Raw genomic sequence first — 57,671 nt, 5'->3', positions numbered from 1 at the left:
CTAAAACTTGCTTTTTATTCCAAATAGAAAAGGTTTCATTAGGTTGCTTGCTGTAACCAAAGTCATTGGCACGCGTAAAAAATTGCATACCGCCATCGATTCGTCTTGCGGCTAAAAGTTCTTGTGTGCGAATAGCGCCCAGTTTTTCGCGTAATTCAGAACCAATAAGATTTTGACCGCCATCGCCACGAGTTAACGATAAATAGCCTGTGTTTGCATGATAATGATTCGAAAAATAAGAAATTAACTTGGTGTTTTCGTCGTCTGGGTGAGCTGCAATATAAAGTACGCTTCCTAAAAAATTTAATTTTTGAATTTTACCATATATTTCTACAGCACTAGGTTTTTTTGGTTGTTGCGCACAAATAGTAACAGTACTAAAGAAAATACTTAACAGTAATACAAATGTCTTTTTCATTTTAAAGTACTTTTAGTTAATCGGTAAATTCTTTTTCTTCGTGTTGTTTTTTTACCAATGAAATTCCTTTTTGGATAAGTAAATTATTAGGATAGGTAATTTCTTCGCCTTCGCTTGTTTTTAAGAAAATATAAAACGATTTAATGTCTAAAATTTCGGCTTCAATAGGAAAATCTTTATCGTGAATTTTAATTACATCGCCAATTTTAAAAGGGTACGAAAAAAACAAAATAACACCTGCGCTTATATTACTTAAAATAGACCATTGCGCAATAGTGGCAACACCCACAACTGTAAAAATAGACGATATAAATAAGAAAATTTGGTCTTTTTTTACGCCCCAAATAATAATAATTGAAATTAGTGCTAAAGAGCCAAGCAATATATTTATATATTTAATAACCAAATTAGTACGGTTTTCCAAAACTTCGTTTATACGCGCAAATTTTCGTACTACACTCGCATTTAACGATCTTAGAATGAAGAGAATTGCTAAAACGAGCAATGTTAGTAATTCTTGATGCAAATATGGATTATCAATAAGTTTAAACATATTCTAATAATTTATCGTAAACTTTATCAATAGGCATTCCTACAACATTAGCATAAGAGCCTTCAATTTTTTCAATTCCAACTAAACCTATCCATTCCTGAATGCCGTATGCTCCAGCTTTATCAAAAGGTTTATAGTTTTTTAAATAGTAATGCAAAGCGTCATCATTTAGTTTTTTAAAAAAGACTTTCGTTTTTTCAAAAAAAGTATCGTTTCCTTTTTGAGTTTTAAAACAAACCGATGTAATAACTTCGTGGCTATTTCCGCAAAGTGATTGTAGCATAGAAAAAGCATCGTTGTAATTTTTAGGTTTTCCCAATGCTTTTCCGCTATGCCAAACTATGGTGTCGCTGGTAATTACAATTTCATTTTCGGTTAAATTTGAAAAGGCATTCGCTTTTAACTCTGCTAAAAAGTTGGTTATTGCTTCGGCTTTTAAATGCTCGGGATAAATTTCGTTTACTTCTTTTAACCGAATTTCAAAATCAATATTTAATTCTTTAAAAAAATGTTGCCTACGAGGCGAGCCCGAAGCTAATACAATATGTTTGTGTTGGAGTTTTTCTTTAAGCATTGGTAACCGAATATGTAATAACCCAGATAGACAAAATTCCGAAAAATAAAATGAATTTAAGAAGTAAACTTAAATTTTTAACGTCTTTTTGGGTTTTAGCATTCCACGATTTTATGGTAAAAAAGATAAGTGGCATTATAATAAAAAGCAAAACATAATAGACCACGTAAGTGTATTGAAATAAGTTTTCTTTTAAATAATAAGCTAATAAAGCAATGGGTAGAAATGAAAGAAAAAATACAATTTTCATAGTTTTATCTTTTCCTATAAGTACAGGAAGTGTTCCAATTCCTGTTTTGGCGTCAGCATCGGCATCTTCAATATCTTTAACCATTTCACGTAGTAAATTAATGATGAAAACAAATATTGCGTAATCAATTAAAATACTAAAAACGTGCTGCATTAAAGCCTGATTATCTTCGTAGGTTGTAGGTAGTAAATCGAAAATTCCAAGAATAATAACACTAAACGAAAGTAAACAAGCTACTACAATGTTTCCAATTATTGCAATTTGTTTTAATGTAGTAGCATATACATATAGTAAAGCAGCTACAATTATGAAAAGAGCCGAAAAACTTGGTTTTCCTACAGCGTTAGCCACATAAAAACCAATGACAACACCTAGTACATTTAATCCGAAATATAAATTATAAGCCGTTTTTTCCGAAATTGATTTACCAATAATTCTCTTATTTGCGAGTTCATCGGTTTCTTGGTCCATAATGTCGTTAATTATATAGCCTGCAGCTGCAATTAAAACAGTAGCTAAAACCAACAGAAAAAACTGAACGTGTGTCATTGCTAGAAAATTTTGATCGGCAGTAAGTGGCGTATAAGTAGCGGTTTTTAAAAAAGTATAACGAAACAAAATTTGCATAAAAGCAAGTATGGCTAGGTTTTGTATGCGTATAAGTTTTAAATAGTTCATTTTTATTGAAATATAATTAAACACCAAATTGTTGCAAGTGATGATTTAAGTGTTTCCATTGCAATTTATCCCAATCTTCGGTACTCATTTTTCCAAAAAACGGATGTTTGTCAAGTTTTACAACTTGTGTTCCTTTTTGGAATTCTGCTACTTTTTCAAGTAATTCTTGTTTTGTTTGTTCAAAATTATATGTTTCAGTAAAAACAAAATCAGGAGCAGTTGGACTGTTTTTTTTGTATTCTGTTCCGTTAATAATTTTATTTTTCAGCATTTTACCCAATAATCCCATTATAAAATTTGGTTTGCTTGGTTGGGTATTTCCTAAAGTAATATCTAGAGGAGCAATGCAGTGCTTTAACATTTGGTCAACCGTCATTTTTCCCCAAAGTCCTTCGGAATTTGGTGTAAGTTGATTAATTCTATTTAATATTGCTTGATTATCAGATATATTATAAATTGATGGCATATTATTTTTTTATTGCTGTTATACTGTAAAGCATAGGTAACTTATTTTCAAAACCTTTTATACGAAATTTTCCTTTTTCAAATTCAAAGGTTTTATTGAAGCAATTATACGGCGAATAATCGTATTCTTCAAAACTTTTAATTTCTAATCCTTGCTTAAGTAAACTAGAAATTACTTCTGCTAGCGAATGATTCCACCCGACATAATCGGTTTGAATTTCAGCATCTTTTTGAGCATAAGTACCTGTAAAGGTTTCGATTATGGGTTTTTCATTATGATAATGATATTGAATTTTAGTAAAGTCATCATCAAACATCCAAATTACCGGATGAAATTCAACAAAAATGAATTTTCCGCCAGGTTTTAAACTATCAACAATAACTTTAGCCCATCGATCTAAATCGGGTAACCAGCCAATGGTGCCATAACTCGTATAAACGATATCGAATTGTTGTTTGATATAGTTTCGTGTATCATACACGTTACAACACACAAATTGCGCATTAAGTTGTAGTTCATCGTTGAGTTTTTTTGCTGTATCAATGGCTTTATCAGATAAATCGATTCCTGTAACTTGCGCGCCCATTCTAGCTAATGAAAGTGTATCTTGTCCAAAATGACATTGTAAGTGTAAGATGGATAAATTGGAAACATCGCCTAATAAGTTTAAATCGATATTTGGCAATGAATTTTTTCCAGAAATAAATGATTTTTGATCATAAAATTCAGAGGTTATATGAACAGGAACTTTGTTGTTCCAAGCTTGTTTGTTGCGATTAAAAAAGTCTTGTTCGGTCATTTGAATTACTTTAATTGATAATTAGCCCCGATGGAAGCAAGCTACCGTGTAGCGCATACAGCGGGATAAATTGTGTTGTGAAGCGTATTTGTGTGCTTCTTCACTTCAAAATTACTTAAATTATTAGTATTTTTGCACTTTAAAATTTAAAAAATAGAAAATGCAAAACGGTATTTACGCTAAATTTAATACTTCGAAAGGTAGTATTTTAGTTCAATTAACGCATGATAAAACGCCTGGAACTGTTGGAAACTTTGTAGGTTTGGCAGAAGGGCAAATGGATAATAAAGCAAAAGGTATGGGAAAACCGTACTATGATGGGTTGAAATTTCACCGTGTGATTCCTGATTTTATGATTCAGGGTGGATGTCCGCAAGGCACTGGTGTTGGCGGACCTGGTTATCAATTTGATGATGAATTTCATCCTGAATTGAAACATGATACTCCGGGTGTATTGTCGATGGCAAATGCTGGACCTGGAACGAATGGTTCGCAGTTTTTTATTACCCATGTTCCTACGCCTTGGTTAGATGGTAAACATACTGTTTTTGGTCATGTAGTAGAAGGACAAGATGTAGTTGATGCAGTGGCTCAAGGTGATACGATTGAATCGATTGAAATTGTACGTGTTGGTGATGAAGCTACAAATTGGAATGCTATTGAAGCGTTTCGTACGTTTGAAGGTTCACGTGAAAAACGTATGGCTGAAGAAAAACGTTTAGCTGAAGAAGCTTTGGAAAAATTAGCTGTTGGTTTTCAAAAAACGGAAAGTGGTTTGCGTTACCAAATTATTCAAAAAGGAAGTGGCAAACAGGCTGAAAAAGGTAAAAAAGTATCGGTTCATTATCAAGGTGCTTTAGATAACGGCATGGTATTCGATTCGTCATACAAAAGAAAACAACCAATTGATTTTACTTTAGGCGTTGGTCAGGTTATTGAAGGCTGGGACGAAGGTATTGCCTTATTGAAAGTGGGTGATAAAGCGCGTTTTGTAATTCCATCGTATTTGGGCTATGGTAGTCGTGGTGCTGGTGGTGTTATTCCGCCAAATGCTACATTGGTTTTTGATGTAGAATTGATGGACGTGAAGTAATTGACAAAAGTTGAAAGTCAAAAGTCGAAAGTTGAAAGTCGAAAGACGAAAATAATATAAAAATCCTGAGAGTTGCTCTTGGGATTTTTTGTTTGGTACTGTTTTTGTACATTTACCATCAATTGTAGTTTATATGAATAAATTTTTGTCTTTTTATTTACTTCTTTTTTCAATTGCCTTTTATGGTCAAATTCCGCATTGTGGGTACGATTTTACTTCGTATATAGTAGTTGATGTGCATGAAAATGGTAAAACTGAAAATTATAAAGAAGTAAAAATTACATTAGTAGATGCTGATGGAAATGCGGTTATCAATGTTAACAATTTATATAGTTGGAAAAATGCTAATGAACCGTTGGTTTTTATGCAAAATTATTTGATTTCAAAGAAGATGAAAAACCGTTACTTTTTTCCGTATGCTACCGATCAGTATTTTTTGTCGGTAACCAGTTCATTTCCTGCTGAAAACTTTAGTATTAAAATAGAAGATATTTCAGGAAAATACAAAACACAATTAATTCCTTTACAAAGTTTTAATATGTATATTTTGTGCTCAACAGAAACTCAAAAAGCTAAAATGTTTGGCAAACGAACAAATAGCCCGGTTGAGGTAGTTTTGGAGTAGTTTCAGTTAGCAGTTTACAGTTTACAGTTTACAGTTTACAGTTTCACAGTTTACAGTTTACAGTTTACAGTTTACAGTTTACAGTTTACAGTTTACAGTTTACAGTTAAAGGTGTTAACTTCTTATTAAAAGCATAAATTTTTCATATCCTTTTGTTGTATATAGCGTAATAAAGTGTTTGTTATCAATAAAGATTTCAAAAATGTTTTCGTTTACATGAAGTTCTGGTTCGTATTTTCGTTCTTTTTGGTAATAACTATTTGTTTTATATTTTTTTGTTGAAACAGTTTTATTATTAAAATAAGAAAATGAATGTATTCTTTTTACTTTAATTCCTAGAAAAGTATGAAATCCTGAAATTTTATCGTTTTCAATAAATATACTTTTTCGTAAAAAAAGTAAGAAAGTAAGAAAACATATAAAAAGAGATGAAATTATAATAAATGTAAGAATCGGTTTTTCAAAAATTATAAAACCAATAGTTATGCCGAGAGTTACAATGCTTGCTATTATTAAGATTTAGCTTTCTATAATAATCCCAAGAACTTTCAATAGTTTTTCTCATATAATTAAAAATAAAAATTCGCAAATTTTTTACTTTAAACTGTTAACTACTAACTGTTAACTGTAAACTAAAGACTAATCTATTTCCATTTAATATTACAACCAATACTTGGTTTTTGCGGTTCGTTTACTTTTCGGTTAAACATTAGCGCATCAATAGCATTTCGTAAATCGTAGCCATTAATAGGAATGCCGTTGGAAGGTCGTGAATCATCAAGTTGTCCACGGTAAACTAATTTATCTTGCCCATCATACAGATAAAAATCGGGTGTGCAAGCGGCATCATAAGCCTTGGCAGTTTCTTGTGTTTCATCATACAAGTATGGAAAATCAATATGATTTTTAAGGCAAAATCCGGCCATTTTATCAGGAGCATCTTGCGGGTATTTTTCAATATCATTACTCGAAATAGCAACAAAACCAATTCCTTGCACACGATAATCGTTAGCAATTCGAACAATTTCATCAATTACATGCAATACAAAAGGGCAGTGGTTACATATAAAAACTACGACTGTTCCTTTTTTACCTTTTACGGTATCAAATGTAAACGATTCATTGAAGTTGGTTGCAGGTAAATTAAATTTAGGTGCTTTAGTCCCAATAGGAAGCATGTTTGATGGAGTTTGCGCCATTTTATTTTTATAAATATTAAGTTGTATTAGTTATACGTTTCATTTATAAAAAAGTTACAAAAACTAAAATTTCATACATTTGAATAAAAAGAATGATGACAACTACAATTTCATGGCAAGATTTTGAAAAAATAGCTATTCATGTGGGAACGATAATTGAAGTGAATGATTTTCCTGAAGCTCGAAAGCCTGCATTTCAATTAAAAATTGATTTTGGAACGGAAATAGGAATTAAAAAATCATCAGCTCAAATTACTTTACGCTATTCTAAAGAATCATTACTTGGCAAGCAAATAATTGCCGTAGTAAATTTTGAACCAAAACAAATAGGAACTTTTATGAGTGAATGTTTGGTTCTTGGTTTGGTTGGAAATTCTAATGATGTGGTATTATTATCGCCCGATTTTCAAGTTGAAAATGGTTTAAAAACGGCATAAAAAAAGTCTGGATTTACCAGACTTAATTTTTCGTTATAAAAGTGATTAAATATCATCGAAACTTACATCTGTAAAACTTTCTGTTGATGTGTTTTCTGCTTCTACACTGTTGTATTCTCTTTTAAAATCTTTTTGATGTCTTTCTGAAATTACTTCTTCGCCTTTTTGTTCAATAACAAAATTAGTCATTTCATTTAAAATTTCTGTAAAAGCAACAAAATCTTCCTTGTATAAATAAATTTTGTGTTTTTTAAAGTGGTACGATCCATCTTCTTCAGTAAACTTTTTGCTTTCGGTAATCGTAATGTAGTAATCGTCTGCTTTTGTAGATCTTACATCAAAAAAATAGGTTCTTCTACCGGCTCTTTAATACTTTAGAAAAAATTTCTTCTTTTTCTAACATGTCATTTTCTCTCATATTCAGTCATTCAGTTTTTGTTAAACAGTAACCAAAAGTCATAAAAAAAAATTATATAACCAATTTTTTTTAGCTATTTTCTTTTTCCGATAATTGTTTTGAGTATAATTCTTTATAATATCCATCAATTTTAGTAATTGATTATGAGAACCTTGTTGTATTATTTTCCATTATCGAGAATAATAATTTTATCGGCATTTTTAACAGTCGATACTCTATGGCTCACGATAAGCATGGTTTTATTGTTACCAAATGCGGTTAAGTTATTTAATATTTTTTCTTCCGTTTCGGTATCTATAGCACTTAAACAATCGTCAAACAATAGAATAGGTGCGTTTTTTAATAGTGCTCTAGCAATAGAAACGCGCTGTTTTTGTCCGCCAGAAAGTGTAATTCCTCTTTCGCCTAATACGGTTTCGTAGCCATTTTTAAATTCTATAATGTTATGATGAACATTTGCCAGTTTGGCAACAGCTTCAATTTCGTTATCAGTTGCATGTTCATTGCCAAATTTTATGTTGTTTTTAATTGTATCAGAAAACAAAAACGAATCTTGCGGTACTACGCTAACAGCTTCTCGTAAACTAGTTAAATTACAATTTTTTATAGGCGTGTTATCAAGCATAATTTCGCCAGAAGAAACATCGTAAAGACGACTTATTAAATTTAATATGGTTGATTTGCCTGAGCCAGTATTGCCTAAAATTCCTAAAGTTTTACCTTTTTCAATTTCAAATGATATATTTTTTAAGGCTTCAATTCCAGTATCGTCATAAGTAAAAGAAACATTTTTAAAGCTTATATTTCCTTCAATTTTTGTACGATTAGGATTTGTATTATAAATATCGGGTTGTTCTTTTAAAAACTCATTTATACGTTTTTGAGAAGCTTTTGCTTCTTGAATTAATGATGAAACCCAACCTAATGAAGCAACAGGCCAAGTTAGCATATTAATATAGAGCATAAATTGTGCAATTTTTCCAATATTATCAATTTCAGTGCTGCCTTGCATATACAAAAGTCCGCCTGCATAAATTACGACTAAATTACTTAAACCAATTAGCAAAATCATAAGCGGTCCAAAAAGCGAATTCATTTTGGCTAAACTCATTGCTTTATTTTTGCTCTCATTTGTTAATTGGTTAAATTCTTCATTTTTTTCAGGTTCAATAGCATAAGCTTTTATTACTCGAATTCCAGAAAATATTTCTTGCGTAAACGATGATAATGTAGCTAAATTTTTTTGAAACAAACCACTTCGTTTATGAATTTCGCTACTAATTTTAAAAATTCCGTACGATAATAAAGGTAACGGTAAAAGTGAATAAAGCGTAAGTTTTGGCGAAATAATATACATTTGAATGGTAACCGTTGTAAACGTAATTATTGTATTAATCGAATACATAACAGCTGGGCCAACATACATTCGTACTTTGCTTACATCTTCGCTAATTCGACTCATTAAATCGCCTGTTCGTTGTCTTTTAAAAAAATTCTGACTTAAAACTTGATAATGATTATAAATTTCATTTTTTAAATCGAATTCTATGTAACGCGACATAACAATTAAAGTTTGTCGCATTAAAAAGGTAAAAAAACCAGCAACTATTGTAGCTCCTAAAATAAGCAAAATGTTTACCAACAATTCTTTACTAATAAAAGCAATAGATGTTTCTTTGTTTTTAGTAAATTCTTCTACAAAAGCAATAGAATCGCCCACTAATTTTGGGACATATAAACGAATAATTTGAGCAACTATAGTAATTAAAATTCCAAGTAAAAACCTATATTTATATTTTAAAAAATATTTATTTAAGTATTGTAATTCTTTCATTAAAAATTTGCTCTCGTATTAATTTTGTGTAAAATTATAAATTTAAAATTATACCGAGTTAGCTTTTTATGTATAATTAACACTAAAACGTCTATTGTTATATTCTTAAAATAAGAATAAAATATTGAAAAATTTTAAAATTATACGTAATATTGCATCATAATTTTGAGAAACATTCAATACAACTTAACAATATAATGACAGCAGATTTAGTAAAAGCAAACGAATTATATAAAGTTGACCCTGTTTTTGGTCAAATTTCGTTCGACGGTCATGAGCAAATAGTATTTTGCCACGATAAAGATACTGGTTTAAAAGCCATAATAGGAATTCATAATACCGTTTTAGGTCCAGCTCTTGGAGGAACCAGAATGTGGAATTATACTAACGAGTGGGAAGCTCTAAACGATGTGCTTCGCTTATCAAGAGGAATGTCATTTAAATCGTCTATTTCGGGTTTAAATTTAGGTGGTGGAAAAGCTGTAATTATTGGCGATGCTAAAACACAAAAAACACCCGAATTAATGCGTCGATTCGGACAATTTGTCGATTCATTATCAGGAAAATACATTACCGCAGAAGATGTAGGTATGGAAACTAAAGATATGGATACCGTGCGCGAAGTAACACAATTTGTTACGGGTATTTCCGAAGAAAAAGGCGGCTCTGGAAATCCATCGCCCATTACTGCTTATGGTGTATTTATGGGCTTAAAAGCTGCCGCAAAACATCAATTTGGCACCGATAATTTAGAAGGTAAAAAAGTTTTAGTTCAAGGAATAGGGCACGTTGGCGAAGTATTGGTTCAGCATTTAACTCAAAATGGAGCTGTTGTAACCATTTCCGATATAAATGAAGAACGCGTAAACCAAGTTGCGGCAAAATATAATACAAAAATATTTTCGGGTAACGATTTGTACTCGGCAGAAGTAGATATTTACGCACCGTGTGCTTTAGGCGCTACTATTAATGATGATACTATTGATAGATTAAAAGCAAAAGTTATTGCAGGAGCAGCAAATAACCAATTAGCAAACGAAGTAAAGCACGGTAAAATTTTAAAAGAAAAAGGTATTTTATTTGCACCCGATTTTTTAATTAATGCGGGTGGTGTTATTAATGTGTACTCTGAACTTGAAAATTTAACCAAAGCTCAAGTAATGGAAAAAACAGAAAATATTTATAATACAGCCTTAGAAATTTTTAATTTTTCCGATAAAAATAACATAACTACTCAAGCTGCTGCTATGTCTATTGCTCAAAAACGAATAGACGATAAAAAAAAGGAATTAGAAAACAACTAATTAATAAAAATATGTAATTTTGCAAAGCGAGAGAATTTTCTTTCGCTTTCTTAATTTTTTTAAGTTCTTATGCTAAATAGAAGACACATTCGTATAAAAGTAATGCAAAGTATTTATGCTATGCACAAGCACGAATCGGATAACCTTTTAAAAGAAGAAAAATTCTTGTTGCAAAGCATTAACAATATGCAAAGTTTATATTTGCTATTAGTTGCTGCTTTAGTAGAAATTCGCCAGAAAGAAGAAGAATATTTAGAGCTAGCTTCCAAAAAGCATTTAGCCTCATTTGAAGAGCAAAATCCAAATAAAAAATTTGTTGAAAATAAAGTTTTAAATGTATTAGCACAATCTAAAAGTCTTGAAACAGCTCTAGAGGAAAATAAAATTTTAAACTGGAAACAAAACGACGATTTAATTTTACAATTATTAGAAGCTGTTAAAACTAGTAAAGTTTATGCAAATTACATGAATACACCTTTTGACTCGTTTAAAAGTGAAAAGTATTTTATAGCCGATTTGTTTTCTGAAGTAATTGCGCCAAATGAAAAATTGTACGATTATTTAGAAGATTTTAAACTTACTTGGCTAGACGATTTACCATTAGTAAATACCTTGCTATTAAAACAAATTAAAGCTTTAAAACCCGAAGATGCTACTTTTATAGTGCCACAGCTTTATAAAGATGAAGACGATAAAGATTTTGTTTTACAATTGTTCAGAAAAACGGTTTTAAATGAAACAGCTTTATCGAAAGAATATATAAATAGAACGCCAAATTGGGATACCGAACGAATTGCCGAAATTGATACTATAATTTTAAAAATGGCAATTTGCGAACTGCTATACTTTCCATCAATACCTGTAAAAGTTACTATAAACGAGTATTTGGAAATTGCAAAAGAATATTCTACTCCAAAAAGTAGTATATTTATAAATGGAATTTTAGATAATTTAGTTACCGAATTTAAAAATAATAATCGATTACAAAAAACAGGAAGAGGTTTATTATAAAACGTAAAACGAAATAAAAAATGAAGAAAAGTATTTTATTTTTAGCAGGAGCTTTAGTGTTTTCAATAATTTCTTGTAAAGAAAATACAAAAGGAATTATTACAGATCAAGATATGCAAAAAGTTGCTGCAGAAAAAGAATTGCTAAACAAATTGCCAAAAATAGAATTTGATAAAACAGTTCACGATTTTGGTACTATAAATGAAGGCGATAAAGTAGAAACCGAATTTATAGTAAATAATACAGGCGAAAACGACTTGGTAATTGCCGATGCACACGCTTCTTGCGGTTGTACCGTACCAGAATGGCCAAAAGAACCTATAGCACCAGGCGCATCTGCAGCTATAAAAGTTTCTTTCGATTCTAGCGGTAAACCTGGAAAGCAAAGTAAAACAGTTACACTTACAACCAATACAGAAAACGGTAGCGAAACATTTGATATTAAAGCAAATGTACTACCAAAAGCAAAATAATTAAATTAAAAACATAACACAATTATTATTATGGATAATCCAATGTTTATAGGTCAAATACTATTAATGATAGCTATTTTTTATTTTTTATTAATTCGACCACAACAACAACGCGCAAAAAAAGAAAAAGCATTTGAAGCTGCACTAAAAATAGGCGATAGAATAATTACAAAAGCAGGAATTCATGGAAAAGTTAATGAACTTTCAGAAGAAACAGTAGTGGTAGAAACGATGGCTGGTAAAATTAAAATGGAACGTTCTGCAATTTCTATGGAAATGAGTGCAAAATTAAACGAGAAAAAATAGTTTTTTGTAATTCCGAATTTATTTAACTTCGTTAAATCTTCGATTTCGGAATCTAAAAATAAATGCTAAAACAAGTTCAGCATTACAAATTAACGATATTGATCATTAAGACCTTTACCTTTAGCAAGTAAAGGTTTTATTTTTTCTAATCGAGCTAATTTTGTTTTTTCTTGTTTAGCGGTATCAATAAACTCTAAATATTCTCTTTGTTTATAAGGTGTAAGATTTTCAAATTCATTTTTTAATGTTGGATTTTCATTTAAAAAACTTTTAAAAAAATCAGAAATTATAGTTTCTTTTTTTTCTTTTTTTATACTCAATCCTTTGTCTTCAATTGCAATAGCTTCTTTAATATATTCTAAAATTAGTTTTTCATCAATTTCCACTTTCGATTGAAATCGCATTTGACGCAACGATTTTGTGTTTTCTTCGTTAGCATTTATTAAAAGATTTTTTTTGTCTTTAAGAAAAACACCATTAAAAAACCAAATACCAAAATACGATTTAAAACCACCAATTCCTAAAACATTTTTTCCGTTATAGGTATAAACTGGACCACCCCATTTTGTAGTTTCAATCAAGTTTGTTGTTCTAATAATTGAATGCAGCAAATCTAGCTCTTCGTTCCATTGATTTGTTTTGTTCCACGGATTTTTCTTTTTTTCTTCCATATATAAAAGTACAAAAAAGGAAGCACTAGCTTCCTTTTTAATTAAAATATTACCTTAAGCTTTATTTCTTTTCCGTTTCGTATTACGGTAACTTCTCGTTCATCGCCAGCACTTAATTTCGATAAACACTCCATATAGCCGTAAACTTCTTTTATTGTACAATCGCCAATTTGTGTTAAAATATCTCCTGAAAGTATTCCTGCTTTATCGGCGGGTCTTCCTTCTGTAACACCATCTATATGTAAACCGTCGCCATAATCAGTATAATCTGGCATTACCCCTAAAGTAACTTTAAATTTAGGTGTTTTTTTACCCGCTTCTGCTTTCGTTTTTGTAAAGGGAATAGTATCTAAATTGGTTAATTCATTGGTTACTCTAAAAATATAATCTACAATGGCTCTTACGCCATAATAATTAATTTTTTCTTCATCATCACTTGGTTTGTGATAATCCATATGTGTTCCTGTAAAGAAAAATAATACTGGAATATCTTTTAAATAAAATGAAGTATGATCAGACGGGCCAATTCCTGTATTCTCGAGAGTTACATTAAAACCAGCAGGTTTGTTTTTTTCAATTATTTTTTCAAAAACGGTACTTGTACCCACACCGCCTACAACTAATGATTTGTTTTCGTTTAATCGGCCAATCATATCCATATTAATCATAGCAACTACATTTGAGAAATGATTTTTTAATGATTCGGCTAAAAATTTGGAACCAATTAAACCATCTTCTTCTCCCGAAAACAAAGCAAAAACATAGTTTACATTTTCTTTTGTCTTGTTTTGAGAGAACATTCTAGCTAATTCTAAAACACCCGCAACGCCAGAAGCATTATCATCGGCACCATTATGAATTTCGCCATACGAATTAGGTTTTGTAGAATTATGATGCTCATTTCTGCCAATATGATCGTAGTGTGCGCCAATTACAATGGTTTTATCGGCATTATTATCGATATAGCCAATTACATTTGTGCCATTATTTTTTGTAACACTTAAACTATCGTGCGGATTTAATCGGATTTTATAATCGAATTCTTGTAAAAACGAATTTTTGTTATAAGGTTTTAAGCCTAATTTTTTAAATTCTTTTGCTAAATACTTCGATGCTTTTTTTTCGCCTTTTGAACCTGTTAATCGGCCTTCTAATTCGTCTGAAGAAAGATAGGAAATATGGTTTTTTAAGTAGTTATTATTAACAATTTCTTCTTCATCGGTTTCTACCCAATCGGCAATAAAAACATTGGTTTCTCTTGGTTTACTTTGCTGCCTGTTGCTAGAAAATACTAATTTTTTACCATCGGGTGAAAACATTGGAAAGGCATTAAATTCGCTTTCCCAAGTAATTTGACGTAAATTTTCGCCATTTTCATCAATCATAAACAATTGAAAATCGTAACCTCGTGTAGAATGATGATTGCTTGAAAAAATAATTTTTTTATCGGAAGGATGGAAGTAAGGTGCCCAATTGGCTTTTCCTAAATGGGTTACTTGTTTTAAGTTTGTGCCATCTATGTTTATGGTGTAAATTTCCATTTCTGTTGGCGCAACTAAGTTTTTGCTCAACAAATCTTTGTATTCTGCAATTGCTTCAGTTGTTTTTGGGCGCGATGAACGGAATACTAATTTTTTACTATCGTGCGAAAAGAAAGCACCACCGTCGTAACCTAAACCATTTGTTAATTGTTTTAAATTAGAACCATCGATATCCATTATCCATAATTCTAAATCGCCGCTACGTGTGCTGGTAAAAACAATTTTCTTTCCATCAGGCGATACTACAGCTTCAGCATCGTAACCGGGTTCATTTGTTAATTGTTTTACCACTTTTCCGTTTAAATCGGCAATGTAAATATCGTATTCAGGATAAATTGCCCAAAGATATTTTCCATCTGTCGATTTTGGTGGAGCAGGACAAGCATGTCCGCCTTCGTGCGTAGAAGCGTATAAAATATGCTTTCCATCAGGCATAAAGAATGAACAAGTAGTTCTTCCTAATCCAGTTGAAATTAATTGTAAATCTTCTGGCGAATGGTTTTCCTTTTGCAAATCGAGCATGTAAATTTGGTCGCATTGAATACCAAATTGCGGATTGGTAATTTGTAGTGTTAAACTTTTACCATTCGGACTAAAATAGGCTTCGGCATTATCGCCACCAAAAGTTAACTGTTTTATATTTTTTAAATTTTTTTCTTGAGCAAAGCTTCCTAAAATAGTAAGTGTAAGAAGAAAAGTAAAAATCTGTTTTTTCATTTTTTGAAATTATTTTTGGGCTGTAAGTTCAGCAATTTTAACGATAACTTCTGTTGCTTTAATCATACTTTCCACAGGAACATATTCGTATTTTCCGTGGAAATTATGTCCGCCAGCAAAAATGTTAGGACAAGGTAATCCCATATACGATAATTGCGAACCGTCAGTTCCGCCACGAATTGGTTTAATGATTGGTTCAATTCCTAATTCTTTCATGGCTTTTTCAGCAATTTCAACAATATGGAAAACAGGTTCTACTTTTTCGCGCATGTTGAAGTATTGATCTTTTACTTCTGCAGTACAAATATTTTCTCCAAATTGTTTTGCATATTCTGCGTTAAATTGCTTTGCAATTGTGTGGATTAATTCTTTTCGTGCTTCAAATTTATCTTTATCGTGGTCGCGAATAATCAATTCAACAGTACTTTCTTCAATGCTTCCATTTAAATGATGTACATGAAAAAAACCTTCGTAACCAGTTGTTCTTTCTGGAACTTCATTTTCGGGTAATAAAGAAATAAATCGGTTTGCTAATAGCATAGAATTTATCATCTTACCTTTTGCATAACCAGGATGAACACTTTTTCCTTTAAAAGTGATTTTTGCACCTGCTGCGTTGAAGTTTTCATATTCTAATTCGCCAATTTGACTTCCATCCATAGTGTAAGCCCAATCGCAACCAAATTTAGCTACATCAAATTTATGTGCGCCACGACCAATTTCCTCATCGGGTGTAAAACCAACACGAATTTTACCATGTTTAATTTCAGGATGTTGAATTAAGTATTCCATAGCCGTCATAATTTCGGTAATTCCAGCTTTGTCATCTGCTCCTAATAGCGTAGTACCATCTGTTGTAATTAAAGTTTGACCTTTGTACAATAATAAATCTTCAAAATAATTTGGCGATAAAACAATGTTTTGCGCTGCATTTAAAACAATGTCTTGTCCGTCGTAATTTTCAATAATTTGTGGTTTTACATTGGCGCCAGTAAAATCGGGAGTTGTATCAAAATGGGCTACAAAACCAATAGTTGGTACATCGTAATCAACATTACTGGGTAGCGTTGCCATAATATAAGCATTTTCATCAATAGAAACTTCTTGCATTCCCATTGCTTTAAGCTCTTCTACCAGTTTATTGGCTAAATTCCATTGCTTTTCAGTACTTGGAGTAGTTGTTGAATTCGGATCCGATTCGGTGTCGATTGTAACGTAGCTTACAAATCTATCAATGATGTGTTGCATAACTGTATTTAATTTTGTTCAAAGATACTATATCTATACGTACAAAAGCAAAGATAAAATCTTAAAACTATGTTTAAATTTAGTGTTTGAATGCTTACTTTTGCACAAACAACAACACAATTTATGTATAAACTACTTATTCGTCCGTTACTTTTTTGTTTTGATCCCGAAAAAGTACATCATTTTACCTTTTCAGTTATTCGTTTTTTAAATAAATTAGGTTTTGGCAATCTATTTAAAATGCTATATGAAGTAAAAGACAACCGATTAGAACGTGAAGTTTTTGGATTAAAATTTAAAAATCCTGTAGGGTTAGCCGCTGGTTTTGATAAAGACGCAAAACTTTTTAAAGAATTGTCAAATTTTGGTTTTGGATTTATTGAAATAGGGACTTTAACCCCAAAATCTCAAGAAGGAAACCCCAAAAAAAGATTATTTCGTTTAAAAAAGGATAGCGCTATAATTAATAGAATGGGTTTTAATAATGGCGGGGTTTTTGCTGCAGTTGAACGATTGAAGAAAAATAAAAATGTACTTATTGGTGGAAATATTGGTAAAAATAAAGTAACACCTAATGAAAGTGCTGTTGAAGACTATATAATGTGTTTTGAGGCTTTGTATCCTTATGTTGATTATTTTGTTGTAAATGTAAGTTCGCCAAACACACCAAATTTACGCGAATTACAAGAAAAAGAACCTTTAACAAGAGTTTTGCAACAATTGCAAAATGACAATATCAAAAAACAAAAAGCAAAACCAATACTTCTTAAAAATTGCTCCCGATTTAACTAATGAACAATTAGTAGATATTATCGACATAGTAAATGAAACTAAAATTGCAGGTGTTATTGCAACCAATACAACAATTTCGAGAGATGGATTACAGTCTGAAAGTAAAAACGAAATAGGTGGACTTTCTGGCAAGCCTTTAACAAATCGTTCTACAGAAGTGATTCGTTTTTTATCAGAAAAAAGTAATAAAGCTTTTCCTATAATTGGTGTTGGAGGCATTCATTCGGCTCAAGATGCTATAGAAAAACTAGAAGCAGGAGCAAGTTTAGTGCAATTATATACGGGTTTTATTTATGAAGGACCACAATTAGTAAAAAAAATAAATAAGACTATTTTATTAAAAACGAATTTAAAAAATCAGTTATAATTCCTGTAGTAAACGCAAATGCAAAACTTAATAGCGTTCCAATTAAAACGTATTCAGTAAGTTTTCTGTCTTTTGCAGCAGTTAAATCGCCAAAGCGAAAAATTGATTTTGCAGCCAAAATGAAGCCGATAGCACTAAAATTGCCAATTATAACGAAAAATAAAACAAATAATCGTTCCAATATTCCTATGTAATTCCCTGCATTTTGTAAAGAATTTTTGTCTTTTTTCTTTTCATTTTCTGGTGCCCAAATTGAGATGATGTTTTTTATAATAATAGAACTAGGTTTTGTTACAAAAAGTATAGCTGTTCCGTATAATAATAGTTGATTGAGCACTATGTTGTTTTTTAAATTTAAAGTTGTATAATTGCTGTATTCGGTAAAAAAATAACTTGCAAAAATAATAACGAATAAATGTAAAATTTGGTCGTAAATAAATAATTTTCTTTTTGTTTTTTTAGTTTGGAAACGAAGTTTTAAATAATCGATTACACCATGAAGAAAAGCTATAGGTAATGCAATTTTCCAAGCTGAAAGTTCAAATAAAATGAGCCAAATTAACGCAAAATGGAGTAGCGTATGCCAATATAAAAACTTACTTTTAGCAATGTGCTTTTCTTTATGTTTAACCCATTTAGAGGGTTGCCAAAAAAAATCGCCCAAAATATGGGCTAAAAATAACTTTACAAAAAGTATCATTTGGCTATTGCTTTTAGTTTTTCGTTTATTTTATTATTTAGTTCTAAAATTAAATCATAATGAGCTCGTTTACCTCTTCTACTAACGGCAGCTTGATTTATACCTAGTTTTTGCCCTATTTCTTCTTGCGACAACATAGGATTTTCTAAAGCAAAATACACATATTCGGCAGATTGAGCCGTCCATTTATCCATAAAAGTAAGCCCTAATTTTAAAAACAAATTAACATCAGAATTAAAACTTTTGTTATTAGTAGTAATAGATAAATTTAGTTTTTGCTTTTTTAAATTATTAAAACCTTCACCAGAAAAAATAAAGGCAGTTCCATTACTTTCTGAAACTTTATTAGATGCAAAATCTTTATTACCAATACCAATACTCATACGAGCATCTAGCCCAATACTTTTTAGGTAGGCTTTAGTTTTTATTGATGTTAAAAAAGCCGTTTCTATATTTTGAATTTCAATCTGGAATTCGTCGCCTCTATAAATTTCCCAAGTATTTGGTGTTTCTCCAAAATTAGAAAACAACAACTTTAAACCAGTAATCCATTTTGTAGATTTGGCCTTTCTCGAGTCTATAATATCACCAGTTATTACACTTAACATATATCAAATATAGTAAAACAAGTTTTAATTTTCAAATATATTACTTTAAAATGTAATTTTTTTAATTATTACCTAAAAATGTAATATTTGTAATTATTCTTCTTTGAAGTAATTTTTTAACTATAAATTTAGCAGAAAACAATTTTATAAAACTTTTTACTTTAGTATCTTTGAAAGCCTATGAGTCAAGTAAAAATTATCGAATGCCCGCGCGATGCCATGCAAGGCATTAAAGCTTTTATTCCAACCGAAAAAAAGGTGCAATACATTCAATCGTTATTACGTGTAGGCTTTGATACTATTGATTTTGGTAGCTTTGTGTCGCCAAAAGCAATACCTCAAATGCAAGATACTGCCGAAGTTTTGGCGCAACTAGACTTATCAAAAACACAAAGCAAATTATTAGCCATAATAGCCAATACACGAGGAGCAGCATTAGCTTCGGTTCACAATGAAATACACTATTTAGGTTTTCCTTTTTCTATTTCTGAAAATTTTCAAATGCGCAATACACACAAAACAATTGCAGAGTCGATTGTTACCTTGAAAGAAATTTTAGAAATTGCCTATAAAACGAATAAAGAGGTTGTAGCCTATTTATCAATGGGATTTGGAAATCCTTATGGCGATCCTTGGAATGTAGAAATAGTAGGCGAGTGGACCGAAAAATTAGCTACTATGGGCGTGAAAATTTTATCCTTATCCGATACTATTGGAAGTTCAACACCAGAAGTAATCAATTATTTGTTTTCAAATTTAATTCCGAAGTATCCTGAAATTGAATTTGGAGCTCATTTACACACAACACCTAATTCTTGGCACGAAAAAGTAGATGCCGCCTATAAAGCTGGTTGCAAACGATTTGATGGCGCTATTAAAGGTTTTGGTGGTTGCCCAATGGCAAAAGACGATTTAACAGGTAATATGCCAACCGAAAAAATGCTTTCGTATTTTACATCCAATAAAATAAACACAAATTGCAATGCAATGAGTTTTGAAAGTGCTTATAATGAAGCCTTAAAGGTTTTTAATGTATATCATTAATTATACTAAAAATTCTTTTTTATAATAATACCTTTTTATTTTTTTATGTATATTTGTATGCAATTTAACAACTACAACTAAATTGCAATGAAAGCACACAACGCTAAAATTATAGGTGAAGGTTTAACCTATGATGATGTTCTATTAATTCCAAATTATTCTGAAATTCTTCCACGAGAAGTAAGTATTCAATCAAAATTTTCACGCAATATTACATTAAATGTTCCTATTATTTCGGCGGCAATGGATACCGTTACCGAAAGTGATATGGCTATTGCTATTGCTCGCGAAGGCGGTATAGGTGTTTTACATAAAAATATGACAATTGAACAGCAAGCGGCAGAAGTGCGTAAAGTAAAGCGTTCGGAAAGCGGAATGATAATTGATCCTGTAACCTTACCTTTAACTGCTAAAGTGGGCGATGCAAAACGTGCGATGAAAGAATACAGTATTGGGGGAATTCCAGTGGTTGATGAAAACAATGTGTTAAAAGGAATTGTAACCAATCGTGATTTGCGTTTTGAAAAAGACAACGAAAGAGCAATTACCGAGGTAATGACAGCTGAAAACCTTGTAACCGCAAAGCAAGGAACCGATTTAACGCAAGCCGAAGAAATTCTGCAAGAAAATAAAATTGAAAAATTGCCAGTAGTTAGCGAAGATTTTAAATTAATCGGGTTAATTACGTTTCGAGATATTACCAAATTAACTTTAAAACCAACCGCAAATAAAGACCAATACGGTCGTTTACGTGTTGCGGCTGCACTTGGTGTAACGGCAGATGCTGTTGAACGCGCTGGCGCGTTAGTTGCTGCTGGCGTTGATGCTGTTATTATTGATACGGCTCACGGACATACAAAAGGTGTGGTTGATGTTTTAAAACAAGTAAAAACTCAATTTCCTCAATTAGATGTGGTAGTAGGAAATATTGCAACACCAGAAGCGGCTCAATATTTAGTTGAAAATGGTGCCGATGGTGTTAAAGTAGGTATTGGCCCAGGTTCTATTTGTACTACACGTGTGGTGGCAGGTGTAGGTTTTCCACAATTTTCTGCGGTTTTAGAAGTGGCTGCTGCTATTAAAGGTAGTGGTGTTCCAGTAATTGCAGATGGTGGTGTGCGTTATACGGGCGATATTCCTAAAGCTTTAGCTGCTGGAGCGGATTGTGTGATGTTAGGTTCTATGTTAGCCGGAACAAAAGAATCGCCGGGTGAAACTATCATTTTTGAAGGAAGAAAATTCAAATCGTATAGAGGAATGGGTTCTGTAGAAGCTATGAAACAAGGTTCTAAAGATCGTTATTTTCAAGATGTTGAAGACGATGTGAAAAAGTTAGTTCCAGAAGGAATTGTAGGTCGTGTGCCTTATAAAGGAGAATTAGCCGAAAGTATGTTGCAATTTGTTGGCGGACTTAGAGCTGGTATGGGATATTGCGGTGCAAAAGATATTCCATCGTTACAAGAATCGTCTCGTTTTGTTCGTTTAACAGCAAGTGGAATAGGGGAAAGCCATCCGCATAATGTTACGATTACCAAAGAAGCGCCTAATTATTCTAGATAGTTTTTAGTAAAATATAAACTGAGATAAAAAAGCAAGCAGCAAACGCTTGCTTTTTTATTTGTAGGAAGCATGACCCTACAAAGCTGTGCTTTGAAAATAAAACAAATAAAAAAATGCTAAAGTAAAACTTAGCATTTTTTATTATTGTTCTATTTATTCGTGGGGAGAGCAGGATTCGAACCTGCGAAGACATAGTCAGCAGATTTACAGTCTGCCCTCGTTGGCCGCTTGAGTATCTCCCCAGCCTTTGCTTTACTTGATAAAGCGGTTGCAAATATAGCATTGTTTTTATTACTTACAAACGATTTTTTTTACAAATTTTTATAAATTTTGTAAGTGTTTGGTTATGAAAAAAATAAAACTCCCGAAAAGGGAGTTTTTAGTAAACTTGTAGCTAAAAATTGCTATTATTTATTTTAAAAGCTCAATAACTTTTGCTTTTAACTCTTCGCCGCGTAAATCGCGAGCTACAATAACGCCTTTTTCGTCTAGAATAAAAGTAGCAGGAATACCGGTTACGTTATACATTTGTGCAATAGGTTCTTGCCAATGTTTTAGGTTTGAAATATGATTCCATGTTAAACCATCTTTTGTTATTGCTTCTTTCCATTTATTTGCATCTTTATCTAACGAAACACCAATAATGTTTAAACCTTTCTCGTGAAATTCGTTATATAAAGCTACTACATTAGGGTTTTCCATTCGACAAGGGCCACACCAAGATGCCCAAAAATCGATAATAGTAACTTTACCCAAACTTTCTTTTAACGAAATAGTTTTACCTTCTGGCGATGGTGCTGAAAAATTAGGCGCTTCTTTTCCTATTTCGGTTTTTAAAACTTTATCGAAAACAGCTTTCATATTTTTTCCTTTTGCACTGTTTTGTAACGATTCGTCTAACGAATTAAAAAGCGTAAAGCAATCGCCTACCGATTCGGCTTGGCTGCCTAATAAATTTTCCAAAAATAATAGTGATACAAAACTGTTGTTATGTTCTTGTATGAATTTTTTAGATAAATTATTTATTTGGGTTTTAAACTCAAAGTTTTCTTTAATTAAACGGTTTAAAGTTGCCGTATCGTTTTCTTTTTGTGCATTTTCCCAAACTTTTATATTATCTTTTTTAAATTTGGTCATTTTTTTACCAATTACATTTGATTGGGTATTGAAATCATTCAATAAAATATTATTTTTTGTTCCACCTATTTTAGAATTAAAAATACTATCGTTATTAAGGTTCAATTCTATAGTTCCTTCTTCTAGTATAAATGGAAAAGTTTTACCCATATCTACTGCTAGGTAGGCTAATTCTATTTCAGATACATTGCCCTTAAAAGCAAATTGTCCTTTTTCAATAATGGTAGAATCTATAGAAATAGGTTGTCTTAAACTATCGATGGTTTTTATAAATAATTTTGTTCCATCGTGAACGTTATTTATAGTTCCTTTTACGATGTATTCATTTTTGGCTTCTTCTTTACAAGAAAGCGTTATAATTGCAAGCGCAAGTAGTAACGATATTTTTTTCATTTTAAATAATTTTAGGCAAATATATTATTATTTAATAGTTTCTAAATAATAAATAGGTTTAATTTTTTCATAAAAAAATCAGACTTTTATGTCTGATTTTAAATAATCAATTAATACATTATTTTAATGTTGATGGGCAAACATAATTAGTTAACGGAACATTAGTATTTCTAATTCCTGCCATTCCTTTTTCTATATTTATCATGTTATGATAACCACGAGATTTCATAATGGAAGCCCAAATTACTGAACGATAACCACCAGCGCAATGCACATAAAAAGTATCTTCTTTTGGTATTTTAGCTAAATGGTCGTTAATATAATCAAGAGGAACAAAAATAGCATTTTCGATGTGTTCTGCATCAAATTCGCCTTGTTTTCTAGCATCAATAACAATAGCATTTTCGTAGTTTTTAGCGAATTCTTCTGGCGTAACCGATTGTAGGGAATCGGTTTCAAAACCAGCTTCTTTCCAAGCATTAATTCCACCATTTAGATAGCCTAAGGTATTATCGAAACCAACTCGCGACAAACGAGTAATAGTTTCTTGTTCTTTTCCTTGCGGCGTAACTAACAAAATAGGTTGCTGTACATCTTTTATTAAAGCACCAACCCATGGTGCAAATTGCCCGTGTAGTCCAATAAAAATTGAACCTGGTATATGTTCTTTTATAAAATCGTTTTCGTGGCGAACATCTAAAATTACAGCTTCTTGTTGGTTTGCAATAGTTTCAAACTCTTTAGCAGACAATGCTTTGCTTCCTTTTTGAATTATGGTATCTAAACTTTCGTAACCTTGAATATTCATTAACACGTTTTGAGGAAAATAGGCTGGAGGAGGAGTAAGTCCGTCTAAAAGTTCTTTTTTAAATTCTTCAACAGTCATATCTGCACGCAGTGCATAATTTGTTTTCTTTTGGTTGCCTAATGTATCTGTAGTTTCTTTGCTCATGTTTTTTCCACAAGCACTGCCCGCACCATGATTTGGAAAAACAATTAAATCGTCTGATAACGGCATAATTTTATTGCGTAATGAATAGTATAATTTTTCGGCTAATATATCTTGCGTTAAATCTTCTACTAATTTTTGGGCTAAATCTGGTCGGCCAACATCGCCAATAAACAAAGTATCGCCTGTAATTATACCATATTCTTTTCCGTTTTCATCAATAAGTAAATAGGTTGTGCTTTCTAGCGTATGACCAGGTGTGTGAAGTGCTTTTATGGTATAATTTCCTACTTTAAACTCTTGGTTATCTTCGGCAATTATAGCATCAAAATTAGGTTTAGCTGTTGGCCCATAAACAATTTTCGCACCTGTTTTTTTTGCTAAATCGAGATGTCCCGAAACAAAATCGGCATGAAAATGCGTTTCGAAAATGTACTTAATTTTAGCATTATCTTTAGTTGCTCTATCTAGGTAAGGTTGTACTTCGCGAAGTGGATCAAAAATTGCGGCTTCGCCATTGTTTTCGATGTAATATGCTGCATGAGCAATGCAACCAGTATATATTTGTTCTACTTTCATACAAAAAATTTAAGATTGTAAAGGTACTTATTTTTGATGTAAAATGTGTTACAAATGTTACGTTAAATAATTTTTAAAAATCTAAAATTTCAATTTTATTTCGATTTAATTTAATTTTATTTTGTAGCTCTAAGCTTTTTAAAATTCTAGAAATTACTACTCTCGATGTGTTCATATCGTAAGCAATTTGTTGATGTGTGTTAAGAATTTCGGTAGTTCCGAGAACTTTAGCTTTATCGGTTAAATATTTGAATAAACGTTCGTCTAAATTCATAAATGCTAATGTATCAATAGCTTCTAGCATTTCATTTAAACGAACATTATAACTATCAAACACAAAGTTACGCCACGATTTGTATTTGGTAAGCCATTCTTCCATTTTTTCAATAGGAATCATAACGAGTGTACCATTGGTTTCGGCAATAGCTCTAATTTTACTTTTCGATTTTCCTAAGCAGCAAGTTAATGTCATGGCACAAGTATCGCCTCGTTCTAAAAAGTATAAAAGAATTTCATCGCCTTTTTCATCTTCACGAAGAATTTTAATAGCGCCTTCTATTAATAATGGCATTGATTTTATATTGTCGCCAATTTCAATTAAATAATCATCAGCTTTAAATTTTTTGAACGAAGCAATTGAAGCAATTTCATTAATAAGCTCGTTTTCGAATATAAAACCATAGGCTTGTAATAGTTCTTCTTTCATTTTTTAAATTTTTGTAAATATAAGATTTTTGAAAATGGTTTGAATATAATGTTGTTGAAAATTAAATGGTTTATTAATTTAAAATAATTAATTTTGTGCAAGAATAAATATTTCGAAATAACTAATGGAAACCTTAAAAACACCCGTTTTTAAAAGAGCTTCTAAAGATGATTTTTTCAAAAAAATGATTAAAGAAGTTCAAGAAAAAGTACTTACGAATAAAAATATTCAACGAAAAAATATTTATAAAGCGCTATTCTTGTTGTTTTTGTTTTGCGTTTTTTATGCTTGTATTTTACTATTTGGTAATACCACAAAGTTACTGTTTTTGTTTTATATTTTAATGGGTTTTAGCATGATAGTGTTATTCGTAAATTCTTTTCACGATGCGGCGCATAATGCTGTTTTCTTTTCTAAGAAACAAAATAGATGGTTTTGTTATGTGCTAGAACTTTTTGGTAGTAATAGTGAAATATGGATTCAGCGTCATATTTTATTGCATCATCCGTTTCCTAATGTTCAAAATTGGGATTGCGATATTAAACAAAGTGATTTGGTTCGATTATTTCCTAATTCTAAATGGTACCATTTTCATAAATATCAGCATATTTACATGTGGTTTTTGTATCCGTTTTATACATTAATATGGTTGTTTAGTAGAGACTTTAAAGATTTTTTTGGAACCAAAGATAATTATTTGAAAAGAGTTTACACTATTCCAAAAATTGAGTATGTAAAGCTTTTTGTTTCAAAGTTGTTTATGTTATTTTATATGTTAGGCATTCCATATTTGGTTTTAGACCAAAAGTTTTCTACTATATTTTTAGCTTGGTTTGCCATGCACTTGTGTTCGAGTGTTGTAGGTGTAGTGGCTTTAATTTCTACTCATGTAGATGAAGAGGCTGTTTTTCCTATGCCACCCGAAGATGGTAAAATGAGTATGACGTGGGTAGAGCATCAATTAACCGTAACAAAAGATTTTAGCGCAGGAAATCCAATTGCCGATTTTTTATATGGTGGTTTCACGCATCATGTAGCGCATCATTTGTTTCCAACTGTTGGGCATACCTATTATCCAAAAATTACACCTATAATTCGAAAATATGCTGCAACTTATAATATGCCATATACATGTTATCCTGTTTTCCATGCCATTCGTTCGCATTTTAGGTTGTTGAAAAACAGTGGCGCTTCTGCCACAATTTTTAGTCACGGTGAATTATAATTATTCAACTTTTTATAAGCATACTTTTTGCATTTTTACTGAAATTAATGAAGTAGAAATTAATAATTTTAAACCATCGTTTGTCAGTAAAAAAGGAAGTATTTATTATTTTACAGAAAAAGGTGTGTATAGAAAAGCCAACCATTGGGGTAAAGTAGGTAATTGCTACTGGCGGTTACTGTCATTAACTAATAATAAAGTAAATCAAACGATGCGAACTGCTTTTGCCAAATGGAACGATTTTTATGTTTATAACAATTATGAAAAATTATTTTATTTAGAGTACGATAAAACCCGTAATGTAGTACTATTTAATCATAAAAATAATCCTAATTACAATGGTATTGCACAACTTCGAAACACCGCAGCGACGAAGAAAGCAATTATAGATTGTAATTTAATATTAAATTCTGAACAAAGTTTACGCTATCTTATTACTGATTCTATTGAAGAATTAAAAAATGAATTCTTATACAAAATAATAAATTCAGATATTACTTTAAGTCAATTAAAACGAAACTATTTGAAAAAATAATAGTTTATTCTTTTTAAAAACAATTAGTTAAAAAAAATAACTACATTTAACTACAAAAACGAACCAATTATGAATGTATTTCATCAACCAAAGCAACACGATATTTTTATTAGAGTATTATTACTATTACTATTGCTATTATTTATTTATTTAATTCAAGATTATATTATTTCATTAGTACTAGCTGTTGTTTTTGCCGCATTGTTATATCCTACCTATAATTGGTTACTAAAAAAAACAAAAGGACGCAAATCGCTTTCGTCAATAGGAACAGTTCTTTTCTTTTTAAGTATGATAGTAGTGCCTACCTTCTTTTTAATTCAACAAATTATTAGCCAAGCCATAATGGTGTCTGATATTATTATTCCATTTGTTCAAGAAAATTTAATAGATGTCGATGGTAATTCGTTAAAGCATTTGCCTAGTTGGTTTCCGTTTAAAGATAATTTAGAACCTTATTCTTCAGAAATTTTACAAAAATCGTCTGAATTAGTTGCAAAAATGAGCAATTTTATAGTAAGTTCTTTAACGGGTTTAACCCAAGGTACGTTTATATTCTTCATCAATTTTTTTGTTATGCTTTATGCAATGTATTATTTTTTAATTGAAGGCGAAGCAATGCTAGAATCGTTACCAAATTACATTCCGTTTACAAAAAAGGAATTTAAATTAATAAAAGATCAAGTAAAGTCGATAACAAAAGCTACTTTAAAAGGTGCTTTTTTAATAGGTATTATACAAGGCATTTTAGTAGGAATAGGATTAGCAGTAGCAGGAATTCCGGGGGCTATTTTTTGGGGTTCTGTAGCAGCATTACTGTCGTTAATACCTAGTGTGGGAAGTTCGTTAATTTATGTTCCAGCGGCAATTTATTTGTTTGTTACTGGTAATACCCTTGGTGGAACGTTAATGCTAATTTGGGGTTTTGGAGTGGTAAGTTCTGTTGATAATTTTTTGCGACCTTTTTTAATTGGGAAAGACATTCAAATGCCCGATATTTTAATTTTAATTAGTACCCTTGGTGGTATTACTTTTTTTGGAATATCAGGTATTATTTTAGGGCCATTAATTGCGGGTTTATTTTTAACAATGCTAAAAATTTACAAAAATTCAAACTTGGCTAATTAATTTAGTCGAAATTTAAACGTAAGGTTATTTCCCCACGCAATATCTTTTTTCTCTTTATTCATGAGGGTTTGAAAGGGTAAAGGTGTACAAAAGGTGTTAATTTAAAATACTATTTTTTATTCCTTTTTCTAATTATTTCTTTCAAATATAATGTATTTGAAAATAAAGTTCCTATCTTTGTTAACCATTTGGTTAATCTAAAAAGTTAATACATGTCAACTGAAGAAAAAATATTCGAAGCCGCATTTAAAGTTTTTCAAAGAAAAGGTTTTAGTGGTGCAAGAATGCAAGAAATAGCTGATGAAGCAGAAATCAATAAGGCGATGCTTCATTATTTTTTTAGAAGTAAAGAAAAATTATTTGAAGCCGTATTCTTAAAAGCTTTTGGAAAATTAGCTCCTCAAATCAATCAAATATTTAATTCCGAAGATTCTGTTTTTATTAAAATTGAAAAATTCACGGAAAGCTACATCAATTTTGTGCTAGAATATCCATTTTTACCGCAATTCATTGTTCAAGAGATGAATAATAATAGTGAATTTGTCTCTAAGTTTTTAAATGTCGAAAACCGACCAAATCCCATAAAACTGATCGCGCAAATTCAAAAAGAAATTGAATTAGGAATTATAAAACCAATTCATCCTAAACAATTATTATTAGATATTTTCTCCATGACAATTTTCTCATTTGCAGCGCAAGGTTTAGTAAAAGGCATGTTACAGTTAACGGATGACGATTTTAAGTTTTTAATGATTGAACGTAAGCAACATATCAGCAATCAAATTATAATGGCAATTAAAAAATGATGAAAAAGTATATAATAATTATAAGTTTTTTTCTATTTCAAGTAGTTATTGCGCAAGAGCAACTCACATTAGAAAAATGCTATCAATTGATTGAAACTAATTATCCATTAGCAAAGCAAAACGATATTTTAAAAAATCAACTTGAAGTTCAAACGGAAGCTTTTAATAAAGATAAATTACCAAAAGTTTCATTTAATGCTCAAGCAACATATCAATCGGAAGTTACCCGAGTGCCATTTTCAATGCCAAATACTACTATTGAACCACTTAACAAAGACCAATATCGAGCTACTTTAGATGTAAACCAACTCATCTATAATGGAAATATTATTGAAGCGCAAACCAATTTAAAAACAGCTCAAACCAAAACACAACAGCAACAGGTAAAAGTTTCTTTACACCAATTAAAAAATCTTGTAAATCAGTATTATTTTGGAATTTTATTGTTGCAAAAAAAGCAAGAATTAATAACGGCAAAGAAAACATTACTTCAACAAAAAATAAAAGAAATTCAGGCTGCAGTTAAATTTGGTGCTGTTTTGCCTTCATCGGAACAAGTTATTGAAGCTGAAATTATTAAAATCAATCAGCAATCGAACGATATTCGTTACGAAAAATTAAAACTCTTCAATCATCTAAATAAATTAACTGATGCAAACTTTAATGAAGATACAGAATTAGTAGAAAACATAACTACATTAAGTGTTGAAGGAAATCGTCCTGAATACGAATTATTTGAATTGCAAAACCAACAAATAGACGCAAATAAAAACCTTATTTCTAAAAGTAATGCTCCAAAAGTAAATGCTTTTGCACAAGGTGGTTATGGAAATCCTGCTTTAAATATGTTAAACAACTCATTTGAAACTTTTTATATGGCTGGAATTCGATTAAACTGGACATTATTCGATTGGAATAAAACCAAAAAAGAAAAAGAAGCTTTAGAAATTTCGAAACAGCTTATTGAAATCGAAAAAGAAACCTTTGAGATTAACCTAAATAGTCAATTACAAGAAATGAATTTTGAAATAGAACGTATTAAAGAACAATTAGTTAGCGATAATGAGATTGTCCAATTGCGAGAAAAAATTGTTCGTTCTGCTGAAGCACAAATGAAAAATGGGGTTATCACTTCATCAGATTATTTGAATGAAGTTACTCAACTTTTTGAAGCTAAAATCAACGAACAAACACATAAAGTTCAATTAGAATTGGCAAAAGCGAATTATCAAATTATTAAAGGAAATTAAATCGACATAAAATGAAAACATTCATAAAAATAATTCTTGTTTCAATAGTATTGTCAAGTTGTAATAAAAACAACGAAAATGCTGATGCATACGGAAATTTTGAAACTACCGAAGTTACCGTTTCCTCTGAAGCAAACGGTAAAATTGAGTTTTTAAATATTGAAGAAGGAAATGAAATCAAAAAAGGTCAAGTTGTAGCTTTAATCGATACGCTTCAATTGCATTTTAATAAAGAACAACTTAAAGCTTCTATAGCAACGGTTCAATCCAAATCAGCTTCGGTTTTATCACAAATATCTGTTTTAAACGAACAATTAAAAACCGCTAAAATTGAACAGAATAGAATTTTAAACATGTTCAACGAAAATGCAGCAACAAAAAGACAAGTAGATGAAATTGAAGGAAAAGTTAATGTAATCAACAAACAAATTAATAGTGTTCAAACGCAAAATGCACCTATTTTAAATGAAGTCAAATCTATTGAAGTTCAAATTGCAAAATTAGAAGACCAGATAAAAAAATCGCAAGTTATTAATCCAATTGACGGAACAGTTTTAACAAAATATGCCGAAGCATCAGAAATTACGGCCTTTGGAAAACCACTTTATAAAATTGCCAATCTTAATGAAATGGAGCTTCGTGTGTATTTTTCAGAGACACAGTTACCACAAATAAAAATTGGTCAGCATGTAAAAATTGTTATCGATTCTAATGATAGCACAAAATCCTACAACGGAACAATCTCTTGGATAAGTTCGCAAGCCGAGTTTACACCAAAAGTAATTCAAACCAAAGAAGAAAGAACCAATTTAGTTTACGCTGTAAAAGTAAAAGTAAAAAACGACGGAAGTTTAAAAATAGGAATGCCAGCTGAAGTATGGCTTAATTAATAATTAGATTCAGAATGAAAAAAGTATTATTTATCGCAATGTTATCTATTGCAATTGGATGCAAATCAACCAAAACAAATTCAAAATCAACAACTATGAACTTAAACAACTTACATACCGAAGATAAAGCTGTTCAAACAAACCTATTGTTTCAACCAAGTGAAGCTAAAGTGATTTCATTGCAAATTGCTAAAAACGAACAATTAAAAGAACACATAACAAAAGTTCCAGCTTTGTTAGTATGTGTAAATGGAAATGCTACTTATAATGACGAAAATGGAACATCTGTTCAATTACAATCGGGAGATTATTTCAATATTCCTGTAAATGTAAAACATTGGGTAGATGCACATGAAAAAAGTAATTTTTTATTGATAAAATAATTTATGAGTATTTCGGTTCAAAATATATCCAAAAGTTACAAAGAGGTTCAGGCGCTACAAAACATTAGTTTTGAAGTAAATGAAGGTGAGCTCTTTGGATTAATTGGTCCAGATGGAGCGGGCAAAACTACTCTTTTTCGTTTACTCACTACTTTACTTATTCCTAATGAAGGAAATGCAACAGTAGCCGAATATGACATTATAAAAAATGTAAAAGAAATTAGAAATGCTGTAGGTTATATGCCAGGTAAATTCTCTTTATATCAAGATTTAACCATAGCAGAAAATTTAGAGTTTTTTGCAACCATTTTTGGTACAACTGTAGAAGAAAATTACGATTTAATCGAAGATATTTATGTGCAGATTGAACCTTTTAAAAATAGAAGAGCTGGAGCCTTATCAGGTGGAATGAAACAAAAATTGGCATTATGCTGCGCCTTGATTCATAAACCTAAAGTTTTGTTTTTAGACGAACCTACAACTGGAGTTGATCCTGTTTCGAGAAAGGAATTTTGGGAAATGCTCAAGCGATTAAAACAAAAAGGAATTACAATTTTAGTATCTACTCCTTATATGGATGAAGCCTCTTTGTGTGATAGAATTGCTTTAATTCAAGAAGGAAAAATATTAAAAATAGATTCGCCTGAAAACATTGTGAATTCGTATGAAAAAGCAATTTACGAAGTAAAATCAGATACGATGTATCAATTAATTGAAGATTTAAAAGCATTTCCATCAAGTTATAGCGTGTATGCTTTTGGTGAATTTGTTCATTATACTGATAAAGGCGATTTATTTAAAATTGAAAACTTAATGAGTTATTTAGCCGAAAAAGGGCATCAAAATATTACCATTCAAAAAGCAAAAACAAGTATTGAAGATGTTTTTATGGATTTATAAATGGAACAGACAATGAACCAACAAAAAATCATAGAAGTAGAAAACCTAACCAAAAAGTTTGGAGATTTTACAGCTGTAAAAAGTATTTCTTTTCACGTAAACAAAGGCGAAATATTTGGATTTTTAGGTGCAAATGGTGCTGGAAAAACTACGGCTATGAAAATGCTAATTGGTATTTCAAATCCTACAAGTGGTAACGCAATTGTTGCAGGTTATAATGTGCAATCACAAAGTGAATTGGTGAAAAAAAGTATTGGTTATATGAGCCAGAAATTTTCACTTTATGACGATTTATCGGTACAAGAAAACATTACATTTTTTGGCGGCATTTATGGTTTATCAAAAAATCAAATTAAATTAAAAACAGAAACTTTAATTGAAAATCTCCAATTGGGAAATATCACAAAAACTAAAGTTGGCGATTTGCCATTAGGTTGGAAACAAAAATTAGCGTTTTCGGTTGCATTATTACACGAACCTAAAATTGTTTTTTTAGACGAACCAACAGGAGGCGTTGATCCAATTACGAGAAGACAATTTTGGGAATTAATTTATGCCGAAGCTTATAAAGGAACTACCATTTTTGTTACCACACACTATATGGATGAAGCCGAATATTGTAATCGTGTTTCGATAATGGTTGAAGGTGTTATTGAAGCTTTAGATTCGCCAAAGAATTTGAAAAAACATTTTGGAGTTGAATCTATGAATGAAGTGTTTTTAAAGTTGGCTCGTAACATTGAATAATTAATTAGTAATGAAGCGATTTAGAGGTTTTGTAAAAAAAGAATTCTTTCACATTTTTAGAGATAAACGCTCACTTTTTATTCTCTTTGGAATGCCTATTGCTCAAATTTTATTATTTGGATTTGCCATTACTAATGAAATTAATAATGTAGAAGTAGCCATTTTAGATTATGCGAAAGATTCAGAATCTGAAAAAATTATTCAAAAGTTAAAAGCTTCAGATTATTTCAATATTGAAAATGAAATAACAAATGAAAAAGCAATTGCTTCTGAATTTAAAAAAGGAAAAATAAAAGCCGTTTTATTATTTGAAAAAGATTTTTCAAAAAAACTGCAAACCAAAAAAAAGGCAACTATTCAAGTAATTACTGATGCTACAGAGCCTAACATTGCCAATACAATAGCAAATTATACGCAATCAATTCTATTAAATTATCAAAATAAAAATTCTAGTGCTAACAATATTGGGATAGATATTCAAACCCGAATGTTATATAATCCAGAATTAAAAAGCGTTTTCAATTTTGTTCCTGGAGTAATGACGGTAATTTTAATGTTAGTATCTGCAATGATGACTTCAATCTCTATTACAAGAGAGAAAGAATTAGGTACAATGGAAGTTTTATTGGTTTCACCTTTAAAACCTTTTCAAGTAATTATAGGCAAGGTTTTTCCCTATGTATTTTTATCGATTATCAATGCTATTGTAATTGTTAGTATGGGTTATTTTATTTTCGGAATGCCAATAAACGGAAGTCTCTTTTTATTAGCTTTTGAAAGTATATTATTTATTATTACGGCTCTTTCATTAGGCATTTTTATTTCCACTATTTCTAAAACACAACAAACTGCCATGATGATTTCGTTAATGGGTTTAATGCTTCCTGTTATTATACTTTCAGGATTTATATTTCCCATTGCCTCAATGCCTTTACCCATGCAAGTAATGAGTAACATTATTCCTGCAAAATGGTTCATCATTATAGTGAAATCGATTATGCTTAAAGGAGTTGGCTTACAATATATTGCCAAAGAAACCATGATTTTAGTAGTTATGACATCAGTTTTCATTGGTTTAAGTATAAAAAAATACAAAACAAGATTAGAGTAAAATGAGAATCATTCGTTATATCATACAAAAAGAATTCAAGCAAATTTTTAGAGATAAAGGTATGCTTCGATTAATTTTCATTTTGCCAATTCTCCAACTTTTGATATTGTCAAATGCAGCTACATTTGATGTGAAAAACATTAAAATTGCTATTGTAGATAATAGTCATTCCATGCAATCAAGAGCCTTAATCGAAAAATTTCAAACGAATTCATATTTTACTGAAACGAAACTTTTAAACTCTTCAAATGAAGGAATTGAATACATAAATAAAGGAAAAACAGATGCAGTTATTGAAATTCCGAATCAATTTGAAAAGCAACTAATAAACAATAACAAAACGTCAATTCAAGTTCTTATTAATGCAATTGATGGAGCAACAGCTGGAGTTCAAAATGTGTATATAGCTCAAATTGTACAACAATACAATCAGAATATAACTCTTGAAAACAAAAACGTATCTAGTCAACAAAACTTGAGTAGAATAGAACTAATTCCATCATTTTGGTATAATAATACGTTAAATTATAAGACGTTTATGGTTCCAGGTATTTTAGTATTATTAGTTACCATGCTTACTTTATTCCTTTCTTCAATGAATATTGTAAGGGAAAAAGAATTAGGAACTTTAGAACAAATAAACGTTACACCTATTAAAAAGCACCAATTTATCATAGGTAAATTATTTCCATTTTGGATACTTGGATTGGTTATTTTAACGATTGGATTATCAATTGCAAAATTGGTATTTAACGTACCTATGTTAGGAAATATATTTTTAGTGTATTTATTTACTTCAATTTATTTATTACTCATTTTAGGTATTGGTTTGTTTATCTCTAACCATACCGAAACCCAACAACAAGCCATGTTTATTGCTTGGTTTTTTATGGTAGTTTTTATTTTAATGAGTGGTTTGTTTACACCGATTGAAAGTATGCCTAAATGGGCGCAAAACATAACACTCTTTAATCCAATTCGTTATTTTGTTGAATTTATACGAATGGTTTTACTCAAAGGCGCAGGATTACAAGAAGTACTATTAAATTTACTAGTAATTCTATTATTTGCAATTACCATAAATGGATTAGCGGTTTGGAGTTATAGAAAGACAAACTGATATAACATTACTATTATAAACTTTATTTTTTTGTAAGAAAAATCTTTCTATTTCCCCCCCCCAATACAATATTTTACTTTTCTTTATCTATAAGGGTTAAAGAGGGTGGAGGTGTACAAAAGGTGTTACAAATTTGGATAAAAAAGCCTAAGAATTATTATTCATTAGTTCTTCAAAATCCTCTTTTATGAATTCCCAGTATTTACCTTTGAAACAAATTGGATCAAAATCATCATCAGCTTGGTCAAAAAGAGTAAAGTTTTTAATAATTAATTCCTCATTATGGTCATAAGGATATCTTTTTTCATGTAGTTCTATCATTTGACTAATAGAATAAGAATCAAGCAAATCATGTAAATCCCAAAAATCTTTTTTTCTTCCACCTCTTTGAATAACATCTAGTTTCATAGCGATAATCTCTTCTATGGTAGCCATTCGTATTCCATCTTCCTCAATGTAAGGTTGAATAAAAGTATCTGTATAGAAAATATCTAATTTGATAGTGTTGTTTTCATCATCACCTATGAAATAAGATTTCCCTAATGCAGGTGGAACATTTAACGAATTAACATGATTGAAAGTAGTTCTCAAAAAAGCTTCAATTTCTTCAAAATTAATTGTACCATAATCAGCATCACTAAATAAATCAATGTCAATGGATTCTCTATGTCCAATTTGTAAACTTAAAGCAGTGCCACCTACTAATCTGAAATTTTCAAAAATAGGCGCATTCATTAAAGTAATGAGACTATTTTTTAGTAAATCATTTACAGTATTATAATAGAGCATTATGCTTTTTGTTTGTTTTTATAGATAGTGTAAGGTTTTCTTCTAGTGTTTCGAAGTGCTGTTTTAATTTTATCTTCCCCATAAAAAGCTTCTAATTCTTTTTTCTCAGCTTCATTACCTCTTTCATAAACACGTTGAATAATAGCTTTATATTGTTTGTCCCAATTAATTTTAGAAATATCAGTATCCCAAAAAAGTGATTTTCGTAAATTGGATAGGTTAGGAGTGCGAAGTGCTTTCTTTTTTTCTTGAGCAATTTCGTAATAGGTTTGAAGAAAAGCCAATGAACCTTCTTCTAAACCTAGAGCAGCTTCAATTTTTAAAGCCAATGCAGTATTAATACTTCTTCTGCCTTTTGTGATAGCATTAATGGTTTGAGGATGTTCTCCTATAGAAAGGGCAAAAGGACGTTGTAAAATCTCTTTTTTTGCTAATAAACGTTCTAAAACGATTCCTGGATGAATACCTTTATATTTTTCTAATTGAAAACTCATAGTACAAATGTAAACAAATTTGTTTATATAATACAGAAATTTTGCAATGTTTAGATGAAAAGTTGTAATTTATACATTATAAAAAAGTAAGAATTTTCTCTCTATTTGCCCACGCAAAAACTAGCAAAAATATTACCCAATAGCTCGTCGTTTGTTACTTCGCCCGTAATTTCTCCAAAATAGTGCAGTGCAGATCGAATATCAATAGCTAGCAAATCACTCGAAATATTTTCGTTTAATCCCCATTTTACTTTTTCAATTTCTTCTAATGCTTTCAATAACGAATCGTAATGGCGTGTATTGGTAACAATCGTTTCATTATTACGCAGAGCTCCAGTGTTTACAAACGAAAGTAAGGTGTTTTTTAATTCGTCAATACCAATGTTAAATTTCGCTGAAATGGTTTCAAGTTTAACGTTGTTTTTTTCGGCTTTGCTTTGAGTCAAGTTCAAATTGTTTAATTCTTTTTTTATAGCGTTAATTTCCTCATTACTAAGTAAATCAACTTTATTAATTACAACAATAAAGGGTTTAAGAGGGAACTGATTTTTTATTTTTTCTATTTCAACTTTGAACTTTAAACCCGAAACTTTTAATTCTTTTGCATCAAGCAAAAGAATTAAAACCTGCGCTTGCTCTATCTTTTCAAATGTTTTTTTAATCCCTATGCTTTCTACATGGTCTTCTGTTTCTCTAATTCCAGCTGTATCAATAAATCTAAAACCAATTCCATTAATTACTAATTCGTCTTCAATGGTGTCGCGTGTTGTTCCAGCAATATCAGAAACAATGGCGCGTTCTTCGTTTAGTAAAGCGTTCAATAATGTTGATTTTCCCACATTGGGCTCGCCTATAATAGCCACGGGAATTCCGTTTTTTATAACATTACCTACTGCAAACGAATCAATTAAGCGTTTCAATACAAACTCAATACGATTTACTAATTCATGAAAGGCCGTTCTATCGGCAAACTCTACATCTTCCTCGCTAAAATCGAGTTCTAGCTCAATAAGCGAAGCGAAATTCAATAATTCTTCACGTAATTTGGTAATTTCATTACTAAAACCGCCACGCATTTGTTGCATAGCTAGTCGATGACTCGCTTCATTGTCAGATGCAATTAAATCGGCAACGGCTTCTGCTTGGCTTAAATCGAGTTTTCCATTTAAAAAAGCGCGTAAAGTAAACTCGCCCGCTTGTGCCATTTTTGCTCCTTTGCGAAGTAAAAGTTGAATAATTTGCTGTTGAATAAATGTAGAACCATGACACGAAATTTCTACTACATTTTCGCCCGTATAAGAATTTGGTCCTTTAAAAATAGAAACCAAAACTTGGTCAAAAACTTTAGCATCTTCTACAATATGTCCTAAATGAAGGGTATGCGTTTTTTGTTTATTTAAATCTTTTCCAGAAACCGATTGAAATACTTGCGAAGCAATACTTACAGCATTTTTACCCGAAAGGCGAATAACCGCAATGGCACCTGCACCCGAAGGTGTAGCTAAGGCAACAATTGTGTCTTGTGGAATCATTATTATAACTTTTAGACAAAGATACTAATATTAATTATTTGGGCGTGTCCGTTCTCGTTATTAAAACGAGATCGGTCAGGCTGTTCACTATATCTGTTATTGCGAGTAACGAAGCAATCTTAAAAAAGTCGCAATAACAGGATGTCGTTTCCATCCTTCACGCTATCAAAATTTAGAATTTAGAATTCAGAAAATGAGTTGCTTCAAATACATCTTCAATAAAAAAACCGCACAACATTATTGTTAATACGGTTCTTAGGTTAAGGATTGGTTATAAATTGTAAAGAAAATAGAAAAAAGATTAAAGAAAAAAGAAAAATCTATACTCTAAAATCTAAATTCTAAAATCTAAATTTTAATTACTAAGCATTACTGGCATAACTAGCATTGTAACGGTTTCGCCTTCATCTAACCCATCTACAGGAGTTAAAATTCCAGCACGATTTGGCATACTCATTTCAAGCTGAATTTCGTCGCTAGTTAAGTTGTTTAACATTTCCGATAAAAAACGAGAGTTAAAGCCAATTTGCATATCATCGCCTTGGTAATCGCAAGTTAAACGTTCGTCTGCTTTATTAGAAAAATCGATATCTTCTGCCGAAATGTTTAATTCGGTTCCTGCTACTTTTAATCGTATTTGATGTGTGGTTTTATTTGCAAAAATAGCCACACGACGTACCGAACTTAAAAATTGATTCCTATTAATCAATAATCTATTTGGGTTTTCTTTTGGAATTACAGCCTCATAGTTTGGATATTTTCCATCAATTAATCGGCAAGTTAAAATATAATTTTCAAATGAAAAAGTAGCATTTGAATCGTTATATTCTATAGTTACCTCAGCATCAGAAGCACCTAAAATTCCTTTTAAAATATTTAATGGTTTTTTAGGCATAATAAACTCGGCTACTTGCGAAGCTTTTACATCGGTACGAGCATATTTTACTAGTTTGTGCGCATCGGTTGCAACAAAAATTAAACCTTCTGGCGAAAACTGAAAGAAAACACCACTCATTACCGGTCGTAAATCGTCGTTTCCTGCGGCAAATATGGTTTTGTTAATAGCAGTTGCTAAAACTTCTGCAGGAACTAGGGTAGAAGATGGTTCTTCAAGTACAATAGACTTTGGAAATTCTTCTCCGCCTGCGTAGGCTAGCGCATATTTTCCAGATTCAGAGCTAATTTCTATAGTACTATTTTCTTCAACGGTAAAGGTTAAAGGTTGCTCTGGAAAAGTTTTTAAAATGTCTAATAATAATTTTGCTGGCACTGCCACGCTACCTTGGCTTGTAGAATCTATTTCTAAACTTGCCGACATAGTAGTTTCTAAATCAGATGCCGAAACCGTTAATTTTTGCTTATCTAATTCGAATAAAAAATTATCTAAAATAGGTAAGGTGTTGCTACTATTAATAACACTACCTAAAACTTGTAATTGTTTTAACAAGTAAGAACTTGATACAATAAACTTCATCATTTTTTTATTAAAAATCGTTAATTGACTTTAGCTTACAAATATATTTTAATTATTAGCAAATGCAAAATCTATTTATTAACAACTATTTTGTATAAATGTATTTTCGTATGTAAGAAAATAAAAATCCAAATAAAACAAGTAACGTTAATGGTAATCCGATAGTTAGTATTTGAGCCCAAGTATAATTTTGATACACTTTTTCTCTATCTAACAGCGGCAGCGATACATCTTTTGAACGAATGTTAATAAGTCCGTTATCGTCTAATAAATAATTTACACAATTTATTAAAAATTCTTTGTTTCCGTATAGCGTATTGGTCCATTTATCAAATCCTAATTCTAGTGGAACACCTTTTTCTAGTTGATTTTTTATAATATCGCCATCAGAAATTACTATCATTTGAGTAGGAATACTTGTGTCTTTATACTTTTCATCTTTAAATGGAAGCACTCTGTTTTTGTACATAGAGTTAAACTTTCCTTCTAAAAGAATAGCTACTGGTAAATTTCCTTTAGACGAATTATCTTCATTACTATAATCTTCTGGTTTGGTTTCTTCGGTTACTAAATCTAGCGAAATAGGAGTAGGCAAACCAATGGATTTAGAGTATTGCGAACTGCTTAACAGAACAGTCTTTTTTACATCGTTTTTTAATAGTTCGATAGGCGAAGCAAATTCAAATTTAATACCATCAGTATTTTTAACAATAGGATTGTTGTTGCCTTCAGAATAAATATAAGGCGAAAAACGCCACATATACTGCTGGTATTGTGTTTCGCTGCCTAATTGCCCCGATGCTAGCTTAATTGGCGTTCCGTATTCGTCTTTTATTAGTTGGTGCGGTAAGCGAAAACCGTAAGCAAAAAACATATCGGTTAGGTTAAGTTCGTTGTAAGCGGCAACCGCCATTCCTTGTTCGTTATTTAAATCGGTAAAGTTTAATGGCGCATTATCTACAAGCCATAAGGTTTTGCCGCCATTCATAATAAATTGGTCGAGTACTTCTTTTTCTTCTTCAGAAAAGGCTTCGGTAGGCTTTGCAATTAACGCTAAATCGTATTTTTTGAGAGCGGCTAAAGTTTGGGTTGGTTGTTGTTTGGCTATCGAATCTAATGTAAACGGACCAATAAAATAATTTTCTCTAACCGTTCGTAAAAAATCGGCAATATAATAATCTTCTAACTCGCCATTTCCTTTTAAAATGGCAATTTTCTTTTGCTTTTCGGTAGTTATTTTACGAAGCGCATCGGTAAAGGCAAACTCTAAGTGTTGTACCGAACTAATAACTTTCTCTTCGGTTGAAGCACCTAATAAATTTTTTAATAAAGCTACTTTAGCACCTTTGTTGCCATAGCTAGCAACAGCCCAAGGAAAAACTACTTCTTGCGTTTGTTTTCCCTTATCGGTTACCGAAATATTTAAGGGTTGCAATCCTCTTTCGGTAAATTGTTTCATTATAGGTACTAATTCTTCTTCATTTTCAACAGGGTTTACAAATTGAAAAATGATATTTGAATTATAAGCCGAAAATTCTTCTAAAAGTTGGCGTGTTTCGTCTTGTAAACGTCTAAAATCGGCTGGAAAATTCCCTTCTAAAAACACATCAATATACAGTGGCTGTTTTACCGTTTTTATGATGTTTAAAGTAGTGGGCGATAAGGTATAACGTTTATCGTGTGTTAAATCGAATCGTTTAAAATAAAAAGTACTAATGTAGTTTATTCCAATTAAGACAATTAGGATAATGATGATTTGTTTAAATGCTAGCTTTTTCATTATCCTTTATTCGTTTTAAGTTGATAAACTGTTAAGGCTAAAAAGAAAATGGTTATACTTATAAAATAAACAACATCGCGCGTATCGATAACGCCACGGCTCATACTTTTAAAGTGATAATCCATTCCTAATTGAGATAAGAAACCATTGTTTTGTTCTAATAAATTACCAATTCCTTCAAATCCAAAATAAAAAACAAAGCATAAAAAAACAGCTACAACAAAGGCTACAATTTGGTTTTCGGAAAGTGTAGAGGTAAAAACACCAATTGCACAATAGGCCGCAACTAAAAAAAGTAATCCAAAATAAGAACCTGTTGTGCTTCCTATATCAATATTTCCTGGTGGATTTCCAAAAATAGAAATAACCCAAACGTAAATTAATGTAGGAATAAGCGCTATAACAATTAAAGTAAAAGCGCCTAAAAATTTACCGTTTACAATTTGCCATTTCGATAGTGGTTTTGTTAGTAATAATTCGAGAGTTCCTTGTTTTTTTTCGTCGGAAAAACTTCGCATAGTTACCGCAGGAATTAAAAAGAGTAAAATAAATGGCGATAGTTTAAAAAACGGACTCATATCGGCAAAACCAGAGTTTAAAATATTAAAATCGCCATCGAAAACCCATAAAAATAATCCGTTTAATAACAGAAATAAGGCAATAACTAAATAGCCAATGGGCGAACCAAAAAATGATTTTATTTCTCGAAGCAAAAGTGCTTTCATATATGCTGTTTAAATAATGCGATAAAATTAAAGTAATTTATTTGGCTTGCAAAAATTTTAAGTTTATTAATCTAAAGTAATTAATCTATTAACACTCCATGCTTCGGGTTTGTCGCTAAAAAGTGTTTTGGTAAAACTCCAAACCTCTTTAAATAATGTCGATTTTCGATAGTTTTCTAATGCGTTTTCACTTTCCCAATAACTATAAGTAAAAAATATTTGTTCATCGTTTTTATCTTGATAAAGCTCTAAAAATTGATTGCCTTCAAAACCCCTTATTTTTTCTTTTACTTGTTGAAAATTATCTAAAAACGCTTCAATTTTATCTTCTTGAAAGCGCATCTTTACAATTCTTATAAACATTTTTATTTAAAATTTATTGTAATTAAATCTCTGTTTTTTAGTCCAAGTAGTGTTGCTGCAGAACCTACTGTTTTTGGGTTGCTTTTATAAATAGCTATTTCAAGCAAATTATTTTCGTTAAACAACGCTAAGCGTTCACCTTCAAAATCTTTAAGTAAATATTTATCGCTTGTAACAAAATCGGAATACTTGCTTTTAATGCTTGTAATAGTTTTATTGCGAAACGTAATTTCAAAAGCCCTGTTTTTGCCTACGTTTTTAAACATTTCTTTAGAAATATTAGTTATACAATTACCAAAATCGTCTATGTAAATAATATGGCCTTTTATTGTAGTTTGCTCGGTGTTAATTTGAGGTGCAAATTCGTTTAGTTTTGTAATTTCAAAAATTTCATTTCCTAAATCGGTTAATTTACCACCATTTGCTATATAACAAGCAGCAGAAACAAAAACATCGATATCGAAAACAGTTTTAGAAAACGAAGTTAAGGCAACAATTTTTTCGGCGTTACTTTTTGCTAACATATTTGAAAAAACACCATTATTAGCCCCAATAAAATACTGATTATTCCATTGTATAGCTACATGATAATTTGTATTAATTCTATCGCTATCTACATCTATAATATGTATAGTGTTATCTGGAAAGCTTTTATAAGCACTTTCAATACAATACGAGGCTTCACTAATATTAAATTTTTCTATTTCGTGCGAAATATCAACAATAGTTACACTAGGGCATTGCTTCAAAATTTTTCCTTTCGTTGCGCCTACAAAATAGTCTTTATAACCAAAATCGGTTGTTAGTGTAATTATTGACATTAATTTGTTTATAACTTATTTTAAAACCTACAATACTTTTTACTAATTTTGAATACAAACCTACGCAAAAATTGATGATACTCAAAGAAGATTTTGTTCACAATATGCGTTTTAACAAAAACCAAATAATTTAAAATTAAAACTGTTGATAGAAAGAATTATAGAATTAAAAGACATAGCAGCAAAAGACTTTTGGGGAGCAAGAGATGCTAATTTAGAGGCAATAAAAAAATATTACCCAAAATTAAAAATAATTGCTAGAGGTTCACTAATAAAAGCTTTTGGAGAAGAAGAAGAATTAGATGAATTTGAAAAAAAATTTAATCGTTTAGTGCTTCATTACTCTCGATATAATAATATTGATGAGAATGTGATTATGCGTATTTTAGAAAGCGATAATCAAGAAGCTCAACAAATAAGCGACCGCGATAAAATTTTGGTTCATGGTGTAGGAGGAAAGCTTATAAAGGCATTAACACCCAACCAACAAAAATTAGTCGATTTAATAATTAAAAACGATATGGTTTTTGCTGTTGGTCCAGCAGGAACGGGCAAAACCTACACTGGTGTTGCTATGGCAGTTAAAGCTTTAAAAGAAAAGCAAGTAAAGCGAATTATTTTAACACGACCAGCAGTTGAAGCAGGCGAAAATCTAGGTTTTTTACCAGGCGATATGAAAGAAAAACTCGATCCCTATATGCAACCACTTTACGATGGTTTACGCGATATGATTCCGCATGAAAAACTTGAAGATTATTTACTAAAAGGAATAATTCAAATTGCACCATTAGCCTTTATGCGAGGTCGAACATTAGATAATGCTTTTGTAATTCTCGATGAAGCACAAAATACAACACATAATCAAATGAAAATGTTCTTAACCCGTATGGGAAAAAACGCAAAATTTATGATTACGGGCGACCCAGGACAAGTTGATTTGCCAAGACGAACAACATCGGGACTTAAAGAAGCTTTGCTTGTTCTTAAAGATGTAGAAGGTGTTGGAATTATTTATTTAGACGATAAAGATGTGGTACGCCACAAATTAGTTAAAAAAATTATTGCGGCTTATAAACGAATTGAAAATAACGATTGAGTTGTATTATTAATAACTATTATTAACACTTTTAAGCTTTTATTATGAAAAAAATTTTATCAATTATCGCTTTTGTATTTTGTGGCACATTTTTTTCGCAAAATAATGAAATTGAAATTACGCCAGATAATTCTTGGCTAAAATTAGGAATTGTTGCAGGAATACCCGTAGGAGATGCAAGTGATGTTGCTTCTTTTAATTTAGGTATAGATGCACGCGGGCAATATTTAGTAAACCCAAATGTAGGTATAGGTATTGCGTCTGGATATGTACACTATTTCGAAAAAGATGATTTTGAATCTTTCGGAGTAGTACCATTAGCCGCTTTTGCTAGATATTATTTTCAACCACAAGGATTGTTTTTTGGGTTAGATTTAGGCTATGGATTCTTATCGGGTATTGAAGATAATTCAGGTGGATTATTTTTAAATCCGCATATTGGATACCATAATAGAGATTGGAATGTTTATGGATATTTTCAAAACACCTCTGCAGATAATGATGTTACTATCCAAAGTGTAGGTGTAGGTGTAACCTATAACATTAGATTTAAATAAGTAAAAAAAAGAATTCTTTACTAATTGTATTCATTAATATAATTATTTTTGCGGTTAATAAACAACTCAACTATTAATGAATACAATTATTTCTACCAATTTTAATTTTCCTGGACAAAAATCGGTTTACAAAGGTAAAGTACGCGAAGTGTACAACATTAACGATGAACTATTAGTAATGATTGCTACCGATCGTCTTTCCGCTTTTGATGTGGTTATGCCTAAAGGTATACCTTACAAAGGACAAATTCTCAATCAAATTGCAACCAAATTTATGCAATTAACCCAAGATATCGTGCCTAATTGGTTATTAGCAACACCCGATGCTAATGTTGCCATTGGTCATTTGTGCGAACCTTTTAAAGTCGAAATGGTTATTCGCGGCTACTTATCGGGTCACGCTGCTCGTGAGTATACAGCTGGCAAACGAACTCTTTGTGGTGTTTCGTTACCTGATGGAATGAAGGAAAATGATAAATTTCCATATCCAATTATTACACCTTCAACTAAGGCTGATAATGGTGAACATGACGAAGATATTTCTCGTGAAGAAATTTTAACTCGTGGTATCGTTTCTAAAGAAGATTATGAAGTTTTAGAAAACTATACGCAGGCGCTTTTTCAAAGAGGAACTGAAATTGCTGCTTCTCGTGGATTGATACTAGTCGATACAAAATACGAATTTGGAAAAACAAAAGAAGGTAAAATCGTATTAATTGACGAAATTCATACACCCGATTCGTCACGCTATTTTTATGCTGAAGGTTATGAAGAAAGACAACAAAAAGGCGAAGCACAAAAACAATTATCAAAAGAATTTGTTCGTCAATGGTTAATTGCCAACGGTTTTCAAGGTAAAGAAGGCCAACAAATACCTGAAATGACAGATGAGTACGTTACGACTGTTTCGGAACGTTATATTGAATTGTATGAGAACATTTTAGGCGAATCATTTCAAAAAGCCGATGTTTCTAATATTCAAGCACGAATCGAAAAAAATGTATTGGAATTTTTAAATGCTAATAAGTAGCACACGCAAAGTTTTTCATAAAATACTTTGTCCCGCTTTCGCCTGCACGCGGTGCTTGGCTCTATCGGGGCTAGTTAAGACGTTTTTATTTAAAATTAAACAAAAAACACCTCAAAGGTTTTTAAAACCTTTGAGGTGTATAAAAAAAATACTTATTTCATTAGTTAGGATTAACAAGCACTTCTTTTAATTTAGTGATAGAAATTGGTTTTAAATTAATATCAATATTTGTTTTTGAGTTTTTATCAATATATAGTTTGTCATAATAAATGGTAGTTTCATCGTTTGAATATATGACTAACTTAATTTTACCACGCAATTTAATTGGAATTTTATTTGAATTATTACTAATATATTCATTAATATAAGAATCTGAATCTAAATAAATTATATTTAAAGAATACCTATCAAAAGAATTATTGAGATGAAATGTAAAGTTTTTTTCTATTTCATAGTTTAAAACTTTGTCAATGTTAATCCATCCTAATTTTGAGTATGTAAAATTGTATAATTCGTCTTCAGTTGCATAAAATTTTATTGTTTTTTTGTCTTCATTGTATTTAATTTCTCCATTTACAAGTTTTGCTCCTATTTCAGTATAAAATTGTTGATTATCATTAAATAATTTTGTATTATGCTCAATTATTTGTTGTTTTAGTTTTATTGAATCTTGTTTTCTTACAATTTGAACACTATCTGTTGTTGTTTCCTTAAAAAATCCTCCTAAACCGTCTTGATTAGTTGTTAAACCGTAAAAGTAATTTTTTAAAATATCAGGAATATAAGTTTTTATTTTAGATGATGTTAAATTCCATTTAAAAATGGAATCATTATCATTAAAATAAATATTACTATTAATAAGTGGTTTTTTTGGTAAATAAATTTGGTAACTTTTGTCTTTTTGAATTAGTAATTGTTTCCCATTTTCGGTAAAGTTAATGTAAAACATTCCAGAAGTCTCTAAAAGTTCATCTTTATTGGTAACAGTTGATAAACCATTTAGAATAATTGCTTCTTTTGTATAAAATTCTTTAAGCTCTAAATTGATTTCTCCGTTAGTATAATTTGAAAAAATATCTTTTGGCAGCATTATTCGAGTGCCCATTTTACCTTCAATCAGTGTATCATTTTTTAAAATGAAAGTATAACTAGTTAAATTTATAGTTTCTAATTGCTCTTTTATTTTCTGTAAATTTGATTTGTTCTCTTTTTGACAAGAAATAAAAAAAAGTGTGACAGATATAAAAAGTAGTGATTTCATTAATAATTTTTTGTATATAATTCAATTTTTATGCCAAAAAAAATCCCGATTTACTAATTAGTAAATCGGGATTTTTCATTTATTGTGTAAGTCAAAATTACTCATCATCTTCAGTTGAAGCTTCATCTTCAATTTCCAAGTCTTTTAATGCGTCTAATGAATCATCGTCTGCGGTAGTATCATCGATGTCGTCTTCATCATAATTTTCGATTCTGTCAGCTAATTTGGTACTAACTTTTACTAAATAAATAGTATCTTCTGTACGAACCTCAACCGCTTCAATAGTTTCATTTTTAGCATTTTTAAAACGGATAATGTCGGTTTCGTCATATCCATCAGGAAACTTCTCAACTAATAGGGTTAAGATTTCGTTTGTTAATTTTGCGTAATCAACAATTACTCTTTTCATCGGGTTAAATTTAATCTTAATTTTTTTTTCAAATGTAATATCCTAATTGAAATATTCAAATATTTTTTTAAAAAAAATCAAAAAAATTACCAACCTAAAATATAAGCAAAAATTAAAGGTGCAACTATCGTAGCATCAGACTCAACGATGAACTTTGGCGTGTCGATATCAAGCTTACCCCAAGTGATTTTTTCGTTAGGAACGGCACCAGAATACGAACCGTAGCTTGTAGTTGAGTCAGAAATTTGGCAAAAGTATGACCAAAAAGGCACATCGTGCATTTCCATATCTTGATATAACATAGGTACAACACATATTGGAAAGTCACCAGCTATACCACCACCAATTTGGAAAAATCCGATACCTTTTCCCGCACAATTATCGCGGTACCAATCGGCTAACCACATCATATATTCCACACCGCTTTTCATTGTTGTCGGTTTAAATTCACCTTTTATACAATACGATGCAAAAATATTACCCATAGTACTATCTTCCCATCCAGGTACTACAATTGGTAAGTTTTTTTCGGCAGCAGCAACCATCCACGAATCTTTTGGATCGATTTCATAATATTGTTCTAACACGCCCGATTTTATCATTTGATACATAAATTCGTGTGGAAAATAACGTTCGCCCGATTTGTCTGCTTTGTTCCAAATGTCGAATAAATGTTGTTGTAAACGACGGAAGGCTTCTTCTTCGGGAATACAAGTATCAGTTACACGGTTGTAATGGTTTTCTAATAAATCCCATTCTTCTTGTGGCGATAAGTCGCGGTAATTAGGTACACGTTTGTATGAATTATGAGCCACTAAGTTCATGATGTCTTCTTCAAGATTAGCTCCTGTACAAGAAATAATATGTATTTTATCTTGGCGAATCATTTCGGCTAATGATTTTCCTAACTCTGCTGTACTCATTGCACCAGCAAGTGTTACCATCATTTTACCGTTGTCTAATAATTGTGTTTCGTAGCCTTTTGCTGCATCTACTAAAGCGGCTGCATTAAAATGTAAATAGTGTTTTTCAATAAATTGAGAAATTGGTCCTTTCATTATGTTTTGCTTTTAGCTATTAGCAGTAAGCCTTTAGCTGGTTTATTTTTATTTTGAACTTGTATTGTTTTTTTAGCCCTGATAGTAGCGGCATCCTTTTTTGTTTTGTAGTGAAACGGAAAAACTAAAAAGATACAGCGAATAGCAGGATTAGCTTTAATTATTTATTTTTTATAACCTAAAATGTTCAGTACATCATCAGCATTTTGTTGTTCTGAAAATACTTCAGTTGCTAGAATACCATTTTTATCTCTATCAATTAATATATGTTTAGGTTGCGGAATTAAGCAGTGGTGTAGTCCGCCAAAACCGCCTATGGTTTCTTGGTAGGCACCAATATTGAAAAACCCTATGTACAGTGGTTTTTCTTTATTGTATTTTGGTAAATATACAGCATTCATGTGTTGCTCGGAGTTGTAATAATCGTCGCTATCGCAGGTTAATCCGCCTAATAAAACTCGTTCGTAAGTGTCGTTCCATCGGTTTACAGCTAGCATTACAAATCGTTTGTTAATTGCCCAAGTATCGGGTAGCGTAGTGATAAACGACGAGTCAATCATGTTCCAATTTTCACGGTCGTTTTGTTGTTTTTGATACAATACTTCGTAAATAGCACCACCAGATTCGCCTACGGTAAATGAACCAAACTCGGTAAAAATATGAGGTACATCTACTTCGGCTTCGTCGCAAGCAATTTTTATTTGGTTTAAAATTTCTTCAATCATATATTGGTAATCATAATCGAATGCCAATGAGTTTTTAATAGGGAAACCGCCACCAATATTTAAACTATCCAATGTTGGACATTCTTTTTTTAGTGCAATGTACACTTTCATACATTTTAGTAATTCGTTCCAATAGTAGGCCGTGTCGCGAATACCAGTATTGATAAAGAAGTGAAGCATTTTAAGTTCCACCTTTTTGTTTTCTTGAATTTGCTTACGGTAAAAAGGTACAATGTTTTTGTAGCCAATACCTAATCGAGAAGTATAAAACTCGAATTTTGGTTCTTCTTCGGCTGCAATACGAATTCCAATTTTGATTTTACTTTTTATTTGTTCTTGTAACAAATCTAATTCTTCGTAATTATCGATAACTGGAATGGTGTTTTTATGACCGTTATTAATTAATCGCGCAATATTTTCGATGTATTGATCGCGTTTAAACCCGTTGCAAACTACATAAGTGTTTTTATTAATTTTACCTTCGTTGATTAAGTTTTCGACAATATTAATATCAAAAGCTGATGATGTTTCAATATGAATATTATTTTTTAAGGCTTCGTCTAATACAAATTTGAAATGCGAACTTTTGGTACAATAACAATAGTAATAATTACCATCGTAATCTAGTTTTTCCATCGCATTTCGAAACCATAATTTTGCTTGGCGAATGTTTTTAGAAATTTTAGGTAAATAGGTAAACTTTAAAGGTGTGCCGTATTCTTCTACTAATTTCATTAAATCGATACCATGAAACTGAAGGTTGTCTTTATTTAAAGTAAATTCCTCTTGAGGAAAATAGAAAGTTTGATTAATTAAATCGGAATAACTTGTTTTCATTATAGAATTAAGATGTAATGTTTATAAATAGTTTAACGCTTAAACACTACAATTCAAACTCTTAAATTAGAGAATTTGATGGTTAATTTTTTATAAAATCGTTTTAAAAACATAGTTGTATAGCAAAAAATATAATTACTAAAGTACAAAAGTAAACAAATAAAATATTGAATTTAAAAATTACTTGTAATTATAATCAAAAAAAGCGTCTTTAATTAATTTATCATCGCAAAACTGATTAATAACACAATTTCCTATTTTAGTTAATAAAACAAATTGTACTTTTCCAAATTCGTTTTTTTTGTCGAAAATAAGTAATTTTAGTATTTGTTCAATATCATTTTCAGAAAAATCAACTGTATCAAAATACTCATTTATAATGTATTTAATTTCATGATATTCTTCTTTAGAAAGCAATTCTTTTTCTTTAGATAAAAAACTTGCTAATATCATTCCGATTGCCACAGCATGACCGTGTGATAAACTTTCTTTTTCTTGGTTTTGAAGACAATAACTTTCAATAGCGTGCCCTAAAGTATGTCCGAAATTTAAGGTTTTTCGTAAGCCAGTTTCGGTTAAATCTTCTGTAACTATTTTATTTTTTATAAGTATAGATTGATGAATTAACGCATCTAAATCTTCCGTGTTTAATGACGATAACGTTTTAAATTTATCCCAATAATTTTTATCTGAAATTAAACCGTGTTTTAGCATTTCGGCAAGTCCAGATCGCATTTGTTGTGTAGGCAAAGTTTCTAAAAAAGAAGTATCAACTAAAACTGCTTTTGGTTCGCAAATACAACCAATTTGATTTTTTAAAGTACCTAAATCTACACCGTTTTTTCCACCAATAGCCGCATCTACCATAGCAAGCAACGTAGTAGGAACATTAATAAAGGCAATGCCGCGTTTAAAAGTACTGGCAACAAATCCGCCAATATCTGTAATTACGCCACCACCTAAGTTAATTATCAAGCTTTTTCTATCGCCGCCTAAATCTAGTAAAGTTTGCCATAATTGTGTACAAGTATCAATGTTTTTAAATTGTTCACCAGCATCTAATTCAATAATTTCAAGATTAATTTCGGTAGTAATATTCGATAAAAAATGAGGTAAACAAAATGACGCTGTATTTTCATCAACCAGAATAAAAACTTTAGAAAAAGTAGTAACTAAAAGAATATCGTTTAAATAGGTATAACAATTTTCGTTAAAAAGTATAGAATGATTTGTAGCTTTAATTACTTGCATTTTACGATTTTTCAATTTTGTGCAAAATACGATAATTTTTATGTAAAAATTAAAGCATCTGAAGTATATTTGTACCACTTTATAAACGACACAATGGAAAAAATATTTGACAATACTGAAGTTGCCTTTGCTTTAAAAAGCGATACCGAACTAGAACGTGCTTATTTTTTGTTTAAACTTATTGAAAAAGAACCACTTGTACGCATAGGAACAGCCGTAACTAACTTTGCATTAAAAGCACATTTACCCGTTGAAAGTTTAATTCGTTCTACTGTTTTCGATCATTTTTGTGGCGGTGTAAACGAAATGGATTGTCTTTCAGTAGTAGATAGAATGTTTACCAAAGGCGTTTCATCGGTTTTAGATTATTCGGTAGAAGGAAAAGAAGAAGAAACACAGTTTGACGCTGCTTTAGCCATGACACTTAAAACAATAAATTTTGCAAAAGAACGAATGGCAATTCCATTTGCGGTTTTTAAACCTACAGGTTTCGGAAGATTTGCATTATATCAAAAAATTGGTGAAGGAAAAGAATTAACGCCCAGTGAAAACGAAGAATGGCAAAAAGTAATTGAAAGATTTGATACAGTATGTAAAACAGCTTACGAAAAAGATGTTCCACTATTAATTGATGCAGAAGAAAGTTGGATGCAAGAAGCCGCAGATAGTTTAATTGAAAGCATGATGCAAAAATACAATCAAGAAAAAGCGGTAGTATTCAATACGCTTCAAATGTATCGTTGGGATAGAATGGATTATTTAAAAAAATTACACGAAAAAGCTAAAAAACATAACTTCTACATTGGAATGAAATTAGTTCGTGGTGCCTACTTAGAGAAAGAAAATAATCGTGCCAAAGAAATGGGGTACAAATCGCCTATTTGCGAAACCAAACAAGCTACCGACGATAATTATAACTGTGCGGTAAACTATATGGTTGAACATATAAATAAAATGGCCATTTTTGCGGGTACTCATAACGAAGACAGTTCTTATAAGTTAATGCAATTAATGCAAGAAAATAACATTGCAAAAAACGATAAACGCATTTTCTTTGGTCAATTATACGGAATGAGTGATAATATTAGCTTTAACTTATCCGAAAAAGGTTATAATGTAGCAAAATATTTACCTTTTGGACCAGTACGCGATGTAATGCCGTATTTAATTCGTCGTGCCGAAGAAAACACATCGGTTGCTGGGCAAACCAGTAGAGAATTATCGTTAATAAAACGAGAAAAACAAAGAAGAAAACTTTAAGTAATTTTACATTTCAAAAATTCAATATCGCATTAAAAATGAATTTCGATAAAAAAAATTTAACTAACGAACAGTTAATCGATTTATACAAAAAAATACTAAAACCAAGAATGATAGAAGAAAAGATGCTCATCTTACTTCGTCAAGGAAAAGTTTCAAAATGGTTTTCAGGTATTGGTCAAGAAGCCATTTCGGTAGGTATTACCTCTGCATTAGATAAAGACGAATATATTTTACCCATGCACCGCAATTTAGGTGTTTTTACTACTCGCGAAATTCCGTTGCACCGTTTATTTTCACAATGGCAAGGTAAAAAAGAAGGTTTCACAAAAGGACGCGATAGAAGTTTTCACTTTGGCACACAAGAGTATAAAATTATTGGCATGATTTCGCATTTAGGACCGCAAATGGGTGTAGCCGACGGAATTGCATTAGCCAATAAGCTTAAGAAAAATAATCAAGTAACTACCGTATTTACAGGAGAAGGCGCAACTTCTGAAGGCGATTTTCACGAAGCTTTAAATATTGCAGCCGTTTGGAATTTACCTGTTTTCTTTGTTATTGAAAATAACGGATACGGATTATCAACTCCAACAAACGAACAATACCGTTGTGAAAATTTAGCCGATAAAGGTTTGGGTTACGGTATGGAAAGCCATATTATAGATGGAAATAATATTTTAGAAATTTACACTAAAATTACCGATTTAAAAAAATCAATGATAGAAAATCCTCGTCCCGTTTTATTAGAGTTCAAAACATTTAGAATGCGTGGACACGAAGAGGCGAGTGGAACAAAATATGTGCCGCAAGAATTAATGGACGAATGGGCGAAAAAAGATCCTGTTGAAAATTACAGACAGTATTTAGAAAAAATGTTCATTTTGTTACCAGATCAAGAAGAGCAAATACGAGCAGAAATTAAACAAGAAATTGATGAAAATTGGGCAATGACCCAAGCCCAACCCGAAGTTGTTGCTAATTTAAGTGAAGAATTAAATGATGTTTACGAATATTTTAACTATCAACAAATTAACCATTCAAATGAAGTTGAAAACAGTCGTTTAATTGATGCTATTTCGCAAAGTTTAAAACAATCTATGGAACGACATAATAATTTAGTTATTATGGGACAAGATATTGCCGAATACGGTGGCGCTTTTAAAATTACAGAAGGTTTTGTCGATTTATTTGGTAAAGAACGCGTTCGCAACACGCCAATTTGCGAAAGTGCTGTAGTTGCAGCGGCTAACGGTTTATCAATTAATGGGTATAAAGCAATTGTAGAAATGCAATTTGCCGATTTTGTTTCTACTGGGTTTAATCCCATTGTAAATTTACTAGCCAAGCAAAAATACCGTTGGGGCGAAAAAGCCGATGTAGTGGTGCGTATGCCTTGTGGCGGCGGAACGCAAGCTGGACCGTTCCACTCGCAAACTAATGAGGCGTGGTTTACTAAAACACCAGGTTTAAAAGTGGTGTATCCCGCATTTCCGTATGATGCAAAAGGCTTATTAAATACAGCTATTAACGACCCAAATCCAGTTTTGTTTTTCGAGCATAAACAATTGTACAGAAGTATTTATCAAGATGTGCCAAAAGATTATTACACGCTACCATTAGGTAAAGCATCACTACTAAAAGAAGGAAATCAGGTAACCATTATTTCGTTTGGTGCAGGGGTGCATTGGGCATTAGATACATTAAATAATAATTCTGAAATTTCAGCTGATTTAATTGATTTAAGAACTTTACAACCAATGGATTGGGAAACCATTTTTAATTCTGTTAAAAAAACTAATAAAGTAATTATTCTACAAGAAGATACATTATTTGGAGGTGTGGCAAGCGATATTGCTGCAATGATTATGGAAAACTGCTTTCAATATTTAGATGCTCCCGTAAAACGAGTAGCAAGTATTGAAACCGCTATTCCGTTTGTAAAAGCATTAGAAGATCAATATTTACCCAAGCAACGTTTTGAAAAAGAATTAAAAGAATTATTAGCCTACTAGAATTTAAAAAAGAAAAAAACAATTTATACTAATTAAGCGTTTTATCCTAGTTCTTCTCATGATGTGAATTAGGATTTTGTTATTTATAAAAAACCTACTGTTTACTGCAAACTTAAAACTATATTTCTTAACTTAATTTGGCAAGATTTTTGAAAAGTTCTAAATAACAAATTAATTAGGCAATTTTTTAAAAATAAAAAAATAACTATATTTGAAAACCATCTAAAAAAGTATTTTTGTAATCTGAACCAAGTTCAGATTCTTTTTTTAGAAATAAGTTCCAAATTAAATTTGGAAAAAAAATATTTTAAATACCACAAATGCGATACATTTCAGCACTTTTTATACTTGTTTTATTTCAATTTATTGGTGTACCCAAACGAAATTTAGCAACAAAAAATTATACTTTAGCCCAAATTGAAATAAAAGATTCTACAGCAATTTTTCAGCAAAAATGGGTAGATAGCGTTTACAATCAAATGAGTTTCGAAGAACGTGTTGGGCAATTGTTTATGGTTGCGGCTTACTCAAATAAAACTGAAAGTCATTTCGCCGAAATCGATAATTTAGTAGAAAAGTATAAAATTGGTGGAATCATTTTTTTTCAAGGTGGTCCAGTTCGTCAAGCACAACAAACCAATCGTTATCAAGCCAAAGCCAAATTACCATTATTTATCGGCATTGACGCCGAGTGGGGTTTAGCCATGCGATTAGACTCTACGTATCGCTATCCTTGGAATATGACACTTGGCGCTATTCAAGATTATCGTTTACTTCGTAAAATGGGCGAGCAAATGGCAGAACAATCTAAGAGAATGGGTATTCATTTTAATTTTGCGCCAGTTGTCGATATTAACACCAATCCAAATAATCCAATTATTGGTAATCGTTCGTTTGGCGAAGATAAAATAAACGTTGCCAATGCAGCAGAAGCTTTAATGCGTGGTTTACAAGAAAATGGTGTTTTTGCCACGGCAAAGCATTTTCCTGGTCATGGCGATACGGCAAAAGACTCGCACCACACACTACCTGTAATTAATTTTTCAAAAGAACGATTAGATAATGTAGAACTCTATCCGTATAAAGAATTAATAAGCAATGGTTTATCAAGTGTAATGGTAGCACATTTAAGTGTGCCATCTCTCGAAAAGCGTATGGGTTATCCAAGTTCTATTTCATATAATATTGTAACCAATGTGTTAAAAAAAGAATTAGATTTTAAAGGGTTAATTTTTACCGATGCACTTAACATGAAAGGTGCAAGTAATTTTAAAGAACCAGGTGCTATCGATTTAGAAGCTTTTCTTGCAGGTAACGATATTTTGTTATTTGCCGAAAATGTGCCTGTAGCCATTGAAAAATTTAAAACTGCTTATGCCGATGGAAGACTAACCGATGCTCGTATAGAAGAATCGGTTAAAAAGATATTATCGTATAAATACAAAGCAGGATTAAACCATTATAAACCTATAAATTTAGATAATTTAGTTGCCGATTTAAACCAATCAAAATACGATGCGCTTAATTATAATTTATACGAATACGCTATAACATTGTTAAAAAATAAAGAAAAAATTGTTCCAATAAAAAATATCGAAAAAGAAAAAATAGCATACGTAGCTTTAGGTAACGATAGTAGCGGAATATTTTTAGAACGCTTGCAAAACTATACAGAAATAACGCCTATAACGACTAAAAATTTAGATTCGGCATTAGTTCAGTTAGAAGATTTTTCTAAAGTAATTATAGGTTTTCATAAACCCGATGGTGCTTGGAAAAACCACAATCCTACAGTCGAAGACAAATTGTGGATTGATAAAATTGCGAAACAAAACAAAGTAATTGTAAGCTTTTTTACCAAGCCATATTCATTGTTAAGTTTTCCAAACTTTCAAAATATTGAAGGTTTAGTAGTTGCATATCAAAATAATGAATTTGCCCAAACAGCAGCTGCCGAAGCCATTTTTGGTGGAATTGCATGCAAGGGAAAATTACCTGTTACTATAGCCAATAATTTTAATGTAAACGACGGAATTGTAACACCAAAATTGAGCCGATTAACTTTTGGTGTTCCCGAGAATGAAGCTATGGATTCTCGGGTTTTAAATAAAATAGATTCGGTTGCTAATTATGCAATTTCTAAAAAAATGACACCAGGAATTCAAGTTTTAGTAGCTCGAAAAGGAAAAGTAGTTTATCAAAAATCGTTTGGCTATTTTACTTACGACAATAAAATTCCTGTAAAAAATACCGATTTATACGATGTAGCATCGTTAACAAAAATTTTAGCCACTTTACCTAATGTAATGCTTCAGTTTGAAAAAGAAAAAGTTACAATGCAAAGCAAGTTAGGCAATATGCTTCCGGTATTTAAAAATTCGAATAAAGCCAATGCTACTTTAGTAGATATGCTTACACATCAGGCGCGTTTTCAACCTTGGATAGGTTTTTATAAAAATACATTAGACGAAAATGGAAAGCCCAATAGTAAATATTACAGAAAAACCTATTCGGAAGCATTTCCGTATCAAGTAGCCGAAAATTTATTTCTTCGAAAAGATTATAACGATTCTATTATAAAAGCAATAGCCGATAGCGAGTTATTACCCAAAGCAAAATACAAATACAGCGATTTTTCGTTTATTATTT

Annotated in this window: 54 protein-coding genes, 1 tRNA gene and 3 pseudogenes (1 of these 58 running past the window's edge); 27 read left to right on the top strand and 31 right to left on the bottom strand. The window is 31.0% G+C overall.

Features of this window, described 5'->3' with window-relative positions; all coding sequences use genetic code 11:
- The 6 genes in view from R2808_RS03760 to R2808_RS03735 are tightly spaced (at most 16 nt apart) and all read right to left on the bottom strand, a layout consistent with a single transcriptional unit that may run on beyond the window.
- Nucleotides 1-418 carry the beginning of a PIG-L family deacetylase gene (locus tag R2808_RS03760; RefSeq protein WP_371269622.1) on the bottom strand. The gene continues 2,027 nt to the left of window position 1, outside the view, so the window shows 418 of its 2,445 coding nt (coding positions 1-418); the start codon lies at nt 416-418; its stop codon lies beyond the left edge, outside the window.
- 16 nt (nt 419-434) lie between these two features.
- Entirely contained in the window at nt 435-971 is a 537-nt protein-coding gene (locus tag R2808_RS03755; protein WP_371269621.1) for a mechanosensitive ion channel domain-containing protein, read from the bottom strand.
- Nucleotides 964-1,545: a Maf family nucleotide pyrophosphatase gene (locus R2808_RS03750; protein ID WP_371269619.1), complete on the bottom strand. Its 582-nt coding sequence runs from the start codon at nt 1,543-1,545 to the stop codon at nt 964-966. The genes R2808_RS03755 and R2808_RS03750 overlap by 8 nt, the downstream gene beginning before the upstream one ends.
- Nucleotides 1,538-2,473, bottom strand: a complete 936-nt coding sequence (locus R2808_RS03745) for a geranylgeranylglycerol-phosphate geranylgeranyltransferase (protein ID WP_371269618.1) — start codon at nt 2,471-2,473, stop codon at nt 1,538-1,540. Before R2808_RS03745 ends, R2808_RS03750 begins: the two co-directional genes overlap by 8 nt.
- A 16-nt stretch (nt 2,474-2,489) precedes the next feature.
- Nucleotides 2,490-2,939 carry a DUF1569 domain-containing protein gene (locus R2808_RS03740; RefSeq protein WP_371269617.1) on the bottom strand — a complete coding sequence of 150 codons (450 nt, stop codon included), beginning with the start codon at nt 2,937-2,939 and terminating at the stop codon, nt 2,490-2,492.
- A 1-nt stretch (nt 2,940) separates the two neighbouring features.
- Nucleotides 2,941-3,738 (bottom strand): class I SAM-dependent methyltransferase, encoded by a 798-nt coding sequence (locus R2808_RS03735; RefSeq protein ID WP_371269616.1) that lies wholly within the window; start codon nt 3,736-3,738, stop codon nt 2,941-2,943.
- Between the two features lie 160 nt (nt 3,739-3,898).
- On the opposite strand from R2808_RS03735, the gene R2808_RS03730 reads away from it, so the two are divergent.
- Together R2808_RS03730 and R2808_RS03725 are read left to right on the top strand one after the other, a co-directional pair.
- Complete coding sequence (locus R2808_RS03730; protein ID WP_371269615.1) at nt 3,899-4,831, top strand: peptidylprolyl isomerase; 933 nt, start codon at nt 3,899-3,901, stop codon at nt 4,829-4,831.
- Between the two features lie 133 nt (nt 4,832-4,964).
- Nucleotides 4,965-5,456: a hypothetical protein gene (locus R2808_RS03725; RefSeq protein ID WP_371269614.1), complete on the top strand. Its 492-nt coding sequence runs from the start codon at nt 4,965-4,967 to the stop codon at nt 5,454-5,456.
- Nucleotides 5,457-6,100: 644 nt separating this feature from the next.
- Here R2808_RS03725 and R2808_RS03720 read toward each other — a convergent pair.
- Nucleotides 6,101-6,655, bottom strand: a complete 555-nt coding sequence (locus R2808_RS03720) for a thioredoxin family protein (RefSeq protein ID WP_371269613.1) — start codon at nt 6,653-6,655, stop codon at nt 6,101-6,103.
- Nucleotides 6,656-6,747: 92 nt separating this feature from the next.
- Between R2808_RS03720 and R2808_RS03715 the strand changes: the two genes are divergently transcribed.
- A complete protein-coding gene (locus tag R2808_RS03715; RefSeq protein WP_371269612.1) occupies nt 6,748-7,092 on the top strand; it encodes a tRNA-binding protein in 345 nt (114 codons plus the stop codon).
- A gap of 45 nt (nt 7,093-7,137) precedes the next feature.
- Here the strand turns inward: R2808_RS03715 and R2808_RS03710 are convergent.
- Both R2808_RS03710 and R2808_RS03705 read right to left on the bottom strand, forming a co-directional pair.
- Nucleotides 7,138-7,510 (bottom strand): annotated as a pseudogene (locus tag R2808_RS03710) (PUR family DNA/RNA-binding protein).
- 69 nt (nt 7,511-7,579) lie between these two features.
- A pseudogene (locus R2808_RS03705) lies at nt 7,580-9,344 on the bottom strand (ABC transporter ATP-binding protein).
- Between the two features lie 197 nt (nt 9,345-9,541).
- Here R2808_RS03705 and R2808_RS03700 point away from each other — a divergent pair.
- The 4 genes from R2808_RS03700 (at nt 9,542) to yajC (ending at nt 12,438) form a co-directional block, all read left to right on the top strand.
- Nucleotides 9,542-10,648, top strand: a complete 1,107-nt coding sequence (locus R2808_RS03700; RefSeq protein WP_371269611.1) for a Glu/Leu/Phe/Val dehydrogenase dimerization domain-containing protein — start codon at nt 9,542-9,544, stop codon at nt 10,646-10,648.
- A gap of 69 nt (nt 10,649-10,717) precedes the next feature.
- A complete protein-coding gene (gene nusB, locus R2808_RS03695) occupies nt 10,718-11,659 on the top strand; it encodes a transcription antitermination factor NusB (RefSeq protein WP_371269610.1) in 942 nt (313 codons plus the stop codon).
- Between the two features lie 20 nt (nt 11,660-11,679).
- Nucleotides 11,680-12,132 (top strand): DUF1573 domain-containing protein, encoded by a 453-nt coding sequence (locus R2808_RS03690; RefSeq protein ID WP_371269609.1) that lies wholly within the window; start codon nt 11,680-11,682, stop codon nt 12,130-12,132.
- Nucleotides 12,133-12,162: 30 nt separating this feature from the next.
- Complete coding sequence (gene yajC / locus R2808_RS03685) at nt 12,163-12,438, top strand: preprotein translocase subunit YajC (protein ID WP_371269608.1); 276 nt, start codon at nt 12,163-12,165, stop codon at nt 12,436-12,438.
- 89 nt (nt 12,439-12,527) lie between these two features.
- Here yajC and R2808_RS03680 read toward each other — a convergent pair whose 3' ends face one another.
- From R2808_RS03680 to pepT, 3 genes are read right to left on the bottom strand one after another with little or no spacing between them, the layout of a single operon-like run.
- Nucleotides 12,528-13,109, bottom strand: coding sequence for a YdeI family protein (locus R2808_RS03680; protein WP_371269607.1), 582 nt, complete (start codon nt 13,107-13,109; stop codon nt 12,528-12,530).
- 41 nt (nt 13,110-13,150) lie between these two features.
- Complete coding sequence (locus tag R2808_RS03675) at nt 13,151-15,367, bottom strand: M20/M25/M40 family metallo-hydrolase (RefSeq protein WP_371269606.1); 2,217 nt, start codon at nt 15,365-15,367, stop codon at nt 13,151-13,153.
- 9 nt (nt 15,368-15,376) lie between these two features.
- Nucleotides 15,377-16,615 carry a peptidase T gene (pepT, locus tag R2808_RS03670; RefSeq protein WP_371269605.1) on the bottom strand — a complete coding sequence of 413 codons (1,239 nt, stop codon included), beginning with the start codon at nt 16,613-16,615 and terminating at the stop codon, nt 15,377-15,379.
- A 123-nt stretch (nt 16,616-16,738) separates the two neighbouring features.
- On the opposite strand from pepT, the pseudogene R2808_RS03665 reads away from it, so the two are divergent.
- A pseudogene (locus tag R2808_RS03665) lies at nt 16,739-17,774 on the top strand (quinone-dependent dihydroorotate dehydrogenase).
- Here the strand turns inward: R2808_RS03665 and R2808_RS03660 are convergent.
- Together R2808_RS03660 and R2808_RS03655 are read right to left on the bottom strand one after the other, a co-directional pair.
- Entirely contained in the window at nt 17,737-18,474 is a 738-nt protein-coding gene (locus tag R2808_RS03660; RefSeq protein WP_371269604.1) for a DUF3307 domain-containing protein, read from the bottom strand. The pseudogene R2808_RS03665 and the gene R2808_RS03660 overlap by 38 nt on opposite strands.
- Nucleotides 18,471-19,082, bottom strand: coding sequence for a hypothetical protein (locus R2808_RS03655; RefSeq protein WP_371269603.1), 612 nt, complete (start codon nt 19,080-19,082; stop codon nt 18,471-18,473). Before R2808_RS03655 ends, R2808_RS03660 begins: the two co-directional genes overlap by 4 nt.
- Nucleotides 19,083-19,262: 180 nt before the next feature.
- Here R2808_RS03655 and R2808_RS03650 point away from each other — a divergent pair, with 180 nt between their 5' ends.
- A complete protein-coding gene (locus tag R2808_RS03650) occupies nt 19,263-20,126 on the top strand; it encodes a hydroxymethylglutaryl-CoA lyase (protein WP_371269602.1) in 864 nt (287 codons plus the stop codon).
- Between the two features lie 87 nt (nt 20,127-20,213).
- Entirely contained in the window at nt 20,214-21,686 is a 1,473-nt protein-coding gene (gene guaB / locus R2808_RS03645) for an IMP dehydrogenase (protein ID WP_371269601.1), read from the top strand.
- Nucleotides 21,687-21,846: 160 nt separating this feature from the next.
- Here the strand turns inward: guaB and R2808_RS03640 are convergent.
- The 4 genes from R2808_RS03640 to R2808_RS03625 form a co-directional block, all read right to left on the bottom strand.
- Nucleotides 21,847-21,928: transfer RNA gene (locus R2808_RS03640), tRNA-Tyr, on the bottom strand.
- Nucleotides 21,929-22,097: 169 nt separating this feature from the next.
- Entirely contained in the window at nt 22,098-23,216 is a 1,119-nt protein-coding gene (locus R2808_RS03635; RefSeq protein WP_371269600.1) for a redoxin domain-containing protein, read from the bottom strand.
- 118 nt (nt 23,217-23,334) lie between these two features.
- Nucleotides 23,335-24,744 (bottom strand): rhodanese-like domain-containing protein, encoded by a 1,410-nt coding sequence (locus tag R2808_RS03630; RefSeq protein WP_371269599.1) that lies wholly within the window; start codon nt 24,742-24,744, stop codon nt 23,335-23,337.
- 73 nt (nt 24,745-24,817) lie between these two features.
- The gene (locus tag R2808_RS03625) at nt 24,818-25,450 is read right to left on the bottom strand and encodes a Crp/Fnr family transcriptional regulator (RefSeq protein ID WP_371269598.1); all 633 of its coding nucleotides are present in this window, start codon (nt 25,448-25,450) and stop codon (nt 24,818-24,820) included.
- A gap of 124 nt (nt 25,451-25,574) precedes the next feature.
- Between R2808_RS03625 and R2808_RS03620 the strand changes: the two genes are divergently transcribed.
- The 11 genes from R2808_RS03620 to R2808_RS03570 all read left to right on the top strand — a co-directional run bounded on the left by R2808_RS03620 (nt 25,575) and on the right by R2808_RS03570 (nt 35,545).
- Complete coding sequence (locus tag R2808_RS03620) at nt 25,575-26,675, top strand: fatty acid desaturase (protein ID WP_371269597.1); 1,101 nt, start codon at nt 25,575-25,577, stop codon at nt 26,673-26,675.
- Nucleotides 26,665-27,210, top strand: a complete 546-nt coding sequence (locus R2808_RS03615) for a hypothetical protein (protein WP_371269596.1) — start codon at nt 26,665-26,667, stop codon at nt 27,208-27,210. Before R2808_RS03620 ends, R2808_RS03615 begins: the two co-directional genes overlap by 11 nt.
- 69 nt (nt 27,211-27,279) lie before the next feature.
- A complete protein-coding gene (locus R2808_RS03610; protein ID WP_371269595.1) occupies nt 27,280-28,338 on the top strand; it encodes an AI-2E family transporter in 1,059 nt (352 codons plus the stop codon).
- Between the two features lie 212 nt (nt 28,339-28,550).
- Nucleotides 28,551-29,144: a TetR/AcrR family transcriptional regulator gene (locus R2808_RS03605; protein WP_371269594.1), complete on the top strand. Its 594-nt coding sequence runs from the start codon at nt 28,551-28,553 to the stop codon at nt 29,142-29,144.
- Nucleotides 29,141-30,394 (top strand): TolC family protein, encoded by a 1,254-nt coding sequence (locus R2808_RS03600; RefSeq protein ID WP_371269593.1) that lies wholly within the window; start codon nt 29,141-29,143, stop codon nt 30,392-30,394. Before R2808_RS03605 ends, R2808_RS03600 begins: the two co-directional genes overlap by 4 nt.
- A gap of 11 nt (nt 30,395-30,405) precedes the next feature.
- Nucleotides 30,406-31,284 carry an HlyD family secretion protein gene (locus tag R2808_RS03595; RefSeq protein ID WP_371269592.1) on the top strand — a complete coding sequence of 293 codons (879 nt, stop codon included), beginning with the start codon at nt 30,406-30,408 and terminating at the stop codon, nt 31,282-31,284.
- Between the two features lie 14 nt (nt 31,285-31,298).
- Nucleotides 31,299-31,667, top strand: a complete 369-nt coding sequence (locus R2808_RS03590; protein WP_227658661.1) for a hypothetical protein — start codon at nt 31,299-31,301, stop codon at nt 31,665-31,667.
- A gap of 3 nt (nt 31,668-31,670) precedes the next feature.
- The gene (locus R2808_RS03585) at nt 31,671-32,567 is read left to right on the top strand and encodes an ABC transporter ATP-binding protein (protein ID WP_371269591.1); all 897 of its coding nucleotides are present in this window, start codon (nt 31,671-31,673) and stop codon (nt 32,565-32,567) included.
- Between the two features lie 12 nt (nt 32,568-32,579).
- Complete coding sequence (locus R2808_RS03580) at nt 32,580-33,314, top strand: ABC transporter ATP-binding protein (protein WP_371269590.1); 735 nt, start codon at nt 32,580-32,582, stop codon at nt 33,312-33,314.
- A gap of 10 nt (nt 33,315-33,324) precedes the next feature.
- Entirely contained in the window at nt 33,325-34,425 is a 1,101-nt protein-coding gene (locus tag R2808_RS03575) for an ABC transporter permease (RefSeq protein WP_371269589.1), read from the top strand.
- Between the two features lies 1 nt (nt 34,426).
- Nucleotides 34,427-35,545 (top strand): ABC transporter permease, encoded by a 1,119-nt coding sequence (locus tag R2808_RS03570; RefSeq protein ID WP_371269588.1) that lies wholly within the window; start codon nt 34,427-34,429, stop codon nt 35,543-35,545.
- 147 nt (nt 35,546-35,692) lie between these two features.
- Here R2808_RS03570 and R2808_RS03565 read toward each other — a convergent pair whose 3' ends face one another.
- The 8 genes from R2808_RS03565 to R2808_RS03530 all read right to left on the bottom strand — a co-directional run bounded on the left by R2808_RS03565 (nt 35,693) and on the right by R2808_RS03530 (nt 43,523).
- Nucleotides 35,693-36,334, bottom strand: coding sequence for a nucleotidyl transferase AbiEii/AbiGii toxin family protein (locus tag R2808_RS03565; protein ID WP_371269587.1), 642 nt, complete (start codon nt 36,332-36,334; stop codon nt 35,693-35,695).
- Nucleotides 36,334-36,828, bottom strand: a complete 495-nt coding sequence (locus R2808_RS03560) for a transcriptional regulator (protein ID WP_371269586.1) — start codon at nt 36,826-36,828, stop codon at nt 36,334-36,336. Before R2808_RS03560 ends, R2808_RS03565 begins: the two co-directional genes overlap by 1 nt.
- Nucleotides 36,829-36,929: 101 nt before the next feature.
- Complete coding sequence (mnmE, locus tag R2808_RS03555) at nt 36,930-38,360, bottom strand: tRNA uridine-5-carboxymethylaminomethyl(34) synthesis GTPase MnmE (protein WP_371269585.1); 1,431 nt, start codon at nt 38,358-38,360, stop codon at nt 36,930-36,932.
- Nucleotides 38,361-38,715: 355 nt separating this feature from the next.
- Nucleotides 38,716-39,834 carry a DNA polymerase III subunit beta gene (gene dnaN / locus R2808_RS03550; RefSeq protein ID WP_371269712.1) on the bottom strand — a complete coding sequence of 373 codons (1,119 nt, stop codon included), beginning with the start codon at nt 39,832-39,834 and terminating at the stop codon, nt 38,716-38,718.
- Nucleotides 39,835-39,919: 85 nt separating this feature from the next.
- Nucleotides 39,920-41,614 (bottom strand): gliding motility-associated ABC transporter substrate-binding protein GldG, encoded by a 1,695-nt coding sequence (gldG, locus tag R2808_RS03545; protein WP_371269584.1) that lies wholly within the window; start codon nt 41,612-41,614, stop codon nt 39,920-39,922.
- Complete coding sequence (gene gldF, locus R2808_RS03540; RefSeq protein WP_371269583.1) at nt 41,614-42,339, bottom strand: gliding motility-associated ABC transporter permease subunit GldF; 726 nt, start codon at nt 42,337-42,339, stop codon at nt 41,614-41,616. The genes gldG and gldF overlap by 1 nt, the downstream gene beginning before the upstream one ends.
- 66 nt (nt 42,340-42,405) lie before the next feature.
- Entirely contained in the window at nt 42,406-42,702 is a 297-nt protein-coding gene (locus R2808_RS03535; RefSeq protein ID WP_371269582.1) for a putative quinol monooxygenase, read from the bottom strand.
- A gap of 2 nt (nt 42,703-42,704) precedes the next feature.
- A complete protein-coding gene (locus tag R2808_RS03530; RefSeq protein WP_371269581.1) occupies nt 42,705-43,523 on the bottom strand; it encodes an S-adenosyl-l-methionine hydroxide adenosyltransferase family protein in 819 nt (272 codons plus the stop codon).
- Between the two features lie 145 nt (nt 43,524-43,668).
- On the opposite strand from R2808_RS03530, the gene R2808_RS03525 reads away from it, so the two are divergent.
- The 3 genes from R2808_RS03525 (at nt 43,669) to R2808_RS03515 (ending at nt 46,206) form a co-directional block, all read left to right on the top strand.
- Complete coding sequence (locus tag R2808_RS03525) at nt 43,669-44,619, top strand: PhoH family protein (RefSeq protein WP_371269580.1); 951 nt, start codon at nt 43,669-43,671, stop codon at nt 44,617-44,619.
- A gap of 44 nt (nt 44,620-44,663) precedes the next feature.
- Nucleotides 44,664-45,176: a hypothetical protein gene (locus tag R2808_RS03520; RefSeq protein WP_371269579.1), complete on the top strand. Its 513-nt coding sequence runs from the start codon at nt 44,664-44,666 to the stop codon at nt 45,174-45,176.
- 76 nt (nt 45,177-45,252) lie between these two features.
- On the top strand, nt 45,253-46,206 hold the full coding sequence (locus tag R2808_RS03515) for a phosphoribosylaminoimidazolesuccinocarboxamide synthase (RefSeq protein WP_371269578.1): 954 nt from the start codon (nt 45,253-45,255) through the stop codon (nt 46,204-46,206).
- A 160-nt stretch (nt 46,207-46,366) separates the two neighbouring features.
- Here R2808_RS03515 and R2808_RS03510 read toward each other — a convergent pair whose 3' ends face one another.
- The 5 genes from R2808_RS03510 to aroB form a co-directional block, all read right to left on the bottom strand.
- Nucleotides 46,367-47,467: a hypothetical protein gene (locus tag R2808_RS03510; RefSeq protein WP_371269577.1), complete on the bottom strand. Its 1,101-nt coding sequence runs from the start codon at nt 47,465-47,467 to the stop codon at nt 46,367-46,369.
- 97 nt (nt 47,468-47,564) lie between these two features.
- Nucleotides 47,565-47,876: a hypothetical protein gene (locus R2808_RS03505; RefSeq protein WP_371269576.1), complete on the bottom strand. Its 312-nt coding sequence runs from the start codon at nt 47,874-47,876 to the stop codon at nt 47,565-47,567.
- A gap of 86 nt (nt 47,877-47,962) precedes the next feature.
- The gene (locus R2808_RS03500) at nt 47,963-48,934 is read right to left on the bottom strand and encodes a deoxyhypusine synthase family protein (protein ID WP_371269575.1); all 972 of its coding nucleotides are present in this window, start codon (nt 48,932-48,934) and stop codon (nt 47,963-47,965) included.
- A 164-nt stretch (nt 48,935-49,098) separates the two neighbouring features.
- Complete coding sequence (locus R2808_RS03495) at nt 49,099-50,496, bottom strand: arginine decarboxylase (RefSeq protein ID WP_371269574.1); 1,398 nt, start codon at nt 50,494-50,496, stop codon at nt 49,099-49,101.
- A gap of 180 nt (nt 50,497-50,676) precedes the next feature.
- The gene (gene aroB / locus R2808_RS03490; protein WP_371269573.1) at nt 50,677-51,747 is read right to left on the bottom strand and encodes a 3-dehydroquinate synthase; all 1,071 of its coding nucleotides are present in this window, start codon (nt 51,745-51,747) and stop codon (nt 50,677-50,679) included.
- A gap of 93 nt (nt 51,748-51,840) precedes the next feature.
- On the opposite strand from aroB, the gene R2808_RS03485 reads away from it, so the two are divergent.
- From R2808_RS03485 to R2808_RS03475, 3 genes are all read left to right on the top strand, one after another.
- A complete protein-coding gene (locus R2808_RS03485) occupies nt 51,841-53,007 on the top strand; it encodes a proline dehydrogenase family protein (protein ID WP_371269572.1) in 1,167 nt (388 codons plus the stop codon).
- Nucleotides 53,008-53,045: 38 nt separating this feature from the next.
- Nucleotides 53,046-55,022, top strand: a complete 1,977-nt coding sequence (locus tag R2808_RS03480) for a thiamine pyrophosphate-dependent enzyme (protein ID WP_371269571.1) — start codon at nt 53,046-53,048, stop codon at nt 55,020-55,022.
- 320 nt (nt 55,023-55,342) lie between these two features.
- The coding region (locus R2808_RS03475) for a glycoside hydrolase family 3 N-terminal domain-containing protein (RefSeq protein WP_371269570.1) at nt 55,343-57,671 on the top strand (2,329 nt) is incomplete at its 3' end.

Source organism: Flavobacterium sp. (genome assembly GCF_041392005.1).
Lineage (GTDB): Bacteria > Bacteroidota > Bacteroidia > Flavobacteriales > Flavobacteriaceae > Flavobacterium.
This window is presented reverse-complemented; position numbering and strand designations above follow the sequence as displayed.

Excerpts from the sequence above, each read along its gene's own strand:
- R2808_RS03650 (WP_371269602.1), top strand. The coding sequence starts at position 19,263 with ATGAGTCAAGTAAAAATTATCGAATGCCCGCGCGATGCCATGCAAGGC.
- R2808_RS03515 (WP_371269578.1), top strand. The coding sequence starts at position 45,253 with ATGAATACAATTATTTCTACCAATTTTAATTTTCCTGGACAAAAATCG.
- R2808_RS03495 (WP_371269574.1), bottom strand. The coding sequence starts at position 50,496 with ATGAAAACAAGTTATTCCGATTTAATTAATCAAACTTTCTATTTTCCT.
- R2808_RS03605 (WP_371269594.1), top strand. The coding sequence starts at position 28,551 with ATGTCAACTGAAGAAAAAATATTCGAAGCCGCATTTAAAGTTTTTCAA.
- R2808_RS03680 (WP_371269607.1), bottom strand. The coding sequence starts at position 13,109 with ATGGAAGAAAAAAAGAAAAATCCGTGGAACAAAACAAATCAATGGAAC.
- nusB (WP_371269610.1), top strand. The coding sequence starts at position 10,718 with ATGCTAAATAGAAGACACATTCGTATAAAAGTAATGCAAAGTATTTAT.
- gldF (WP_371269583.1), bottom strand. The coding sequence starts at position 42,339 with ATGAAAGCACTTTTGCTTCGAGAAATAAAATCATTTTTTGGTTCGCCC.
- R2808_RS03660 (WP_371269604.1), bottom strand. The coding sequence starts at position 18,474 with ATGATACTTTTTGTAAAGTTATTTTTAGCCCATATTTTGGGCGATTTT.
- R2808_RS03620 (WP_371269597.1), top strand. The coding sequence starts at position 25,575 with ATGGAAACCTTAAAAACACCCGTTTTTAAAAGAGCTTCTAAAGATGAT.
- R2808_RS03720 (WP_371269613.1), bottom strand. The coding sequence starts at position 6,655 with ATGGCGCAAACTCCATCAAACATGCTTCCTATTGGGACTAAAGCACCT.
- R2808_RS03565 (WP_371269587.1), bottom strand. The coding sequence starts at position 36,334 with ATGCTCTATTATAATACTGTAAATGATTTACTAAAAAATAGTCTCATT.
- yajC (WP_371269608.1), top strand. The coding sequence starts at position 12,163 with ATGGATAATCCAATGTTTATAGGTCAAATACTATTAATGATAGCTATT.
- R2808_RS03635 (WP_371269600.1), bottom strand. The coding sequence starts at position 23,216 with ATGAAAAAAATATCGTTACTACTTGCGCTTGCAATTATAACGCTTTCT.
- R2808_RS03700 (WP_371269611.1), top strand. The coding sequence starts at position 9,542 with ATGACAGCAGATTTAGTAAAAGCAAACGAATTATATAAAGTTGACCCT.
- R2808_RS03535 (WP_371269582.1), bottom strand. The coding sequence starts at position 42,702 with ATGTTTATAAGAATTGTAAAGATGCGCTTTCAAGAAGATAAAATTGAA.
- R2808_RS03480 (WP_371269571.1), top strand. The coding sequence starts at position 53,046 with ATGAATTTCGATAAAAAAAATTTAACTAACGAACAGTTAATCGATTTA.
- R2808_RS03715 (WP_371269612.1), top strand. The coding sequence starts at position 6,748 with ATGATGACAACTACAATTTCATGGCAAGATTTTGAAAAAATAGCTATT.
- mnmE (WP_371269585.1), bottom strand. The coding sequence starts at position 38,360 with ATGATTCCACAAGACACAATTGTTGCCTTAGCTACACCTTCGGGTGCA.
- R2808_RS03625 (WP_371269598.1), bottom strand. The coding sequence starts at position 25,450 with ATGAAAGAAGAACTATTACAAGCCTATGGTTTTATATTCGAAAACGAG.
- R2808_RS03610 (WP_371269595.1), top strand. The coding sequence starts at position 27,280 with ATGAATGTATTTCATCAACCAAAGCAACACGATATTTTTATTAGAGTA.
- R2808_RS03505 (WP_371269576.1), bottom strand. The coding sequence starts at position 47,876 with ATGAAAAGAGTAATTGTTGATTACGCAAAATTAACAAACGAAATCTTA.
- R2808_RS03600 (WP_371269593.1), top strand. The coding sequence starts at position 29,141 with ATGATGAAAAAGTATATAATAATTATAAGTTTTTTTCTATTTCAAGTA.
- R2808_RS03500 (WP_371269575.1), bottom strand. The coding sequence starts at position 48,934 with ATGAAAGGACCAATTTCTCAATTTATTGAAAAACACTATTTACATTTT.
- R2808_RS03595 (WP_371269592.1), top strand. The coding sequence starts at position 30,406 with ATGAAAACATTCATAAAAATAATTCTTGTTTCAATAGTATTGTCAAGT.
- guaB (WP_371269601.1), top strand. The coding sequence starts at position 20,214 with ATGAAAGCACACAACGCTAAAATTATAGGTGAAGGTTTAACCTATGAT.
- R2808_RS03730 (WP_371269615.1), top strand. The coding sequence starts at position 3,899 with ATGCAAAACGGTATTTACGCTAAATTTAATACTTCGAAAGGTAGTATT.
- R2808_RS03655 (WP_371269603.1), bottom strand. The coding sequence starts at position 19,082 with ATGTTAAGTGTAATAACTGGTGATATTATAGACTCGAGAAAGGCCAAA.
- R2808_RS03510 (WP_371269577.1), bottom strand. The coding sequence starts at position 47,467 with ATGAAATCACTACTTTTTATATCTGTCACACTTTTTTTTATTTCTTGT.
- pepT (WP_371269605.1), bottom strand. The coding sequence starts at position 16,615 with ATGCAACACATCATTGATAGATTTGTAAGCTACGTTACAATCGACACC.
- R2808_RS03675 (WP_371269606.1), bottom strand. The coding sequence starts at position 15,367 with ATGAAAAAACAGATTTTTACTTTTCTTCTTACACTTACTATTTTAGGA.
- gldG (WP_371269584.1), bottom strand. The coding sequence starts at position 41,614 with ATGAAAAAGCTAGCATTTAAACAAATCATCATTATCCTAATTGTCTTA.
- R2808_RS03575 (WP_371269589.1), top strand. The coding sequence starts at position 33,325 with ATGAAGCGATTTAGAGGTTTTGTAAAAAAAGAATTCTTTCACATTTTT.
- R2808_RS03740 (WP_371269617.1), bottom strand. The coding sequence starts at position 2,939 with ATGCCATCAATTTATAATATATCTGATAATCAAGCAATATTAAATAGA.
- R2808_RS03520 (WP_371269579.1), top strand. The coding sequence starts at position 44,664 with ATGAAAAAAATTTTATCAATTATCGCTTTTGTATTTTGTGGCACATTT.
- R2808_RS03750 (WP_371269619.1), bottom strand. The coding sequence starts at position 1,545 with ATGCTTAAAGAAAAACTCCAACACAAACATATTGTATTAGCTTCGGGC.
- R2808_RS03485 (WP_371269572.1), top strand. The coding sequence starts at position 51,841 with ATGGAAAAAATATTTGACAATACTGAAGTTGCCTTTGCTTTAAAAAGC.
- R2808_RS03590 (WP_227658661.1), top strand. The coding sequence starts at position 31,299 with ATGAAAAAAGTATTATTTATCGCAATGTTATCTATTGCAATTGGATGC.
- R2808_RS03745 (WP_371269618.1), bottom strand. The coding sequence starts at position 2,473 with ATGAACTATTTAAAACTTATACGCATACAAAACCTAGCCATACTTGCT.
- R2808_RS03755 (WP_371269621.1), bottom strand. The coding sequence starts at position 971 with ATGTTTAAACTTATTGATAATCCATATTTGCATCAAGAATTACTAACA.
- aroB (WP_371269573.1), bottom strand. The coding sequence starts at position 51,747 with ATGCAAGTAATTAAAGCTACAAATCATTCTATACTTTTTAACGAAAAT.
- R2808_RS03630 (WP_371269599.1), bottom strand. The coding sequence starts at position 24,744 with ATGAAAGTAGAACAAATATATACTGGTTGCATTGCTCATGCAGCATAT.
- R2808_RS03530 (WP_371269581.1), bottom strand. The coding sequence starts at position 43,523 with ATGTCAATAATTACACTAACAACCGATTTTGGTTATAAAGACTATTTT.
- R2808_RS03580 (WP_371269590.1), top strand. The coding sequence starts at position 32,580 with ATGAACCAACAAAAAATCATAGAAGTAGAAAACCTAACCAAAAAGTTT.
- R2808_RS03735 (WP_371269616.1), bottom strand. The coding sequence starts at position 3,738 with ATGACCGAACAAGACTTTTTTAATCGCAACAAACAAGCTTGGAACAAC.
- R2808_RS03560 (WP_371269586.1), bottom strand. The coding sequence starts at position 36,828 with ATGAGTTTTCAATTAGAAAAATATAAAGGTATTCATCCAGGAATCGTT.
- R2808_RS03690 (WP_371269609.1), top strand. The coding sequence starts at position 11,680 with ATGAAGAAAAGTATTTTATTTTTAGCAGGAGCTTTAGTGTTTTCAATA.
- R2808_RS03570 (WP_371269588.1), top strand. The coding sequence starts at position 34,427 with ATGAGAATCATTCGTTATATCATACAAAAAGAATTCAAGCAAATTTTT.
- dnaN (WP_371269712.1), bottom strand. The coding sequence starts at position 39,834 with ATGAAGTTTATTGTATCAAGTTCTTACTTGTTAAAACAATTACAAGTT.
- R2808_RS03585 (WP_371269591.1), top strand. The coding sequence starts at position 31,671 with ATGAGTATTTCGGTTCAAAATATATCCAAAAGTTACAAAGAGGTTCAG.
- R2808_RS03725 (WP_371269614.1), top strand. The coding sequence starts at position 4,965 with ATGAATAAATTTTTGTCTTTTTATTTACTTCTTTTTTCAATTGCCTTT.